This window comes from Agarivorans sp. D1326 (assembly GCF_056958115.1).
In genome coordinates, this window is the sequence record NZ_JBTWEN010000012.1 from 1 (window position 1) to 57,422 (window position 57,422).

At 44.9% G+C, this 57,422-nt stretch carries 53 protein-coding genes and 1 tRNA gene; 32 read left to right on the forward strand and 22 right to left on the reverse strand.

What is annotated here, in order from left to right:
• Window positions 1-375 precede the first annotated feature (375 nt).
• From ACYFDN_RS18645 to ACYFDN_RS18665, 5 genes are all read left to right on the forward strand, one after another.
• A tRNA-Pro gene (locus ACYFDN_RS18645) sits at window positions 376-452 on the forward strand.
• Window positions 453-768: 316 nt separating this feature from the next.
• On the forward strand, window positions 769-1,635 hold the full coding sequence (locus tag ACYFDN_RS18650) for a hypothetical protein (protein ID WP_483512305.1): 867 nt from the start codon (window positions 769-771) through the stop codon (window positions 1,633-1,635).
• Between the two features lie 148 nt (window positions 1,636-1,783).
• Entirely contained in the window at window positions 1,784-2,665 is an 882-nt protein-coding gene (locus ACYFDN_RS18655) for a substrate-binding periplasmic protein (protein WP_483512307.1), read from the forward strand.
• Between the two features lie 259 nt (window positions 2,666-2,924).
• Complete coding sequence (galM, locus tag ACYFDN_RS18660; RefSeq protein ID WP_483512308.1) at window positions 2,925-3,956, forward strand: galactose-1-epimerase; 1,032 nt, start codon at window positions 2,925-2,927, stop codon at window positions 3,954-3,956.
• Between the two features lie 99 nt (window positions 3,957-4,055).
• Window positions 4,056-4,601 (forward strand): lipid-binding SYLF domain-containing protein, encoded by a 546-nt coding sequence (locus tag ACYFDN_RS18665; RefSeq protein WP_016399811.1) that lies wholly within the window; start codon window positions 4,056-4,058, stop codon window positions 4,599-4,601.
• Window positions 4,602-4,696: 95 nt separating this feature from the next.
• On the opposite strand, the gene codA is transcribed toward ACYFDN_RS18665, so the two are convergent.
• The 3 genes from codA to codB are packed head-to-tail and all read right to left on the reverse strand — an operon-like array spanning window position 4,697 to window position 8,417.
• Entirely contained in the window at window positions 4,697-5,953 is a 1,257-nt protein-coding gene (gene codA / locus ACYFDN_RS18670; RefSeq protein WP_483512310.1) for a cytosine deaminase, read from the reverse strand.
• Window positions 5,950-7,146 carry a PucR family transcriptional regulator gene (locus ACYFDN_RS18675; RefSeq protein ID WP_483512311.1) on the reverse strand — a complete coding sequence of 399 codons (1,197 nt, stop codon included), beginning with the start codon at window positions 7,144-7,146 and terminating at the stop codon, window positions 5,950-5,952. The genes codA and ACYFDN_RS18675 overlap by 4 nt, the downstream gene beginning before the upstream one ends.
• Window positions 7,147-7,157: 11 nt before the next feature.
• The gene (gene codB / locus ACYFDN_RS18680) at window positions 7,158-8,417 is read right to left on the reverse strand and encodes a cytosine permease (RefSeq protein ID WP_483512313.1); all 1,260 of its coding nucleotides are present in this window, start codon (window positions 8,415-8,417) and stop codon (window positions 7,158-7,160) included.
• Window positions 8,418-9,311: 894 nt separating this feature from the next.
• On the opposite strand from codB, the gene pulA reads away from it, so the two are divergent.
• On the forward strand, window positions 9,312-12,551 hold the full coding sequence (gene pulA / locus ACYFDN_RS18685) for a pullulanase-type alpha-1,6-glucosidase (protein WP_483512314.1): 3,240 nt from the start codon (window positions 9,312-9,314) through the stop codon (window positions 12,549-12,551).
• A gap of 202 nt (window positions 12,552-12,753) precedes the next feature.
• Here the strand turns inward: pulA and ACYFDN_RS18690 are convergent, their stop codons facing one another.
• Complete coding sequence (locus ACYFDN_RS18690; RefSeq protein ID WP_016399804.1) at window positions 12,754-12,930, reverse strand: hypothetical protein; 177 nt, start codon at window positions 12,928-12,930, stop codon at window positions 12,754-12,756.
• Between the two features lie 273 nt (window positions 12,931-13,203).
• On the opposite strand from ACYFDN_RS18690, the gene ACYFDN_RS18695 reads away from it, so the two are divergent.
• The gene (locus ACYFDN_RS18695) at window positions 13,204-13,791 is read left to right on the forward strand and encodes a DUF1287 domain-containing protein (protein ID WP_483512315.1); all 588 of its coding nucleotides are present in this window, start codon (window positions 13,204-13,206) and stop codon (window positions 13,789-13,791) included.
• A 9-nt stretch (window positions 13,792-13,800) separates the two neighbouring features.
• Here ACYFDN_RS18695 and ACYFDN_RS18700 read toward each other — a convergent pair whose 3' ends face one another.
• Window positions 13,801-14,691 (reverse strand): LysR family transcriptional regulator, encoded by an 891-nt coding sequence (locus ACYFDN_RS18700; RefSeq protein ID WP_016399802.1) that lies wholly within the window; start codon window positions 14,689-14,691, stop codon window positions 13,801-13,803.
• Window positions 14,692-14,797: 106 nt separating this feature from the next.
• Between ACYFDN_RS18700 and ACYFDN_RS18705 the strand changes: the two genes are divergently transcribed.
• On the forward strand, window positions 14,798-15,367 hold the full coding sequence (locus tag ACYFDN_RS18705; RefSeq protein ID WP_338623366.1) for an NADPH-dependent FMN reductase: 570 nt from the start codon (window positions 14,798-14,800) through the stop codon (window positions 15,365-15,367).
• 46 nt (window positions 15,368-15,413) lie between these two features.
• Here the strand turns inward: ACYFDN_RS18705 and ACYFDN_RS18710 are convergent, their stop codons facing one another.
• The 3 genes from ACYFDN_RS18710 to ACYFDN_RS18720 all read right to left on the reverse strand — a co-directional run bounded on the left by ACYFDN_RS18710 (window position 15,414) and on the right by ACYFDN_RS18720 (window position 18,364).
• Window positions 15,414-16,169: an isocitrate lyase/PEP mutase family protein gene (locus ACYFDN_RS18710; protein WP_483512317.1), complete on the reverse strand. Its 756-nt coding sequence runs from the start codon at window positions 16,167-16,169 to the stop codon at window positions 15,414-15,416.
• Between the two features lie 124 nt (window positions 16,170-16,293).
• Window positions 16,294-17,073: an ABC transporter permease gene (locus ACYFDN_RS18715; protein WP_483512318.1), complete on the reverse strand. Its 780-nt coding sequence runs from the start codon at window positions 17,071-17,073 to the stop codon at window positions 16,294-16,296.
• A gap of 163 nt (window positions 17,074-17,236) precedes the next feature.
• Window positions 17,237-18,364: a diguanylate cyclase gene (locus tag ACYFDN_RS18720; RefSeq protein ID WP_483512319.1), complete on the reverse strand. Its 1,128-nt coding sequence runs from the start codon at window positions 18,362-18,364 to the stop codon at window positions 17,237-17,239.
• A gap of 303 nt (window positions 18,365-18,667) precedes the next feature.
• On the opposite strand from ACYFDN_RS18720, the gene ACYFDN_RS18725 reads away from it, so the two are divergent.
• Window positions 18,668-19,315, forward strand: a complete 648-nt coding sequence (locus ACYFDN_RS18725; RefSeq protein ID WP_483512320.1) for a YceH family protein — start codon at window positions 18,668-18,670, stop codon at window positions 19,313-19,315.
• Window positions 19,316-19,366: 51 nt separating this feature from the next.
• Here ACYFDN_RS18725 and ACYFDN_RS18730 read toward each other — a convergent pair whose 3' ends face one another.
• A complete protein-coding gene (locus ACYFDN_RS18730) occupies window positions 19,367-20,509 on the reverse strand; it encodes an HlyD family secretion protein (RefSeq protein WP_338623377.1) in 1,143 nt (380 codons plus the stop codon).
• On the reverse strand, window positions 20,509-20,898 hold the full coding sequence (locus tag ACYFDN_RS18735; RefSeq protein ID WP_152783639.1) for a DUF3302 domain-containing protein: 390 nt from the start codon (window positions 20,896-20,898) through the stop codon (window positions 20,509-20,511). The genes ACYFDN_RS18730 and ACYFDN_RS18735 overlap by 1 nt, the downstream gene beginning before the upstream one ends.
• Before the next feature lie 174 nt (window positions 20,899-21,072).
• Here ACYFDN_RS18735 and ACYFDN_RS18740 point away from each other — a divergent pair, with 174 nt between their 5' ends.
• The gene (locus ACYFDN_RS18740; RefSeq protein WP_483512321.1) at window positions 21,073-21,249 is read left to right on the forward strand and encodes a hypothetical protein; all 177 of its coding nucleotides are present in this window, start codon (window positions 21,073-21,075) and stop codon (window positions 21,247-21,249) included.
• A gap of 189 nt (window positions 21,250-21,438) precedes the next feature.
• A complete protein-coding gene (locus ACYFDN_RS18745; RefSeq protein WP_483512323.1) occupies window positions 21,439-21,999 on the forward strand; it encodes a hypothetical protein in 561 nt (186 codons plus the stop codon).
• Window positions 22,000-22,077: 78 nt separating this feature from the next.
• On the opposite strand, the gene ACYFDN_RS18750 is transcribed toward ACYFDN_RS18745, so the two are convergent.
• From ACYFDN_RS18750 to ACYFDN_RS18765, 4 genes are all read right to left on the reverse strand, one after another.
• Window positions 22,078-23,082, reverse strand: a complete 1,005-nt coding sequence (locus tag ACYFDN_RS18750) for a DUF2860 domain-containing protein (RefSeq protein WP_483512324.1) — start codon at window positions 23,080-23,082, stop codon at window positions 22,078-22,080.
• Between the two features lie 384 nt (window positions 23,083-23,466).
• The gene (pyrI, locus tag ACYFDN_RS18755; protein ID WP_152783633.1) at window positions 23,467-23,925 is read right to left on the reverse strand and encodes an aspartate carbamoyltransferase regulatory subunit; all 459 of its coding nucleotides are present in this window, start codon (window positions 23,923-23,925) and stop codon (window positions 23,467-23,469) included.
• Entirely contained in the window at window positions 23,925-24,857 is a 933-nt protein-coding gene (gene pyrB / locus ACYFDN_RS18760) for an aspartate carbamoyltransferase (RefSeq protein ID WP_016399791.1), read from the reverse strand. Before pyrB ends, pyrI begins: the two co-directional genes overlap by 1 nt.
• A 111-nt stretch (window positions 24,858-24,968) precedes the next feature.
• The gene (locus ACYFDN_RS18765) at window positions 24,969-25,328 is read right to left on the reverse strand and encodes a TraR/DksA family transcriptional regulator (protein ID WP_483512325.1); all 360 of its coding nucleotides are present in this window, start codon (window positions 25,326-25,328) and stop codon (window positions 24,969-24,971) included.
• 309 nt (window positions 25,329-25,637) lie between these two features.
• Between ACYFDN_RS18765 and ACYFDN_RS18770 the strand changes: the two genes are divergently transcribed.
• Window positions 25,638-26,720, forward strand: a complete 1,083-nt coding sequence (locus tag ACYFDN_RS18770; RefSeq protein ID WP_152784036.1) for an extracellular solute-binding protein — start codon at window positions 25,638-25,640, stop codon at window positions 26,718-26,720.
• A 61-nt stretch (window positions 26,721-26,781) separates the two neighbouring features.
• On the opposite strand, the gene pckA is transcribed toward ACYFDN_RS18770, so the two are convergent.
• The 3 genes from pckA to hslR form a co-directional block, all read right to left on the reverse strand.
• A complete protein-coding gene (pckA, locus tag ACYFDN_RS18775) occupies window positions 26,782-28,407 on the reverse strand; it encodes a phosphoenolpyruvate carboxykinase (ATP) (protein ID WP_016399787.1) in 1,626 nt (541 codons plus the stop codon).
• A gap of 179 nt (window positions 28,408-28,586) precedes the next feature.
• Window positions 28,587-29,468 (reverse strand): Hsp33 family molecular chaperone HslO, encoded by an 882-nt coding sequence (gene hslO / locus ACYFDN_RS18780; protein WP_483512326.1) that lies wholly within the window; start codon window positions 29,466-29,468, stop codon window positions 28,587-28,589.
• 12 nt (window positions 29,469-29,480) lie between these two features.
• Entirely contained in the window at window positions 29,481-29,876 is a 396-nt protein-coding gene (gene hslR / locus ACYFDN_RS18785; protein ID WP_152783629.1) for a ribosome-associated heat shock protein Hsp15, read from the reverse strand.
• 258 nt (window positions 29,877-30,134) lie between these two features.
• Between hslR and gspC the strand changes: the two genes are divergently transcribed.
• Genes gspC through ACYFDN_RS18845 form a run of 12 tightly spaced genes read left to right on the forward strand, consistent with a single transcriptional unit; the run spans window position 30,135 to window position 41,463 of the window.
• Entirely contained in the window at window positions 30,135-31,022 is an 888-nt protein-coding gene (gspC, locus tag ACYFDN_RS18790) for a type II secretion system protein GspC (protein WP_016399784.1), read from the forward strand.
• Window positions 31,023-31,041: 19 nt separating this feature from the next.
• The gene (gene gspD, locus ACYFDN_RS18795) at window positions 31,042-33,153 is read left to right on the forward strand and encodes a type II secretion system secretin GspD (protein ID WP_483512379.1); all 2,112 of its coding nucleotides are present in this window, start codon (window positions 31,042-31,044) and stop codon (window positions 33,151-33,153) included.
• A complete protein-coding gene (gspE, locus tag ACYFDN_RS18800; RefSeq protein ID WP_483512327.1) occupies window positions 33,153-34,691 on the forward strand; it encodes a type II secretion system ATPase GspE in 1,539 nt (512 codons plus the stop codon). The genes gspD and gspE overlap by 1 nt, the downstream gene beginning before the upstream one ends.
• 8 nt (window positions 34,692-34,699) lie before the next feature.
• Window positions 34,700-35,917, forward strand: coding sequence for a type II secretion system inner membrane protein GspF (gene gspF, locus ACYFDN_RS18805; RefSeq protein WP_483512328.1), 1,218 nt, complete (start codon window positions 34,700-34,702; stop codon window positions 35,915-35,917).
• Between the two features lie 28 nt (window positions 35,918-35,945).
• The gene (gspG, locus tag ACYFDN_RS18810; RefSeq protein ID WP_016399780.1) at window positions 35,946-36,386 is read left to right on the forward strand and encodes a type II secretion system major pseudopilin GspG; all 441 of its coding nucleotides are present in this window, start codon (window positions 35,946-35,948) and stop codon (window positions 36,384-36,386) included.
• Window positions 36,387-36,390: 4 nt separating this feature from the next.
• Entirely contained in the window at window positions 36,391-36,978 is a 588-nt protein-coding gene (gene gspH / locus ACYFDN_RS18815; protein ID WP_152783627.1) for a type II secretion system minor pseudopilin GspH, read from the forward strand.
• The gene (gene gspI, locus ACYFDN_RS18820; RefSeq protein ID WP_483512329.1) at window positions 36,975-37,337 is read left to right on the forward strand and encodes a type II secretion system minor pseudopilin GspI; all 363 of its coding nucleotides are present in this window, start codon (window positions 36,975-36,977) and stop codon (window positions 37,335-37,337) included. The genes gspH and gspI overlap by 4 nt, the downstream gene beginning before the upstream one ends.
• Window positions 37,337-38,056 (forward strand): type II secretion system minor pseudopilin GspJ, encoded by a 720-nt coding sequence (gspJ, locus tag ACYFDN_RS18825; RefSeq protein ID WP_016399777.1) that lies wholly within the window; start codon window positions 37,337-37,339, stop codon window positions 38,054-38,056. The genes gspI and gspJ overlap by 1 nt, the downstream gene beginning before the upstream one ends.
• Complete coding sequence (gene gspK, locus ACYFDN_RS18830; protein WP_016399776.1) at window positions 38,056-39,045, forward strand: type II secretion system minor pseudopilin GspK; 990 nt, start codon at window positions 38,056-38,058, stop codon at window positions 39,043-39,045. The genes gspJ and gspK overlap by 1 nt, the downstream gene beginning before the upstream one ends.
• On the forward strand, window positions 39,042-40,244 hold the full coding sequence (gspL, locus tag ACYFDN_RS18835; protein ID WP_483512330.1) for a type II secretion system protein GspL: 1,203 nt from the start codon (window positions 39,042-39,044) through the stop codon (window positions 40,242-40,244). Before gspK ends, gspL begins: the two co-directional genes overlap by 4 nt.
• The gene (gspM, locus tag ACYFDN_RS18840; protein WP_152783621.1) at window positions 40,241-40,711 is read left to right on the forward strand and encodes a type II secretion system protein GspM; all 471 of its coding nucleotides are present in this window, start codon (window positions 40,241-40,243) and stop codon (window positions 40,709-40,711) included. The genes gspL and gspM overlap by 4 nt, the downstream gene beginning before the upstream one ends.
• A complete protein-coding gene (locus ACYFDN_RS18845; protein ID WP_483512332.1) occupies window positions 40,708-41,463 on the forward strand; it encodes a type II secretion system protein N in 756 nt (251 codons plus the stop codon). Before gspM ends, ACYFDN_RS18845 begins: the two co-directional genes overlap by 4 nt.
• Before the next feature lie 60 nt (window positions 41,464-41,523).
• Here ACYFDN_RS18845 and yrfG read toward each other — a convergent pair whose 3' ends face one another.
• A complete protein-coding gene (yrfG, locus tag ACYFDN_RS18850) occupies window positions 41,524-42,186 on the reverse strand; it encodes a GMP/IMP nucleotidase (protein ID WP_016399772.1) in 663 nt (220 codons plus the stop codon).
• A 75-nt stretch (window positions 42,187-42,261) separates the two neighbouring features.
• Between yrfG and nudE the strand changes: the two genes are divergently transcribed.
• The 3 genes from nudE to ACYFDN_RS18865 all read left to right on the forward strand — a co-directional run bounded on the left by nudE (window position 42,262) and on the right by ACYFDN_RS18865 (window position 44,238).
• Window positions 42,262-42,828 carry an ADP compounds hydrolase NudE gene (nudE, locus tag ACYFDN_RS18855; RefSeq protein WP_016399771.1) on the forward strand — a complete coding sequence of 189 codons (567 nt, stop codon included), beginning with the start codon at window positions 42,262-42,264 and terminating at the stop codon, window positions 42,826-42,828.
• Between the two features lies 1 nt (window position 42,829).
• Window positions 42,830-43,645 carry a 3'(2'),5'-bisphosphate nucleotidase CysQ gene (gene cysQ / locus ACYFDN_RS18860; protein WP_016399770.1) on the forward strand — a complete coding sequence of 272 codons (816 nt, stop codon included), beginning with the start codon at window positions 42,830-42,832 and terminating at the stop codon, window positions 43,643-43,645.
• A gap of 185 nt (window positions 43,646-43,830) precedes the next feature.
• Complete coding sequence (locus ACYFDN_RS18865; protein ID WP_016399769.1) at window positions 43,831-44,238, forward strand: c-type cytochrome; 408 nt, start codon at window positions 43,831-43,833, stop codon at window positions 44,236-44,238.
• Window positions 44,239-44,316: 78 nt separating this feature from the next.
• Here the strand turns inward: ACYFDN_RS18865 and ylqF are convergent, their stop codons facing one another.
• Complete coding sequence (ylqF, locus tag ACYFDN_RS18870) at window positions 44,317-45,261, reverse strand: ribosome biogenesis GTPase YlqF (protein ID WP_406610201.1); 945 nt, start codon at window positions 45,259-45,261, stop codon at window positions 44,317-44,319.
• Window positions 45,262-45,496: 235 nt separating this feature from the next.
• Here ylqF and ACYFDN_RS18875 point away from each other — a divergent pair, with 235 nt between their 5' ends.
• The 3 genes from ACYFDN_RS18875 to ACYFDN_RS18885 all read left to right on the forward strand — a co-directional run bounded on the left by ACYFDN_RS18875 (window position 45,497) and on the right by ACYFDN_RS18885 (window position 48,495).
• Complete coding sequence (locus ACYFDN_RS18875; RefSeq protein ID WP_483512334.1) at window positions 45,497-46,186, forward strand: hypothetical protein; 690 nt, start codon at window positions 45,497-45,499, stop codon at window positions 46,184-46,186.
• A gap of 105 nt (window positions 46,187-46,291) precedes the next feature.
• Window positions 46,292-47,416, forward strand: a complete 1,125-nt coding sequence (locus ACYFDN_RS18880; RefSeq protein WP_483512336.1) for a M14 family metallopeptidase — start codon at window positions 46,292-46,294, stop codon at window positions 47,414-47,416.
• Window positions 47,417-47,727: 311 nt separating this feature from the next.
• Complete coding sequence (locus tag ACYFDN_RS18885; protein WP_483512337.1) at window positions 47,728-48,495, forward strand: PEP-CTERM sorting domain-containing protein; 768 nt, start codon at window positions 47,728-47,730, stop codon at window positions 48,493-48,495.
• A 62-nt stretch (window positions 48,496-48,557) separates the two neighbouring features.
• Here the strand turns inward: ACYFDN_RS18885 and gltS are convergent, their stop codons facing one another.
• The 3 genes from gltS to ACYFDN_RS18900 form a co-directional block, all read right to left on the reverse strand.
• Window positions 48,558-49,781: a sodium/glutamate symporter gene (gltS, locus tag ACYFDN_RS18890; RefSeq protein ID WP_483512338.1), complete on the reverse strand. Its 1,224-nt coding sequence runs from the start codon at window positions 49,779-49,781 to the stop codon at window positions 48,558-48,560.
• Window positions 49,782-49,966: 185 nt separating this feature from the next.
• Complete coding sequence (gene gorA / locus ACYFDN_RS18895) at window positions 49,967-51,316, reverse strand: glutathione-disulfide reductase (RefSeq protein WP_483512339.1); 1,350 nt, start codon at window positions 51,314-51,316, stop codon at window positions 49,967-49,969.
• A gap of 61 nt (window positions 51,317-51,377) precedes the next feature.
• On the reverse strand, window positions 51,378-53,381 hold the full coding sequence (locus ACYFDN_RS18900) for an ATP-binding protein (RefSeq protein WP_016399761.1): 2,004 nt from the start codon (window positions 53,379-53,381) through the stop codon (window positions 51,378-51,380).
• Window positions 53,382-53,568: 187 nt separating this feature from the next.
• Between ACYFDN_RS18900 and prlC the strand changes: the two genes are divergently transcribed.
• On the forward strand, window positions 53,569-55,602 hold the full coding sequence (gene prlC / locus ACYFDN_RS18905) for an oligopeptidase A (protein WP_483512340.1): 2,034 nt from the start codon (window positions 53,569-53,571) through the stop codon (window positions 55,600-55,602).
• A 397-nt stretch (window positions 55,603-55,999) separates the two neighbouring features.
• Window positions 56,000-57,085 (forward strand): mechanosensitive ion channel family protein, encoded by a 1,086-nt coding sequence (locus tag ACYFDN_RS18910; RefSeq protein WP_338623424.1) that lies wholly within the window; start codon window positions 56,000-56,002, stop codon window positions 57,083-57,085.
• The last annotated feature ends 337 nt before the right edge of the window (window positions 57,086-57,422 follow it).

A 57,422-nucleotide genomic window follows, 5' to 3' on the forward strand; every position in this document is an offset into this window, starting at 1 on the left:
GTTGTCGTGGGTTCAAATCCCATTACTCACCCCATTATTTAGATGCAACGAGTTTCGTTGTTATCGCAATAGTTTGGTTATTGCTAAGAGCTTGCTCTAAAATAACTAAGACGATAAACGCAGCTTGGTAGCGCATCGTCGCGAAGCTCATATAGAGTGGGACCAGGGGGTTTAGTCTTCTGAAGTATCAAGAAAATCGGTGATTAGCGCAGCTTGGTAGCGCATCATCGCGAAGCTCATAAAGAGTGGGACCAGAGGGTTTAGTCTTCTGAAATATCAAGAAAATCGGTGATTAGCGCAGCTTGGTAGCGCATCATCGCGAAGCTCATAAAGAGTGGGACCAGAGGGTTTAGTCTTCTGAAATATCAAGAAAATCGGTGATTAGCGCAGCTTGGTAGCGCATCTGGTTTGGGACCAGAGGGTCGGGAGTTCGAATCTCTCATCACCGACCACATTTAGAAAGCCCCGTCAGTAATGGCGGGGCTTTTTTGTACTTGATAGTTAATAACTCGGAGTTCGGCTCCTCACCTTGGCTCACCGCCGACCACTTTTTAAAAGCCTGCTCATTGAGCAGGCTTTTTTGCTTTCTGTAGCTTGGAATTAAGCTATGAATGGGAAGTTCGCCTTTTAACTTGGGCTATCATCGGCCGACTTTCTTTAAGTCTTGCCCTGTTTACTTGAGCTCTTACGCAAGATTTGCTTGAAAGGCTATTGTCACTTGCTGATATTTTGTACACTAAGCAGTAAATGAGTACAGCTTGAGCAACAATGAAACATCTATTTCTCGTTGTTTTTACCAGTCTATCGCTCTGTTCGATATCTATTGCCGCTGAGTTAAGCCCTCAGGTGGTACGCCATATTGCGCCGCAAGGCGAAAAAGATTTACGAAATCGCTACTTTATCGATTTACTCGACTTGGTCTTGTCTAAAACTGAGCAGGAACTGGGGCCGTTTCGTCTCGAGAGCAATAAAGCCAAAATGAGCCAGAATCGCTCCTTGCTGCAGCTGCAAAATAACGACGGTATTGATGTGGTGTGGACAATGAGCACCGCAGAGCGAGAAGAGGCCTTATTGCCCATACGGATCCCACTGTTAAAAGGGCTGCTTGGACAGCGCTTATTGATGATTCGCCAACAAGATATTGGTCGTTTTGCCAAGGTGGAATCTCTTCAAGACTTACAAGCTTTTAGTGCTGGTCAAGGCAGCGGCTGGCCAGACAACAAAATACTGCGTGCTAACAATATTGGCGTAATTGAAGGCATGAATTACGAAGGTTTGTTTGGCATGTTACAACGTCAGCGCTTTGATTATTTCCCGCGTGGAATTAACGAAATCTTTGATGAATTAGAGCAGCATAAAAGTGAAAACTTTGTGGCTGAGCCGCACTTAGTAATTAGTTATCGAGCACCTATCTATTATTTTGTAAGCAAGCAAAACCGAGAGTTAGCAGCGCGTATCGAACAAGGTTTATGGATCGCCTTTAGCGATGGTAGCTTTGATGCACTGTTTTCTCGCTATAAATACGACAACTTAGTTAACGAGCTAAGATCTCGCACGGTGATTAAACTAAATAACCCTTATTTACACGCTAGCACCCCTAGTGAGCAAAGTCCGCTCTGGCTTAAGTTTAACTAGCCAACTTGTTGTCCCGTTTATTGTTCAATCACGCTGAGCATCAGCTGGATGTTGGAAGTTTTACATGCTTTGATGTTTTATTGATCTAGTCATTTGTTATTAAGTAAATCCATTACATACAATTAACTTGATAAGTTAGTTGTGAATAATGCCAATGCTGCGTCGCTGTTTAATGCTATTAGTGATTTTTACCCTCGTTACTGGGGCCAATGCGGCAAACCTAGTGGTGAGGCACGTTCAGCCAGAAAGCGACAAAGATCAGCGACATCAATACTTTATTGAGTTGTTAGAGTTAGCCTTAAGCAAAACAAAAGCTAGCCACGGTTCTTATACCACTCAAACTTGCGCTGTTCGGATGATGCAAGACCGAGCCTTACAGCAAGTTCAGCGCAAGCGTTGTATCGATATTGTTTGGACAATGACCAGCCTTGAGCGTGAGTCGAAACTGCTGGCTGTACGCATTCCTTTATTAAAGGGCTTATTAGGCCAGCGGGTATTGATGATCCGCCGAGAAGACCTACGTCGATTTAAGGACATTCAACAGCTTAGTGAATTGGGCCAGATGCGCGCAGGGCAAGGTATGGGCTGGCCTGATATTGAGATACTAGAATACAATCGTTTGCCAGTAATTGAAGGCAAAACCTATGAAGGTTTGTTTGGCATGTTAGAGCGTGGGCGCTTTGATTATTTCCCTCGAGGTATTAGTGAAATAGGCGCCGAATTAAAACAGCATCAACGGGAAGGTTTTGTTGCAGAGCCCAGAATATTACTCAGTTATCCCGCACCCATTTATTACTTTGTAAACCCAGAAAACACAGCCTTAGCAGAGCGTTTAGAGCAAGGTTTAAGGCTAGCTATTGATGATGGCAGTTTCGACGCACTGTTTAAAAAGTTTAATTACCACAAATTGGCAGATTTAATGGAAAATCGCTTGGTGTTTAAACTACGCAACCCGTCTTTACATCCCAAGACGCCGATCGATGAAGATAAACTTTGGGTACTCCCCAACCTTGTTAAAAACTTGCGGTAAGCGCATGTATTTGGCTGTTTAGCTAATTCAAACAGCAATATTGGTTGTGAAAACATTGTCATTTCGCCTAGTATGAAAGGTGATGAACTTCACTTTTTTGTTGTTAAGGCTATTACGTTTTTTGCGTCTTATGTTGAACTGTGGACTGCATCAAAAATCTTCCGTTAAGCTAGGCTAGTATCGCCTTATTTAGCGGGTTGCAGAGGTTTTCCACCTTTTTGTTACTCTCATTGTATTGAATTAGTTTTAGGAGTTTTTCATGCCTTTCGCACAGCAAGATAAAAAAGTGCAAACGTTTACCCTTGGGAATGCTAAGGGGAGTGAGGCCACCGTACTAGCATGGGGAGCCACCCTAGCCAGTTTAAAAATAAAACTTAGTAGCGGTGAGTTACGTGAAGTGGTTCTAGGTTGTGACAGCTTTGAGGATTACCTAAAACAAGACGCTTACTTAGGTGCTACGGTGGGGCGCTATGCTAACCGCATAAAGCAAGCGCGCTTTGAGTACCAAGGGCAGGTTTATGCCTTAAGTGCCAATCAAGATGAGCACCAATTACATGGCGCCAATGATTTTAGCCACCGCGATTGGCAAGGCGAGCAGCTGGCAGACAACAAAGTTCGTTTTACTATTAGTTCAGCCGATGGAGAGTGTGGATTTCCTGGTAATATGCAAGCGCAGCTTGATTACACCTTAGATGAAGATAATCAGTTAGTACTGGATTACTCAGCTACTGTAGATAAAGCCTGTCCGGTAAATCTCACCGACCATAGTTATTTTAATTTGAATGCCGCTAGCTCAACGGTATTACAGCACCACTTATACATCGCAGCAGATCATTACCTGCCAGTAGCAGCAGATGGTATTCCGGTTGATGGCTTAAAACCTGTAGAAGGAACTGGCTTTGATTTTAGGCAAGCTAAGCTGATTGCTAAAGATCTTAAGAAAGATCCCGATCAGCAGTTAGTGGGCGGATACGATCATAGTTACTTGCTGCAGGAGCAGGTAGTGAGTGAAGGCAAGCCAGTAGCTCGTATTATTGCCGATGACGCGTCGTTAGCAATGGAAGTGTATACCAATAAACCTGCGATTCAGCTTTATACTGGTAACTTCTTAACTGGTAATCCAGGGCACAATGGCGAAGTGTATCAAGCGCATAGTGGCGTTGCTTTAGAAACCCAATTTTTGCCAGATTCTCCCAACCGCCCAGATTGGCCACATCAAAGCTGTTGGCTAAAGCCTGGCGAACGTTATCAATATCAAACCTGTTATCGCTTGTATCAACCCACGGCATAAATTTTCCTAAATATTGAAGTTTTTGTAGGCAGCGTACCGATTTTCATATACATCGTGTATGCTGCTTGCACCATACTCCAAATCTAGGGATGTTTATTTATGAAGAAATGGTTGGCACTGTGCGTTGGTGTGCTTGTATTAAGCTTTCAAGCCGTCGCAGACGATTATCAAGCTACGATTCAGCAGTTTAAAAAATCTGATCGAACGACCCCATTTTTTAACAATGCTTATGGCTATGCGGTGTTTCCTACCATTGGTAAGGGTGGCATTGGCATTGGTGGCGCTTACGGTGAAGGTAAAGTTTACCGAGGCGGAGCATCTACAGGCAGCGTGAATATGGGCCAAGTTACACTTGGTTTCCAGCTCGGTGGGCAAGCGTTTAGCCAAATCATTTTCCTTCAAGATAAACGCGCTTACGACGAGTTTACTAGCGGTAGCTTCGAGTTTGGTGCTCAAGCGAGCGCAGTAGCGCTAACCGTTGGCGCTTCCGCTCAAGCGGGTACTTCTGGTACTGGAGCTGCTGCGGGAGAAACCCAATCTAAAGCGCATTATGTAAGTGGTTATGCAGTATTCACCTTAGCTAAAGGTGGTTTAATGTATGAAGCCAGTATTGGCGGACAGAAGTTTAACTTTACTGCTGAATAAACATATAGCTATAGTTATCCAAAAACGGACCTACTAGGTCCGTTTTTTGTAAGCTATTAAGCACCTTCTAGCCGATTACTTGTCGTTTACTCAGCCTAAAATGAACAGTGTTTGACTAGCTTGGCTGGCTGACGCTGAACTAGTATTTCGCCATTTCGTACCGATAACAATACTTCGCCTTGACGTTGAATCACCGATAAATCGTCTTCTCCTTCCAGCAAAATAAAGTTTGCAGGTTTGCCTACCTCAATGCCGTATTCAGCTTCTACTTGTAAGGTTTTAGCGCCATTGTTGGTAATAAGATCTAAGGCTTTAGATAGCTCTTTATAGCCCATCATGTGGCAGATGTGTAAACCCGCGTCTAATACTCGTAGCAGTTTACCGTTGCCTAAGGTATACCAAGGGTCTTGAATAGAATCTTGGGCGAAGCAGACATTCATGCCGGCTTCGCATAGCTCTTTAACTCGAGTTACGCCGCGTCGTTTAGGGTAGGTATCAAAGCGACCTTGCAAGTGAATGCTCTCGGTAGGACAAGAAACAAAGTTTATTTTAGACTTTTTGAGTAGCCTAAATAATTTAGAACAATAGGCGTTGTTGTAAGAATGCATCGCGGTGGTGTGACTGGCGGTAACGCGCTCGCCCATATCAAGCTCTAGGGCTGCGGTGGCTAGCACCTCCAAAAAGCGCGATGCTTCGTCGTCAATTTCGTCGCAGTGCACATCTACCAATAGATCATGTTGTTTGGCGAGCTCCACCACCCAGCGCATCGACTCTACTCCATATTCGCGGGTAAATTCAAAATGGGGAATTCCGCCTATTACATCTGCTCCCTCTTTAATGGCTTGCTCCATTAAGGTTTTGCCATTGGGAAAAGACCAGATCCCTTCTTGGGGAAAGGCAACAATTTGTAAATTGATTGCAGAAGACAGCTTAGATTTTAGCTTGGCAATGGTTTTAAGCGCGGTGAGTTGTGGATCGGTCACATCCACATGGGTGCGAATGTACTGCACCCCATTTTCAGCTAACAGTTGCACGGTTTTTAACACGCGTTGCTCGATGTCTTCGGGGGTGAGCAGCGGTTTACGTTCGCTCCAGCGCTCAATTCCTTCAAACAAGGTTCCGCTCATGTTCCAAGAGGGCTGCCCGGCAGTGAGCACTGCGTCTAAGTGAATATGCGGCTCAACAAAAGGAGCAGACAATAAATTACCTGCCGCATCTATCGCTTCTTCATATTCTGATAAGTTAGCTGATAAAGCCGCGGCTTGCGGAGTGATATGAGTAATTAGCCCTTGGGCAACAGTTAGACTAAATAGCTCTGTTTGCCCTCTTAAACGTGCGTTAATAATTTTCATGATAATCCTTGAACAGAATGTTGTTGCCGCTGGATTGTAATTGGCTCCATCAGCAGGGCATTTTGTAATTCTAGACGTTGCTGCGCTTGTTCTAGGTCACAACCAGTGAGTGTTTGTACCTTGGTGAGACGGTTGCTGAGCGTATTTCGGTGAATATTTAGCTCTTTGGCGGTCTGTCTTAAGCTGGCTAAATTGTCAAAGTAGCAGCGCAGCGTATGCTTAAGGGTGATTAAGCTAGGTTCTTGGCAATGGAATAAGGGCCCGAGTTTGTCGCAGCAAAAATTCAGTAAAACTTGTGGATCCTCAATAGCTGCAAATACTCGACTCACCCCTAAATCTAAGTAGTGCACAATGGCGGAATGATGGCTTTGTAATTGGCTAAACTCTGCTGCTTGTCTAGCCTGCAAAGCAGCATTGGCCAACTGGTTTAGCCCTTGTGGGCTAACACTCACACCCAAATTGTATTTAAGCTTTTGTGGCATTAAATACTGATTAAGTTGCTGCCAAAGGCTACGCTGTTGCTCTAAAGAGTCTTGGGCTTGAATGGGCAGCAATAAATACCAGCCGTGATGATCTTCAATTAGCGGGTAGGGGCTTCGCATGCGATTTAGCCACTGGCGAAGTTGAAATACCCAAACATTTAAGTCACTTGCATCGCTAACTTGTGGTTGTAGCTGGGCAATACTAATGGCCGCATCAAAGTTTAAGCCTAATTCTTTGGCGCGGTGTCGAGACAACATCGACAGTTGGTTGGGGCTATTAATCACATGGCTAATAAAATGCTGTAGCGAGTGGCTAGATAGGTTGTCTTGAATTAAGGCCTTACAAATTAGCTCGGTAACTTTAACCATAGGCAAGCTGTAAGGCTGCTCTAGTACTGCAAATTGATGTTGGTTGGCATAACTAATCACGCTCTCGGGAATGGTGTCGATAAATTCTGAGTGGGTCAGAATCACCATGCCTGCTGCCGATTTTTCTAAAGCTTCATCTATAAGTTGATAATACTCTTGTTCACTTCGTTGCAAATTTATACCGGTAACAAAGACGAGTTCACCGCCAGTTAACCAAGGTGCTAGCTCTTTGTTCTCGGCTAAGTATGGCCAGCGAATAGCTTGTTGAGAAGCTTCCCCGGTAAGCAAGTTAATGCTCTCTAAACCGGGGATGAGGGGAATATCTTTAGCGCGAATAGCCAAGCACTACCTCCTTAACTGGCCGTTTGTTTGGCTAAGGGCTGAGCCGAGCTAATGTGCAGCAATACACCATAGAAACTGGCCGATACAACAATCCCGACTAACGGCGCTATCCAAGGGGAATAGTAGGCTGCAGCCGAACCAACCGCGTACGCAGCTAAACCGCATTTATCGAAACTAGGCAGTTTAATTTGCTCTAATGCTGGTGGGTTCCCACGATGTTTAAACCAAAAATCAGCCATGATGATGGCGCCAATCGGGGGAATAAAGGTACCCAAAAGGATTAAAAATGGGATAAGCAGGTTGTACATGCCAAATACTGCTAGCAGGGTGCCGATGGCCGCACCTACGAGAGTAATTAAACGGCGCTTGTCGGTTCTCATCAAGTTGCAGCCGGCGGCGGCAAAGTTATAAATAGTGTTGTCTTGGGTTGTCCAGATATTGGCAAATAACATCAGAATAGCAACCAGAATAAAGCCTTGGCTTACCAGTACGTCTACGATGTCGGCTTGTTGGTAAACCATCGCGCCGAACGCGCCGACAAATACCATTAAGCCATTGCCAATAAAGAAAGCTAACAAAGTAGTGATAACCGCTATGCGGCCAGACTTAGCAAAACGGCTCCAATTGGTTGCTTGGGTTCCGCCGCTCACAAAGGTACCAAATACCAAAGTAATTGCCGCAGAGAATGCCATGGTATCGCTTGGTGCAATGCTGCTCAGCTGGGTGAAGCCGCCAATATCAATACTGCCTTGGTAAATCGACAGGCCGATAAATGCCAACATGGCGGGAACAGATATTTTAGAAAGAATTTCTAAGGCTTTGTAGCCAATAAACGCGGTAATACAAAAGCCAAAACCAAATAGCACCATTAAAGGTGTTGCGTAGCTTTCGGGTAAGTTGAGCAGCTTAAGCAGAATAATTGCTATAGTGGCGGTACCCCAGGCGTACCAGCCTATCTGGGTAAAACCTAAGATAATGTCAGACAGCTTGCTACCATGCTCTCCAAAACAGTATCGCCCTAGCAACACCGAGTTTAAGCCGGTTTTATACGCCACATAAGCCAGCCCTGCGGCATAGCTACCTAATAGCAAATTACCTATTAGTATGATCCACAGCAGCTCGGTGAAACTAAATGAGGTACCGAGTGTGCCACCTGCCCACATGGTGGAAGTGAAGAAAGTAAACCCTAAAAGTACAAAAGCGGTAGACCAAAAACCTTTACGGGCATCTTGTGGAACCGCCGAGAGTGGAAAATCGTTAGTTTGGCTCATTGTGTTAACTCCATCTATTGGTGACAACAATCGCTATATTGGTGGTCACGCTAGTTATTCCATCGTGTTAAGCGTTCCAAAAGCTGTGCCAAATATGCACTTCTTTTGGCTTGAGTTTTGTTGTGCAAATGGGTGATTTTTGTTCTGCACGAAATGTACCGTTTGCACATAAAGTTGCTGTAGGTAGGGCTGGAGAAATTTGTTTCAAAAAAGGCTGCAATTAAACGCACTGCTATGGCGCGTATCTGATGGTTTTTGGGGCGTAACTATGTCTAGGGTCTGTTGATCTTTGCTGATGGATTTTGCAGCAATTTATTAGCCATTTAGGCAAGGCAGTGAGTGTGCAGTTAAGTGAGCTTAATAATCACTCGCTAACGCTGAATAAATGGCTAAGAAATGCTGCCCGAAGGGTTCGGATAAGCGAACTTTACTCTTTGTTAAGCACTTCTTGCTTAGCCCGCTAGGCTTCTAAGTGCTCGCCGCGATTAAAGCCCGCTTATCGCGAACAAAATTTCAACACCAAAGATCAACAGACCCTAGTTTAGCGCTGTTTCTGCTAGCACTTACTCAATGGAAAGTTAGCCCCTTTTTAAGCACTAATTCTGATTACTGGTGCTTTTCTTTTTTAAGTCAGTGCTTGCAAACTACCTCTCAAAATTCTTAAAGGTCTGAAATTTCACTTATTTATGGTTTTATTATCTAAGTTATTTTTATTTTTTAGAATAATATAGTGACAAAGGCTGGCAAATTAGAAACTAATTGGTTGATATTTGAGCGCTTAAACCTGAGCTAGGCATATCTCACAGTTTTGGTTTATTTAGGTGTATAGGCTGAAAAATGAAAGTTTCAAAGCATTAAACACTATAAAAATAAAACTAATGAGGTTATCTCGGAATGGAATTATCCAAAGTTGCAAAGTTAACTTTGCCAGTGCTGGCGGCGGTTTCGTTGGCTGCCTGTAATAGCAGCAGTAACAATGACAATGGTGATCAAAACGGTCTTGTAGACCTAAAAGACGGTCAAATTGCCGTTTATTACCGTTTAGACGATGCTAAAGCAAGCAATCAGTCTTTAGAGGAATACTACCAAGGTTGGACTATTCACGGCTGGAACGATGCCAGTTGTAATGGTTGGGGTGATGGCAGTGACGGTGACGCTACAGGTGGTTGGGATGCTGGTATGGCATACACCGGCATTAACGAGACTTACGGCGCTTACTGGGTGATTGACGCTTATCATGCCGGTGAGTGTATCAATATGATCCCGCGTAATTTAGAACAGGGTGGCCAAACGGGTGACCTACGCTTCTACTACACTGACTACAAACATGGCTTGATAAAGGCGGGCGATGACAACGTGTATGTAGATACCGATTACACCGAGGTAAACCAACCTCCAGTTGGCATTGTTGGCGCAAGTGCACACTGGGTGCGTGATAACCTCATTCTATGGGATGCAAATGGTAGTCAGTTTAAACTGTACCATTCTGCTAATGCCGGCATTTCGGTAAATGTCGAAGATAAAACAATAGAGGGTGGCGAAGCCCTAGAATTAAACATTACCGAGATGCCAGCAGATGTGAAAGCTCAATTCCCTCATTTGGCGCATTTACAAGCTTACGAATTAAATGCAGAACAAGCTGCCGAGGTGATAAAAGGTCAGCTAGTGGCTGCGGCGTATAATCAAGATGAAGAAGTGGTTGCCGCTACCTTGCTGCAAATTCCTGGGGCGCTAGATGACCTGTATTGGGAAAATGCTAAAGATGAGCCGCTGGGTGCGGTGATTCAAGACGGCTTAACAACTTTCCGTCTTTGGGCGCCAACGGCTAAAGATGTAAATCTGGCCTTGTACGATGAAGACTTAAGCGCACACGCCGATCAGGGCTTTGTGGCTATGGAGTTTGATCCTGCAACGGGTATTTGGTCTAGCGATGCGATGCCTAATATGGTGGATGTTTTTTACCGCTACCAAGTTGAGGTATACCACCCAAATAGCCAGCGTATTGAAACGCTAATGGTGACCGACCCTTACTCACTAAGTTTATCGGCTAATAGCACCCATTCGCAGGTTGTCGATTTACAAAATGACAGTGAATTGTTTCCAAATGGTTGGGACAGCATTGTTCCGCCAACCATTGACTCTCCTACCGATTACGTATTGTACGAAACACAGGTACGAGATTTTAGTTTTGCCGATGAAGATGGTAACCCAGAATATACCGGTAAGTACTTAGCCTTTACTGATGAAGAACGCGCCAGCTATAAGCATTTAATGCAGTTACGCGATCGCGGCTTAAACAATGTACACCTGTTACCAGTGTTTGATATTGCTACGGTTGATGAAGTAAATCGTGTAGACATTGATGGCACCATTGGTGAGCTGTGTGAGCTAAATGCCAATGCAGGTGTGTGTGAAGACGGTACCGATAAGTCAGCAGTGATTGAAGATGTGCTGCAAGCCTATGTTGATGAAAATCCTGCTACTGAAAAAGTACAGGCTTTAGTTAACGATTTACGCCAGTACGATAGCTTTAACTGGGGTTACGACCCGTTCCACTTTAATGTGCCAGAAGGCAGCTATGCTACTGATGCACATGGCAAACAGCGTATTTTAGAATTCCGCCAAATGGTGAAGCATTTACATCAGCAAGATATGCGAGTGATTATGGATGTGGTGTATAACCATACCCATGGTTCTGGCCCTAGCAACGATAAGTCGGTGTTGGATAAAATTGTACCGGGATACTACCAACGCTTAACTATTGATACCGGTGTAGTGGAAAACTCAACCTGTTGTGACAACACCGCTACCGAACACAAAATGATGGGTAAACTGATGGTTGACTCGTTAATTGTGTGGGCGCGTGATTACCAAATTGATGGTTTCCGTTTTGACTTAATGGGTCACCAACCAAAAGACTTAATGATCGAAGCACTAGAAGAAGTGCAAAAAGTATCGCCAGATAATTACTTTTACGGCGAAGGCTGGACCTTTGGTGAAGTGCAAGATGACGCTCGTTTTGTTCAAGCAAACCAGCTAAACATGGCGGGCACTGGGATAGGTACCTTCTCTGACCGTTTACGTGATGGTATTCGTGGTGGTAGCCCATTTGATGATGGTGATCAGCTACGTAAGCAGCAAGGTTTTGCCAATGCGGTTTTAGCCAATGAACTCAATGCCGATACGCCTGACAGCACTTACAACGAAACTTGGATGTACAACGCCGACCTTATCCGTGTAGGCATGGCGGGTAACTTGGCCGATTTCCAGTTTGTTGACCGTAATGGCGATCGCATTAAAGGCAGTGAATTGCTTTATGGTGGTGATGAGCAACCAGCAGGCTACACCGAAAGTGCCCAAGAGAATATTTCTTACGTATCTAAGCACGATAACCAAACCCTGTGGGACATTAACCAGTACAAATTGGCTGAAGAGTTAACGCCAGAGCAACGTGCACGTATGCAAACCGTTGCTTTATCTACAGTGATGACAGGTCAAGGTATACCGTTTATCCACATGGGCTCAGAGTTGCTACGTTCTAAGTCAATGGAGCGTGATAGCTACGACTCGGGTGATTGGTACAACCGTGTTGATTTCACCGCCCAAGATAACAACTGGAACAAGGGCTTGCCGATGAAACACATCGATGGTGCAAACTATGATGTGATTAAGAAAATCATTGCTAACCCTGAAACTCAAGCCGAGCCGCAACATATTGAAGATGCCAAATTACGCTTCTTTGATTTGATGGAAATGCGCACCAGCTCAACGCTATTCCGCATGAATGCTAAGCAAGACATTATGGCGCGTATCGACTTCCACAATACCGGGGTAGACCAAATACCGGGTGTGATTGTGCAATCAATCGACAATGGTATTCATTCAGGGGCTGACCTAGACAGTAACTATGATGCGATTGTGGTGATGGTAAACGCAACAGCAGAAACCCAGCAAGTTAGCATTAACAATGCACAGGGTTTTGAGTTGCACCCCGTACAGCAACGTTCAACTGACTTAGTGGTTAAAGACGCTGAGTTTGCTGACGGCACTTTTGAAGTACCTGCTATGACCACTGCAGTGTTCGTTCAGCCTCGTTTGGCTGCACGTGGTGATGGCTTGCCAGTGAAGGGATAAATCTGGTAAACACTGCAGCCGATACTGCAACAACAACGGCTATCTTCGGGTAGCCGTTTTTCTTTGCTAGTCTTTGGTGTAGGGGAAAGGCACAAGCAGAAATGGAGGCCTTGCACTTAGCTGTTTAGTCAATCAATGTGTGGCGCATGCTTTGGCAAAACTAGCCACCCGTTCAACTCGAACAGGCGCAAGTTACCAGCTCTTATCTAGACAGTAATTCGATTAATTCGTTTTCGGTGGTGGGAATGCTTTGCAATTCTATGCCCGAAGACGCTCCACCTTTAAGCATATAAGCAGAAGTGCCGCAATGGTCGTAGTGGTACCATTGGCCGTCTATACAAACGTCGGTATAACAACGCGGATCTTGTATTAATTCCATTTTTATTACCTCTATTTATTGTTGTTACACTTTCAACATAACCAGCGAATAGCCTACAAAAAATGATCTACATCAATTGAGGTTTAGAGCTACCTCCATAGTATTAGAGAATTTTGCTTATTTAGTGAGCTGGATCTAGCTATGCACTATAAGCTCGCATCGCTAAATAAGGGTGAATGGCGTCTCTACATTGACTCAATTGTTAGTAATGATGCTGAAAATAAGTAAGATAGCGTTGAGTGAGTGAATGGTAAGTCATCGATAGGGAGTATTATGTTTAGGTTGGTGTTGTTGCTCGTAGGCGTGGTTGCATTTCCGGTGCTTGGCAGCACTTTATCACAACAGTTGGTTGATGCTGCCTTGGCGCGAACTGAGCACACGGTGATATACAATGGTGCCTACTTTGCGTTGGATTATCCTAATGGTGATGTGCCCGAACACTTTGGGGTGTGCACCGATGTGCTTATTCGTTCCTACCGTGCACTTGGCATTGATCTACAGGTTCAAGTACATGAAGACATGAAGCAGCATTTTGCGCAGTATCCGTCTAAACGTATCTGGGGCTTAAGCCGCACCGATCGTAATATTGACCACCGTCGAGTGCCTAATCTTCAGGTGTTTTTTACCCGCCATGGTGAATCGTTAGCTGTTAGTGATAGCGCTAGCAGCTATTTGCCGGGTGATATTGTGACTTGGATGCTCCCCGGTAATCTGCCCCATATCGGCATTGTGAGTGACCAATACACAGCAGCTGGCGTTCCAAAAATTGTTCATAACATTGGCCTAGGGCCGCAATTAAACGACATGCTGTTTAGTTATCAAATAACCGGCCATTACCGTTATTTACCTGAGGTAGACTAAGCACTTCAATTAGTTGGCTAGCGCATTAAAGCGTTGCTTCAAAAACTGGGTGAAGGCTTGTACTTTACTGGTGCGGTGCATATCTACATGTGTGGTAAGCCATTGTGGAATGGCCCAATGTTCTGGCGGTGCCATTAGCGGCAGCAGGTCTGGGTAGGCCTTGGCGGTTTCACAATTGAGTGGTGCTGCGCCAAACCCAGCTTTTATGGCCGGAATAAAAGCATTAAAGTCGTTTACCCGCAAAGCAATTTGTTGCGGATCTAACTCGCTATTCATCCAATTAATAAAGCTAATCTGCGAGTAGGGCTCAATGGTTGAAATAAACTTATGCCCTGCCACCTCATTTAAGCTTTTAATCTTTCCGTACTTTTTAAGATAAGCACTTGAGCCATAAAGAGTTACTGGACTATCGGCTAAGTGCTGCACCACATAGTCTAGATCTTTAGGTTTTTTACCAGGGCGAATGCTTACGTGAGCTTCGCCGTGTTCTAGTTTCAAAATTCTACTGTCGGCGGCATATTCCAATTTGATATTGGGGTAAAGCGCTTGGAACTCGGCCAGCATTGGTAACAGCAGCTCGGCCATATTGTTCACTGTGGTTAATACCAAGGTTCCGGAAAGCTGATTGTCGGTGCCGGCCAGTTTGCCCAATAAACGGTTAAAGTCGTTTTGGGTGCTTTCGGCGGTTTGGGTAAGTAACAAACCTGCTTCGGTGACTTGGTAGCCGCGTGCATGGCGATGAAACAAGCGGGTGCCTAGGCGCTCTTCCAAGGCATTTATTCGCCGTAATACCGTACTGTGGTGTACATCCAGTGCTTCTGCGGCTGCGGTAAGCGTGCCTAAGGTTGCAACCTTATAAGCTATATGGATGTCGTTCCAATCATTCTTATGTGCATTCATGCACAGAAGTGTTGCACAGGTGTTGTTTTTCTTCAAATTTGCTTGTGTAAGAATGCTCTCAAATCGAAAACAAATACCATTTTCAGGCTAGGCCTAGGAGCACAACATGACTAAATTAATTGCTATTGCAGGCAGCTTACGCGCTCAATCGTTCAATAAAAACTTGGTAAAAATTGCGGCCAAAGGAGCCGAGGAAGCTGGCGCTGAAGTTCGCTATGTAGACTTAGCTGATTTTGCCATACCACTTTACTCAGAAGATTTAGAGGCCGAGGGTACGCCTGCTTCTGTTAACGATTTAAAACACCTTTTTGCGCAGGCCGACGGCATGTTGATCGCCAGCCCTGAGTACAATGGCTCTATTTCTGGCGTACTAAAAAATGCTTTAGATTGGTTATCTCGCCCTTCTAAGGATGCTGATATTGGCTCGGCCTTCCAAGGTAAAGTGGCCGGTATCATGGCGACTTCTCCGGGCGGTTTAGGGGGGATCCGTGGCTTGGCACATACCCGTGATATTTTGTTCAACTTAGGGGTAATGGTTAGCCCAAACCAAGTGGCTGTTGGTTCTTCTTATCAGGCATTTAATAGTGAAGGGCAATTGGCGGATGCAGATATGGAGCAGCGCGTTAAAGCCTTAGGTGCTGGGGTTGCCGAAACCGCAAAACGTTTGGCTAAATAGAAGGCCTAAAAGCTCCGGCAGTGGCTGGAGCTGTTAATACCAAGCCTTAAAACAGCGTTGCAAAAGATTGGCTTTGCTTAATGCTGGCCAGCTGACTTTCTAGATGTTGCTGCATGTTGTTAAATACAAAGTTACCCATACTGATGCGTTTAACCCCAGCAGCCTGTAGTTGAGCAAAGTTAGCTAAATGCGGCATGCACATTACATTTAGCGGCACGCTGCAGTGTTTACTTAGTTCTTCAATATGCTCCAGCTGCTCGATACCGGGTAAAAAGATCCCATCCGCACCGGCGTCGATGTAAAGTTGCATCCGTTGCTTGGCTAGCCTTACGGCATCCTTGCAGCCAACAAGGAAAACATCACTTCTGGCATTGATGAAGATTTCTATCTCTCTTTGCGTGAGCTGGTTTTTTATATAAGACAGAGTGGCGGCAAAGTCTTTCGCAGCTAGCAATTCTCGCTGCTGTTTTACCACGCTGTCTTCAATGTTTATTCCAACTGCACCGAGTTTGTTGAGTGACAGTATGTGGTCGACAATAGTTTGAGGGTGTTGGCTGTAACCTGCTTCTAGATCGACATTTAAGGGCAAGCTGCAGTGTTGCTTTATTTGCGCTACAACTTGGATTAGCTCGTTAAACGAAAGCTGTTCACCGTCATCTAAACCTCGAGCAGCAGCAATTGCCGCGCTTGATGTTCCTATTGCGGTAAAACCAAGCTTTTGGGCTATTTTCGCACTGGCAACATCCCAAACATTGCAGAGTAATAGTGGTGACTGTTGATGGTGTAAGTCATTGAATGTCATTGCTGTTGTCTCAGAATCTAAAGCTAAAAGGTACATTGAGTAGAAATACTCAACAACCGAAAACTGAACAAGTATTTTTGTTTTTTAGTCCGTTTGAGTAGACCGTGATAAGCAGTTTTAAAAACTAATTTTTAGTGATTTTAACCAGCCCGGTTGGGCTAATGGCGACTCGAATGCTAATACTAAGCGTGGTCGAAATTGAGACACTTAGCATGACAAAAATAGCAATCAGAATAACCAGTTGATACTTCACCGCTACCATTGGGTCACTGCCTGCGAGTATTTGACCGGTCATCATGCCGGGGAGTGTGACTAAACCCACCGTGCTCATAGACGCTAAAACAGGTGCAAAAGCTTGCTGCATAGCACTTTGCACAAAGCCTTGAGTTGCTTGTAGTCGATTTGCGCCAAGTGCTAAATAAGCGTGGTATTCGGCGGTTTTTTCATCCAGTGCGCTAAATAGGCGCTGTAAAGCCACAATGTTTCCACTAAGGCTGTTGCCTAAAAGCATACCTGCTAGCGGAATGAGGTACTGAGCGCTATAGCTAGGGCTCGGCTTTAGTAAGGCGAATAGCAGCAGTATCAGTAAAGGACTTAAACCCAGCACCAGCCCCAACAAGACTGGTATAAACAAGTTTCTTTTAGGTAATTTGGCTTTGCCAAGAATGGCGCTAGCGCCCACCACAAGCATAACGACCAACCAAAGCAGGTTGACCCACAAGCTGTTTAAATCAAACAAAAACTGCAGATACAAGCCGAGCAACACAAGCTGCAGCACCATTCGCACTAAACTGCTGGCTATGTCTTTACCTAGGCTAAGTTTAAAGCGCCAATTAAGCCCAATCGGAATCAACAGAATTAGCGAAAAGGCGGCAAGTGCTGGCCAGCTAATATCTATGGTCATGGGCAGATTTCCTATAACAAGCGCTAATCCAAGGGGCTTAGAATAATGAGTGTAACCTGAGTGGATTTTTCTGTCTTGTTAGAAAGGTTAGGGGCTATGTATCCTTCGAGCTGATTTCTTCGCAAACAACATTTAACCGCGAAAGATAAACAGCTCTTAGTGCTTAGCAGGCTTGTTGCTTGGTTACATCTTCATAGCTGCGTACGCAGTTTTTACCCTCTGCCTTGGCTTTATAAACCGCTTTATCGGCTGCTTTCATAATCGCTTCGTGGTGCTGCATGTCTTTGCTACGACTTGCAATACCTACACTTACCGTAACGCTATAGCGCTGGTGGTTGAGTTGCATATTAGCAATACGTTCGCGAATGCTGTGCCCTAGGTTTAATGCACCTTCTGAACTGGTATTGGGGCAAATTAATAAAAACTCATCGCCGCCTAAACGGGCTACTACGTCGTCGTTACGCACCGATTCGCGTAATGCGCGTGCCAGTAGCATTAACACCGCATCGCCAGCATCGTGACCATTTCGATCATTAATTTGTTTAAAGTGATCGGCATCTATCATCATGCAAGCTAATGGACTGTCGCTTTCAAGCGATTGCTTCCAAAGCTCCATAAGTTGAATCATTGCATGGCGGCGGTTAGGCAAGCCGGTGAGCACATCGGTATGCGCTAAAGATTGTAAATGCTGATTGGTTTTTTGCAGCGCTAGGGTGCGTTCTTGTACTTTTTGCTCAAGATTTTGATTGAGTTCGAGCAGCTCGTTATTGCGCACGCTAACTTGGTGAAATAAACCACGCAAGGCGGTAATTAGAGGCTCGGTGGCAAGATCGTTGGGTTGCTCAATTTTACTATAGGCAGATGCTGGGCTGTCACCCGCTTCTATGAAATGCAGCTGTTTGGTGAGCACTTGGTCGATGCCCAGAATATGATAAGCCAACCATTGAATGAGGTAATCGAGCAAATGCTTAATTTTGCTTTGTTTATTGTCGTTGTTGAATTGGCTTAGCTTCGCCACTTCGCCTAAAAATTCTTTGTGAGCTTTTACGTGAGCTTGGCAATGGCGCGGATCCACTTTGTGTTTGGCCATAAGCAATTCTTCTTCACGAAAGTGTTCCTTAACGTAATTATTTAGCTCTTGGCTAAGCGACTCGATCGCGGCGTGTTGCAGGGGATGGCTGTCGGTGAGCTGTTCACCAATTTGATTAATGAGATCAATTAAGTGGCGATGCTGCTCGTCAACAACAGAGATCCCTGTTTCAAAATCTGATGTCCAACGAAATGATTCCATACTATGTTGCGTCCAGCTGTGCCTAGTTAATTGCTACTCATGGGTATTGCGCTGTTATGACCCGTTTGAGTGGACGCCCACCTTAACGAGTTATCAGACCAGTAGAACTAATCTACATCAAAAAAAGCTCAAATAAGAGTGTTTATTGCATAAAATTTAGTCGACAAAGTGAGGGCTTAGAATATTGAATTGGGCAGCTTTCAGAAACGTGTGACAAGCAGCTGCTTCTGTTGTGAGATTAACGTATTCTTAAACGATAAATGAGAAAACTTACGTTTCGTTGTTGTTTTAAAGAGGTGAAGAGTGGAACAGAATTTAAGCTTAGAGCAAACCCGTGTTATTGGCGCGCTGCTAGAAAAAGAAACAACTACCCCAGATCAATACCCTCTATCACTTAACGCTCTCACTTTAGCGTGTAATCAAAAGAGTAATCGTGAACCGGTTATGGCATTGAGTGAAGCAGAAGTTCAAGATGTATTGGTGCAACTGCAAGATTTACGCATTGTTACCGAGGCACCAATGGCAGGCCGAGTGGTACGTTACCAACACCGTTTCTGTAATAGCCAATTTGGTGGTTTGCAGTTAACTGAGGGACAACGAGCCATTATCTGTTTGCTGTTTTTGCGTGGGCCGCAAACTCCTGGTGAGCTGCGTACCCGTAGCCAGCGTCTAGCCAACTTTGCCAGTGTGCAAGAAGTAGAGCAAAGTTTGCTTGAGTTAGCCGAGCATGATGCAGGTAAGCTGGTGCTTAAGCTTGAACGAGAACCAGGTAAGCGAGAGTCTCGTTATGCTCATTTGTTTTCGGGTGAGCCGGCTTTGCCAGCAGCAAGTCATGTAGAGTCCAGCGCTCCGGTGGCCACTCAGAAAAATACTGAATTACAGCAACAAATTGATGCATTGCGTCAAGAACTGGCCGATTTAAAGCAGCGGGTTAAGCAATTAGAGCAATAGTAAAAAAGGCCAGCAATTTGCTGGCCTTTTTAGTGGTAAAGATTATCAATATTAGTGGAAGGGGAAGATGTAGTTCACCCAACCTTGCATGCGTAACAATACTTTTCTAATCATCGATACATGATGGAAGTGCTCAGTATAAATGGCGACTTGACCACTGATGCCCATGGGAAAATCAAATTCATCAAAGCGCGGTTCGGGGTCAATAATCACTAAACTGCGGCTATGTACAAAGAAGGCTTCTGCACCACGTAGGCTGCCGTTCGCTTGGAATTCACCTTCGGCAATGGTTGGCATTACCTGAACTACCGTGCCTTTAAAAACAATGCCTGGTTGGGCCGTTACAATAAATTCCGCTTCGTCGCCTTCTTTTAAACGCTTGATGGAATTTTCCCAAAAGGCGCCAACAAAAATGCTTTCTTCTTTAGGTATAAAGGTCATAACTGGGCGCAAGGGCATAGGCACCGCCACCATTCCTTTACGTAGGCCTAATTGAGTGACATAGCCATCGGTAGGTGCATGCACCACAGTTTGCTCAAGGTCGAACAAGGCTTTATCTAACTGGCTTTGTAAACGAGCAACGTTGGTATTCACTCCGTTTATTTGAGAGTCGTAAGCCAGTTGAGCGTTGGTTTGGTTAGCCTGAGCAACTTGCAGCTGGGCTTCTGCTGCTAAATAAGCTTGTTGGCGGTTTTCTACTTCTAGTTCTGTAAAGGGGCTATTTTTACCGCCTTTTTTACGCCCTTCGGCATAACGTTGATAAGCTTTTTGAGTGCGGTCTCGCTCGGCTTTCGCTGCATTGGTGGTGGCCTGGGCGCTGGCCAATTGGGCTAGCAACTGTGGTACTTGTTGCTGGGCTGCTGCGACTTCTGCTTCGCGCTGCTCTACCACCGCTTCAAACGGCTCGGGGTCGAGTTTAAACAATACATCACCAGCTTTAATCAACTGATTAGGTCTAACTGGAACCTCTATGACTTTTCCGCGCACCAAGGGCATGATGGGCACAGAGGTATACACCTGCCGAGCATTAGCAGTAAAGGGGTGGTTGTAGTTCATGAGGATCATTAAAACCCCAATGATTACAATGCCACCTAGTACAGCAGTGGGCACGGTCCATTTAGTTAGTGGAATATTAAAAATTTTGAATACCGCGATGCAGATCCCGGCGTAAGTGAGAATAAGCAATAAATCCATTATTGATTCCCCTGTTGTTGCTCGAGCTGCTGCACATGTTTGCTAATGATCGCTACTTGGCGTTTTAGCTTAGTAATTTCTGCACTTAACTCTTCGTTCTGATCTTCCAGTTGTTGCTCTTTTTGTTCGAGCTCTTGTTCTTGCTGCTGTAACTGCTTAAAACCCCAGCCTCGATCTTCCCGGTATAAGGTGGCCCATATCCATAAAAAGGGCCAAATAGCATGGAGGGTGAATAAACTTATCCATCCGGCCACATGGATGGCATCTTGGTGAGGGTGATTGCGATGTTTTGATATTTCGTAAGGAATATCGTGAATGGCAATGATGCCGTAGAACAAGGTTAAGCCTACAAAGAACAGTAGTCCTAAAGCGAAAAAATCCAAAAACATGGTCCCTCCTTGGGATATTTTTGCGATTAAGAGAATCTCTTATTCAGCTTAATTGATAATAGTCGATAAGGGTACTAAGTTGCTAAGCTTTTACTCAGTGGGCTGTGTAGGCTAGTTTGCTAGCTAAATCATTCGTTTATGCTGGCGCCGAAGGTTGTAAAGGAGAAAGGGTTTATGAAGTTATGCTCAGTTGAGCGGGTATGGGATGACGGAGAGCATAACGCGTTCACAGACTTGTGCGAGTATAAAAGCGCACTGTGGTTGTGTTTTCGCGAAGCAGAAGGCCATGTTAGTGATGAGGGCGATATTCGCATTTTACGTCGTGCTGTAGATGACACTCGCTTTGAGTAGGCAACGTTAATTCACCTACCAGGTATTGATTTACGTGACCCCAAGTTAGTTGAAAGCCCAGACGGACGGCTGCTACTAACCTGCGCAGGGGTAAATCGCAGCTGCGAACAGTTTGATTTACAAAGCTATATAGCATGGTCGGACGATGGTGAAAACTGGAGCGATTTAAGTGCTCAAGGCGATGCTGGCATGTGGTTATGGCGCAGCCGTTATTTAGCCGATAGCGCCTACGCAGTGGCTTACAACTACAGTTTAGATAAAGTAAATCTTTATCGAATGGACCCGCAGGGTAATTATCAGCTGCACTTGGATCCTTTATTTAGCTTGCAACAAAATGGTTTGGCTTATCCCAATGAGCATGACTTGTGTTTAATGGATGATGGCTCTGCATTGTGTTTATTACGTCGTGATAAAGATACCGGTACCGGGCAGCTGGGTTATGCCAAGCCACCTTATCTAGATTGGCAATGGCAAGATTTACAGCAGCAAATTGGTGGCCCAGCAATGATCAAACTTGATGATGGCCGTTTGCTTTGTGCTGTGCGTTTATATCAACCGGTGCGCACTAGCTTGTGTTGGTTAGATGCTGATAAGGCTCAGCTAAAAGAGTTTCAAGTGCTGCCTTCAGATGGTGATACCAGTTACCCAGGTTTGGTGCAGCAGGGCAATAAGGTGTATTGCAGTTACTACTCTAGCCACGAAGAGAAAACCGCCGTTTACTTTGCAGAGTTAGACTTGAGCCAAGATTGACCGAGTGGCCATGAGTTGATTGAAAAAATTAAGGCAGCCAAGGCTGCCTTTTTTGCGCATTACTATCCCGAGCTCAGGTTATTTAAATGTGTAACCAAAGCCTAGGGCTGCAATGCCACCCTTACTGTCGTAAAAGGTAATGTTGGAATCAGTATTGTTGTAGCCACCCAAAACGTTAAACATGGTGTTTTTCCAACCAAAGGGTTCGTTAAATACATAAATGCCAAATAGCGATATTTTGTCATCTTTTTGAGTTTGCATATCAAACACGGGGTTGCTACCTGAGTATTTGGTTTGACCATATTCCGTATTCAGTGTGAACACGTGTGGACCCGAGCGGTAAATGCTGGTTAAACGTAAAGTATATTGGTCGAAGTCGTTGGCGCTGCCATCGGCTTTAGCGGTGGTATAAGCCACTGCGGGCGCTAAGAACCATTTTCGGGATAAAGGCACAAAGGTTTCGGCAATTAAACGATGCAAGTTGGCGTCTCTTCGTAGTGACTCGATGTCACTTTGGCTTAGACCCGCAATGCTTACACCGCTCTGTTCGTTGTCTACAGTGCGATTGGCGTAAACATATTCCAGAGTTAGCGGGCTGTCGGCAATGGATTCAAACCGTAAACGGCCACCTTGATAATTCTCATCGGTCTTTTGCCGAGCGCTGCCAACCAAGTACGGATCTGCCCATGTGTCGTTAAGTAAAGGGAGCTCAGGGAAGTATGCTGCGGTAATTTTGCTGCGGTCACTAATTGCGCGGGTGTAACCTAGTTCGTATTGAAACTGTGCTCGACCTAAGTTTTCGCGGCTGTTACCTAAGAAGAACTGATTCTTTAAGTCTCGAGTTGTGTAGTCTACCCGCAAGAGTGGGTAAACAATTGCAGAGCTAGAGCTTTTGCCATTGTTATTTAGATCATCGGTAATTTGGTTATCGTCATCAGTAGAAAACTGATTCTGGCCGCTTACATAACCTACGTTCAAGTTAATAGTGGCAGACCAGCCCGGCGCTTCTGCTAAAGGGCGGGCGTCGGCAGTGAAACTAAATAGCATACTGCAACAGAGTAGCGAACTTACTCGTTTAAACATTAGTCACATCCTTGTATCAGGTAATCTGAGTTAAATCATTAGCTTGGATTACACTGTTTACGTTAAGAAAACTTAAATAGATCAATACATTTATAGCTTTACCTTAACTTAAGCTAGCCATTTTGTAAGCACAATTTTGTTGAACTTATTACTTCGCCTAATACTCTCTACTCAGCAAGTTTGCGTGCTTAGCTAGCAACCAAGCTCGGTATCACTTGGGAGTGATTGCTTGGTTTTATCAGCTGTAAATGACTGGATTGTTATTAAAAAGTTTAGCTGCTTTAACTATAGAATAATCCTGCTTCGCTGGAAGTTTTTATAGTCGATTTAAAAGCGGAGAAAAAAACAGAGCGGCTAGCGCTCTGTTTTGTTGAATAGCAGGGTTTAGTCAAGTTCTGAGAATAAGCCGCGATCAAAGGTTTTTTCGCAGTAGTGGCACTTTAGCTTGATGTCTTGCTGCTGGTGGCGCACATAAAAGTTGCTGTCGATAGGTTCGTTATGGCTAATGCAGTTACTATTTGGACAGGCAAACACCGCTTTTACTTGTTCTGGGGTAGACACATGAAACTTACGTACTACCTCAAAATCTTCAATCACATTAATGGTGGCATTGGGCGCAAACAAAGCTAATTGGTTAGCTTGGTTCTCGTCAAACACCGTGTTCTCAACTTTAATTAAGTCTTTTTGCTGTTGCTCGCCACTAGGTAAGTTAAGGCCTACTGTGATTCGCTCTTGCGCAGCCGAGAGTTGAAAGAACTTAAGAATTTTGATGCCTTGGCCAGCAGGAACGTGGTCAATTACGGTGCCATGCGCAATGGCTTCTACTTGCAGCTTCTTCTTCATTATTGCGCTCCAAATTCATTGGTCATGATTAATGCGAGTAAGGCTTGGCGAGCGTAGACGCCATTTTCTGCTTGTTCGAAGTAATAGGCATAAGGTGTGATATCTACATCGGTAGTAATTTCGTCTACCCGTGGTAATGGGTGCAAAATTTTCAAATTATCTTTTACTTGCTCAAGCATGTTAGCGCGTAAAATGAAGCTCGATTTCATGTGCTGGTATTCGGTTTCGTCGAAGCGTTCTTTTTGCACCCGTGTCATGTAAAGAATATCTAGCTCGTTGACTACTTCTTCAATACTGTCGTGCAGGCTGTAGGTGATTTCACGTTCATTCAGCTCTTCGATAATGTAATCAGGCATTGCCAGTGCTTTAGGCGCAATAAAGTAGAACTCGCAACCAAATAGTGACAGGGCTTGAGTGAGAGAGTGCACCGTGCGCCCATATTTTAAGTCACCAACAAATGCGACTTTTAAGCCCTCAAGTGAGCCTTGGGTTTCGTAAATGGTAAATAAGTCGAGCAAGGTTTGAGTAGGATGCTGGTTTGAGCCGTCTCCGCCATTCACAACCGGTACGCTAGAGAATTCGCTAGCTAAACGCGCTGCGCCTTCTTGTGGATGGCGCATAAAAAACGCGTCACTGTACGAAGAAATCACTTTTACCGAATCCACTAAGGTTTCGCCTTTTTTACCCAGTGAGGTATTTCCGCCATCGGCAAAGCCAATCACACTGCCACCTAAGCGCTGAACTGCGGTCTCAAATGACAAGCGAGTACGGGTTGAGGCTTCAAAAAAACAGCTAGCAACAACTTTGTTTTTTAGTAATTCGGGACGGGGTTGTTGCTTAATACTTTGGGCGGTGTCGACGATTAATTCGAGTTCCTGACGGGATAAATCAGGGATGGAGATAATATGCTTCTGATAAAGCGGGTTGTTCATGCTCGCAGATCCTAATCCGATGTGAAATCGGAACAGAATTATAACAGCGAGCAGAGTCAGTGAATATGATCTTAATGAGGAATACTAAGATTATTTAGCTAAATGGCTCAATTAAGCGTATTGGCTGTTCTTTCGTTCGCGATAATCTTGGCAATCGATGCAGTAGCGAGACTCTGGACGGGCATTTAAACGGGCAACACTAATGTCTTCGCCGCAGCCTTCACAGAATCCGTAGTCTTGTTCTTCAATCCTACGCAATGCGTCTTTAATGCTTTTAACGTGGGCAAGGTCGTGTTGGCGACGGTTCAACTGAAGTTGTTGAGACTCTTCCTGGTTGGCGCGATCTACGTCATCACCAGAATCTTCTTTGTCTTTAAATAACTGACTGTCTTGCTCAAGACGCTGTTCAGTTTCGCTCAATTGCTCGACGAGTTGCAGACGAATAGTCTCTATTTGTTGGTCGCTAATCATTGTTTTGAAAGTCTTCCTTCCTATATGTGTTAAGCGCGACTTAGTCCTGTATGCACGCAGTTAACTCAAAAATTTAGTTAATCGTTAATTTTAGCGGTGTGTAAAGCCTTTTCAAAGCGCTTTTTTGGATAATTGTTAGCCAGCCAGCACTTGGGTTTAGATAAATTTACCGTTACTATCTCGCGAGATTTTATTACGGGCTAAATCTAACTGGTTTTGCCTGAGGTGAAAGCTTTACTACACTAAATTAACTATTGCGTGATTTGCTATCACACCACCACGAGGATTGCATGAGTGAATAAACTAAACATGTTGCTGGTAAGCCTGTTGGCTATTAATGCTGGCGGAGTAATTGCTCAAGAAGAGAAAGTACTAAATGTTTATAATTGGACTGATTATATTGCTGAAGACACCATTGCCGAGTTTGAAAAAGAAACCGGTATTAAAGTTGTGTATGACGTATTTGATTCCAATGAAGTATTAGAAGCTAAGTTACTATCTGGTAGTACTGGCTTTGATATTGTTTCACCGTCGCACGATTTTTATGCTCGTCAAATTACGGCAGGGGTTTATCAAAAGCTAGATCGCAGCCTGCTAAGCAATTGGGACAACCTTGATCCTAAATTGCTCGCTACCTTAGAAGCTTACGATCCAGGTAACCTATATGGTATTCCTTATATGTGGGGTACCACCGGCATTGGTTACAACGTGAATAAGGTGAAAGAGATTTTAGGCGAAGATGCAGAGCTAGATTCTTGGTCTTTAGTGTTTGACCCTGAAATTGCCGCTAAGTTAAGCCAGTGTGGTATTGCTTATTTAGATGCGCCAAGTGAAGTAGTGGCGTCTATGCTCAACTACATGGGCAAAGAGCCAAACAGCAGTAAATCGGCCGATTACAAAGGTGAGATTGAAAGCTTAATGGAGCAACTACGCCCGAGCATTCGATACTTCCACTCTTCGCAGTACATTAACGATTTAGCCAGTGGTGACATTTGTGTAGCAATTGGTTGGTCTGGCGATGTGCTAATGGCTGGCGACCGCGCTGCAGAAGCAAATAATGGTGTAGAGCTTGAATACATCATTCCTAAAGAAGGCGCTGGTGTGTGGTTTGATATGTTTGCCATTCCTAAAGATGCCAAGCACCCAGAAAATGCGCATGCCTTTATTAACTATGTATTACGCCCAGAAGTGATTGCCAAGGTGACCGATTACGTTTGGTATGCCAACCCTAATATTAAAGCGACTGCTTTAATTGACCCAGAGATTGCTGGCCATGAAGGTATTTACCCGACCGAAGAAGCCTCTGAGCACTTGTTTGGTTTTGTGAGTATTCCGCCAAAAGTTGAGCGTACTCGTACCCGTTTGTGGACCAAATTTAAATCGGGTCGTTAAACCAAGATTCGGATATAAAAAAACCAGCCCGCGGGCTGGTTTTTTAGTGCTTAGTGTTTAACTAGTCCAGTTGTGGTCCAGCTGCTACTAGTGCTTGGCCTTCGGCATTGTCGGTGTACTTGGCAAAGTTTTTGATAAAGCGCTGAGCTAAATCTTCGGCTTTGCTTTCCCACTGCAATGGATCTTGGTAAGTATCGCGAGGATCGAGGATCTCGCTATCTGCACCAGGAAGGGCTGTAGGTACTTCTAAATTAAAGATTGGCAATTGCTTGGTTTCTTGCTTTTCAATCGAGCCATCTAAAATAGCGTCGATAATTGCACGAGTATCTTGAATCGAAATACGCTTACCTGTGCCATTCCATCCAGTATTCACTAAGTAAGCTTCTGCACCAGCGGCTTCCATACGTTTAACTAATACTTCGGCGTACTTAGTTGGGTGTAATGTAAGGAAGGCTGCGCCAAAACATGCCGAGAAGGTGGGTGTTGGCTCAGTAATGCCGCGCTCTGTACCCGCTAATTTGGCAGTAAAGCCAGATAAGAAGTGGTACTTAGTTTGCTCTGGGGTAAGCTTTGCTACTGGTGGTAATACACCAAAAGCATCGGCGGTTAAGAAAATAACTTTCTTAGCATGGCCTGCTTTAGACACTGGCTTAACGATATTTTCGATATGATGAATAGGGTAAGAAACCCGCGTATTTTCGGTTTTAGAACCGTCATCGTAATTTACGCTACCATCGTTACGCACTGTCACGTTCTCTAACAAAGCATCTCGTTTGATGGCGTTGTAGATATCGGGCTCGGCTTCTTTACTTAACTTAATGGTTTTAGCGTAGCAGCCACCTTCAAAGTTAAATACACCTTCATCATCCCAACCGTGTTCGTCATCACCAATCAACTGGCGTTTAGGATCAGTAGATAGGGTGGTTTTGCCGGTACCAGATAAACCGAAGAAAATAGCGGTGTCGCCCTCTTCGCCAACATTGGCAGAACAGTGCATCGACGCCATACCATTAAGTGGTAGGTAGTAGTTCATCATGGCGAACATGCCTTTCTTCATTTCGCCGCCGTACCATGTTCCGCCAATCACTTGCATTTTTTCTGTCATGTTAAATACAGTGAAGTTTTCAGAATTTAGGCCGTGCTCTTTCCACTTTTTGTTGGTGGTTTTAGAGCCGTTCATTACTACAAAGTCTGGCTCGTAGTCTTCCAGCTCGGCAGCACTTGGGCGAATGAACATATTGGTCACAAAGTGAGCCTGCCATGCCACTTCAACAATGAAGCGTACTTTTAAACGGGTATCAGGGTTGGCACCACAGTAGGTGTCTACCACAAATAAACGTTTGCCAGATAGTTGGTCGGTAACGGTTTTCTTAAGGTCGGTCCAAACCGCGGGGTCTATTGGCTTGTTATCGTTTTTAGCTTGTTCAGAGGTCCACCACATGCTGTCGCGGGTGGTATCGTCAAGAACGATGTATTTATCTTTTGGCGAACGCCCGGTGAAGATCCCAGTATCTACTGCAACAGCACCGGTTTTGGTAACAATGCCGCGTTCGTAGCCCGTGAGCTCTGGTCGAGTTTCTTCCTTGAATAGTTCTTCGTATGAGGGGTTGTACACCACGTCCGACACATCTTTGATGCCGTATTGAGCCAGGTCGATAACCTGATCTTTTTCTGCAACGTCAAGCATAGCAGTCTCCTGTAGGTAGAGAGGTAAGATTTATATTGTTTTTTTATTTGGTGTTGGCTCTGATTCTATCCCTTTAGTGGTACCAAAAAGAGAGGGGTGTCAAATTACCAGCACTTTTTTTATGGTTATTAGGGGTCTATCTAGGAAATGCGATTCGCACCGCATTTCCTGAGGTCAGTTTAATGAATTTTGGCAGGGTTTGTCGATATATTACGCGTGAAAATGTTTTCAACGTCGGCTTCGTTAAATTTATAGTCGTGTCCACAGTAGTCACAATGCATCGAAATATGGCCTCTCTCGTGGCAAATTTCGAGCAATTCTTTGTGGTCAATATTGGCTAAGGCGGTTTCACAACGTTCTTTTGAGCAAGTGCATTTAAAGCAAACTTCTTGCGGCTCGTAAACACGCACTTTATGTTCGTGATACAAACGGAATAGCAGTTGTTCAGCGTCTAACTCAAAACTCTCTTGAGCGGTGGTTGTTTCACTTAAGGTGGAGATCAACTCAAAATGTTCCGCGTCCTCATCTTTACTGGCGGGTAATGCTTGTAAGAATAAGCCGCTGGCGTGGGGGCGACCTTCAAACATGCCTGCGAATAACCATAGTTTGGTATTTAGTTGCTCAGATTGCTGGAAGTAGGCTTCGATGCTGGCAGCAACGCCTTGTGGATTGATCTCTACTATGCCTTGGTAACGCTCGCCTTGAGTAGGCGTAATAGTTATGACTATGTGGCCTTGACCCACCAGTTCAGCAAAGTTGATATTAGGATCAATTGCGCCTTCGTAACGCGCAATGCCGCGCATCTGTTGTTGGTCGGTACCACTTACCGCCACCACACTTAGTGGGCCATTACCTTGCAGCTGCACAGTAATGTCACCTTCAAACTTTAAGGTTGCAGTGAGCAAACAGGTTGCTGCTAGCATTTCGCCCAGTAAGGTTTGTACAGGCGCAGGGTAGTTTTGTTGATCGATGATTTCTTGGTAGCTTTGCTGCAATTGCACCAACTCGCCCCGTAGATTGTAATCTTCGAATAAGTAACGATTTAGAATGTCTTGCTTCATGTTTAGGCCTGACTATTGTTGTTTAAACTGAATAATTTGCCGACGTTGCTTTTTATCGGGTCGGCGTTCTGGGCTGGCGTTTTGTGCCATGAGCTTGCGTTGCATTGCATATTGCTCGCGCTTTTTAAGGCTTTGTTCTGTCTCTTGGTAAAGTAGTTGTGCTTGAGGTGCAGGGCCTCGTTTATCACTTAGCTGCTGCACAACCACTTCTATTTGTTGTTGGCCTTGCCACAAACTAATAGTAGCACCCACTTCTACATTTCTACTTGGCTTACAACGCTGCTGGTTATAGTGCACTTTTCCGCCCATAACCATATCTCGAGCTAAGCCGCGGGTTTTATAAAATCGTGCTGCCCACAACCACTTGTCAATGCGTGGTGCAGAGTTGTTAGAGTTTTGTGAATTCATGCTAAGTCTTGGCTGGCTTATATATTATCTATTAAATTATATCAGTTTTATGCGTGCTAGCTATGGCCTGGATTAGTGCGTTATCCAGCAGAAAACTGATAAAAGTCCAATTAAATGCAAAATTTACACTTGCAGCTCTTGTTCTACGCCTAAGTCCCTTTAGAATGAAGAACCCTCTATATGAGGCGCTTTGCCATAGTTTTTTCATAAGGATGATCGAGAATCGGTTAACGATGACAGATGTATTATAACGAATAAATGGATATTAAATCTTTTTCTACTCAACTTGCTCGTTACGTTCCTTCGCAAAAGAGCAGCGTATTAATCACATTACTATTGATGTGTTTTGCCGCTTATCAGTTGGCGTCTATTACTTGGTTATTAGTGCCAACGCCTTCACAAGCTTTTCGCTGGGTTCCTCAGCAGGTGCAATCTAGTAATAAAGCGGCTCAAGTTGATTTATCTAGCCTTACTAAACTGCATTTGTTTGGTGAGTATCAAGCCAAAAAGGCTAAACCAGTTGTTCAAGCACCTTCGTCAACTGATGCACCGAAAACCTCATTAAAGCTAACTCTGTCTGGTTTGGTAGCGAGTAGTGACCAAACGAAAGCATTGGCCATTATCGAACACCGAGGCAAGCAACAAACCTACGGTGTAGATGAATCGATTAATGGTACTCAAGCTGTCATAAAAGAGATTCAAACTGACCGGGTGATTTTATTGCATCGCGGTGTTTACGAAAGTTTATTGCTAGACCCAGAAGACAAAAACTCACAGTCTCGGGCGAGTTCAAATACTGCTAAGCGCAATACCCAAGCGTCTAGTAATAGCCGTTCGGCGCAAGTCGACGTAAAAGAAGTATTAAAAGACCCTTCAAAACTAACCGATTACATTCGTATTTCGCCGGTTCGTAAAGATGGAGCCTTAAGTGGTTATCGGATTAACCCCGGTAAAAACGCCGCCTTATTTAAACAAGTGGGCTTGAAAGCTAATGACTTAGCTGTAGCTCTTAATGGATATGACCTGCGCGACAACGCGCAAGCAATGCAAGTGATGCAAGAGATGGCAGAGCTAACGGATATTACAGTTACCGTTGAGCGCAATGGCCAGTTGCAGGATGTGTTGTTCAGCCTGCCAGATGAATAGTACCGGAGATTTATTTAACATGAAGTTGCAAGCCTTACGCTTGGTTCGCCACAGCCTTGTTGGCCTAATTGGATTAGGTCTTTGTGGAGTCGTGAGTGCCACCGAGTTTTCAGCCAATTTTAAAGGTGCTGACATTAGTGAGTTCATCACCACGGTTGGTCGTAATCTCAATAAAACTATCATCGTAGACCCCGCAGTGCGCGGTAAAGTGAATGTGCGTAGTTACGATTTGCTTACCGAAGAGCAGTACTATCAGTTCTTCTTAAGTGTGTTAGATGTTTACGGCTTTGCGGTTATTGATATGCCAAACGGTGTAACCAAAGTTGTGCGCGCTAAAGATGCAAAAGCAGGAGCCATTCCGGTAGTAGACCGCGATGAGCAAGCCGTTGGCGATGAAATGGTTACCCGAGTAGTGCCGGTGCTAAACGTATCGGTACGTGAGTTAGCGCCTTTATTGCGTCAGCTAAATGATAATGCTGGTGGCGGTAACGTAGTGCACTACGATCCATCAAACGTAATTATGCTTACTGGTCGCGCTGCAGTGGTGAATCGTTTGGTCGAAATTATCCGCCGAGTGGATAAAGCCGGGGACCAAGAGGTAGATATTATTCGCCTTAAATTTGCTTCAGCCGGTGAGTTGGTGCGAATTATTGAATCGCTTACCGCCAGTACGGGTGGTAAAGGTGCGGCAGCCAGTTTGTTAATCCCTAAAGTGGTTGCCGATGAGCGTACCAATAGTATCGTGGTGTCGGGTGAACCTAGCGCTCGAGCGCGAATTGTTCGCTTGGTGGCAAAACTCGATAGTGAATTAGAAACCTACGGCAATACCCGTGTTTTCTACTTAAAGTATGCCAAAGCAGGCGACTTGGTTGATGTACTTAAAGGCGTAAGTGAGACCGTTGCTGCAGAAGCCGCTGGCGGCAGTAAGAAAACCAATACTAGCAACTCACGTGGTAACTTTTCTATTGAAGCCCACGAAGATACCAATACTTTGGTAATTACCGCTCAGCCAGACAACATGCGTACTCTTGAAGGCGTAATTAATCAGCTAGATATTCGCCGTGCCCAAGTAAACGTGGAAGCGATTATTGTTGAAGTGGCCGAAGGTGACGGTATTAGCCTAGGTGTACAATGGGCCACTAAGGCTGGTGGTACGCAGTTTAACGATGCCGGTGTATCAATTAGTGAGATTGGTGCAGGTATCTACGATGCTCAACCCACCGAAGGTTCGTTGGTTACCAACACCGACGGGTCATCAGTACAAAACCCAGACACCCCGGGCGATATCTCTGGTTTAGCCAGCGCTTTGGCTAAAATTTCTGGTGCCGCTTTTGGTTTTTATGGTGCTGATTGGGGCGTGTTAGTTCAGGCTGCGGCTAATGACTCTCGCTCAAACTTATTAGCAACACCGTCTATCACCACCCTTGATAACAAAGAAGCCTTCTTTACCGTAGGTGAAGAAGTACCGGTACTAACTGGCTCGGCATCGAGTAGCAGCAACGATAATCCATTTACTACGGTTGATCGTAAAGAAGTGGGTATCAAGCTAAAGGTAACACCACAAATTAACGAAGGTGATGCAGTTCAGCTAACCATTGAGCAAGAAGTGTCCAAGGTACAAGGTCAAACGTCGGTAGACGTTGTATTTGCTAAGCGCCAATTGCAAACCACGGTGTTAGTAGACAGCGGCGACACTATTATTTTAGGCGGTTTGTTAGACGACCAAATTGAAGAAAGTGAGTCTAAAGTACCGCTACTGGGCGACATTCCGGTATTAGGGCATTTGTTCCGCTCAACCAATTCGAAGAAAGTTAAGCGTAATTTGATGATCTTCATTCGCCCAACCATTATTCGTGACTCGGTAACCATGCAAAGCGTGAGCTCGCGTAAGTACAGTCAAATCCGTGCTCAGCAATTGTTGCGTGAAGAGTTAGGCGTAGTATTAATGCCAGATACTAAAGTGCCAGTATTGCCTGAGTTTAACTCTGTAGACGATGTATCGCCTGAAGTTCAAGAGTACATCGACTACTTGAAAGAAAAGAATGAGCGCTTAAAGAAAGAAGAAGCTGAGAAAGCGGCAAAAGAAGCTGAAGCGGCAGCAGCCAATAAAGAGCAAGTGAGTGCCGAGTAATGGACTTAGATGCTGAGCTAAATGTATTAGAAGATGAAAAGGCCTTAGTGTCTGACACCCCTCATATGGAAGGGGTAGAAGGTTGGCAGTTACCTTACATGTTTGCCAAAACTTACGGCGTAATGCTAGAGAAAAAGCAAGACGCTTGGCAGGTCTATCATAACTCTAAGGTGGAGTTAGAAGCCTTATTAGAAATTCGTCGAGTACTACAGCAAACATTCTCTTGCGAAGAATTGTCTGATGAAGAGTTTGAACAGCGCCTTACAGAAGGTTATCAGCGAGATTCATCGCAAGCTCGTCAGTTAATGGAAGATATCGGCAACGATATGGACTTCTATACCTTGGCTGAAGAGCTTCCGGAAAACGAAGACTTATTAGAAACCGAAGACGATGCGCCAATCATTAAATTGATTAACGCCATGTTAGGTGAAGCAATTAAAGAAGGGGCCAGTGATATTCACATTGAAACCTTTGAAGCAGCCCTAGTGATTCGTTTTCGTATTGACGGCGTATTGCGTGAAATTTTACGCCCGCACCGCAAGCTTGCCGCTTTGTTAGTTTCACGTATTAAAGTAATGGCGCGTTTGGATATTGCTGAGAAGCGGGTACCGCAAGATGGTCGTATTTCCTTGCGTATTGCTGGCCGTGCTGTAGATGTACGGGTTTCAACCATGCCATCAAGTCATGGCGAGCGAGTTGTACTGCGTTTATTAGATAAAAATAATTCTCGCTTGAAGCTCGAAAGTCTAGGTTTGGCAGAAAACTATCGCGAAGTGATTAGCGAACTGCTGAAAAAACCACACGGTATTATCTTAGTTACCGGACCGACCGGTTCGGGTAAAAGTACTACCTTGTATGCTGGCCTTAACGACATTAATACTAAAGATCGAAACATTCTCACCGTAGAAGATCCGGTGGAATTTAATATTGAAGGCATCGGCCAAACCCAAGTTAATACCAAAGTGGATATGACCTTTGCGCGTGGTTTACGGGCGATTCTTCGCCAAGACCCCGACGTAGTAATGATTGGTGAGATCCGTGACTTAGAAACCGCGCAAATTGCGGTGCAAGCCAGTTTAACCGGTCACTTAGTATTATCTACTCTGCACACCAATACTGCGATTGGTTCGGTCACCCGTTTGCGCGATATGGGGGTTGAGCCGTTTTTATTATCATCGAGTTTATTGGCGGTGTTAGCGCAGCGTCTAGTACGTACTTTATGCCAAGATTGCTGCGAAGCTCATCTGGTAAGTGAGCACGAACACCAACTGTTAGGTATTGATAAAGATGCTACGGTGTATCGTCCTGTAGGCTGTGAAAGCTGTAACAATACTGGCTATCGTGGCCGAACCGGTATTCATGAGTTATTGCCGGTTACCGATGAAGTACGCGATATGATCCATTCAGGTAGCAGCGAACAAGAAATTGAGAATGCAGTGCGCTCTAGTTGCCCAAGCATCCGACAAGATGGGGTAAATAAAGTGCTGAAGGGCATTACTAGCCTAGAAGAAGTATTGCGAGTAACCCGCGAAGGATAGTTAGTGTAATGCCGGCATTTGAGTATCAAGCCTTTAATAAAAAGGGCAAAAAATCTAACGGAGTTCATGAAGCGGAATCGGCGCGTCAGGTTCGCGCTCATCTGCGTGAGCAAGGCTTGACGCCACTTAAAATTGAGCAAGTGGCGGAGCGTGCTCAAAAAGCCAGCGCTGGCTTTCGCTTACGAAGCAAAGTTAGCACCTCAGATTTAGCCCTATTGACTCGACAGCTAGCAACCTTAGTTGCAGCAGCTATGCCCATTGAAGAGTCGCTTAAGGCGGTAGCTCAGCAGTGTGATAAACCTAAACTCAAAAGCATTATTCTTGGCGTGCGCTCCAAAGTTGTAGAAGGTTACAGCTTGGCCGATAGCATGGCCGAATTCCCCGACGTATTCGAAAAACTGTATTGCGCCATGGTGGCTGCAGGCGAAAAATCAGGTCACTTAGACAAAGTGCTTGATCGCTTAGCCGACTACACCGAGCAGCGCCAAGCGATGCGCATGAAAACCATGCAAGCCTTAATCTACCCAGCAGTGCTTACCTTTGTGTGTTTAGGTGTTATTGCGATTTTGTTGGTGTCGGTAGTGCCTAAGGTAGTGGCTCAGTTTGAACATATGGGGCAAGAGTTGCCTAACGCCACCAAGTTTTTGATTTATGTAAGTGAACTAGTAAGTGATTATGGCCTGTTCTTCTTAATTGGCGGCATGCTGGCGATGGTGCTTTGGCAGCGTTTGTTGCAGAAAGACAGCATAAGAATGAAATGGCACCAGCGAATTTTAGGCATGCCAGTGGTTGGTAAGGTGAGCAAGGGGCTTAATACCGCGCGCTTTGCTAGAACCTTAAGTATTTTGAATGCCAGTGCCGTGCCTTTGTTAGAAGGTATGGGCATTGCCGGTGAAGTACTCACCAATGATTACGCACGTGCCCAGGTATTGGATGCCGCCTCTAAAGTACGCGAAGGCGGCAGTTTGCACTCTTCACTCGAAGCCACCAAATTGTTCCCACCGATGATGCTACATATGATCGCCAGTGGTGAGCGTTCTGGGGAATTGGAAGGAATGTTAGAACGCGCGGCCGACAACCAAGACCGGCAGTTCGAAACGCAAGTGAACATAGCATTAGGGATATTCGAGCCTGCCTTGATCGTAACCATGGCGGGTATCGTGCTATTTATCGTAATGGCAATTCTATTGCCGATTTTGGAACTTAATAACATGGTGGGGCTATAGCACCTACCGGTATTTCGGAGTAAGTAACATGCAAAAGTCGATGCACACTCAAGCAACTAGCCGAGGTTTTACCTTGCTAGAAGTGATGGTGGTGATTGTAATTCTAGGTATTTTGGCCGGTTTAGTTGTTCCTAACTTATTAGGTAACAAAGAAAAAGCCGATATTCAAAAGGCAAAAACCGATATTATCGCTCTAGAAAATGCCTTAGACATGTACCGCTTGGATAACTCGCGTTACCCCACTACAGAGCAAGGCCTAGAAGCCTTGGTCACCAAACCAAGCTCAAGTCCAGAGCCACGTAACTACCCAGAAGATGGCTACTTACGTCGTCTACAAAAAGACCCATGGGGTAATGACTACATTCTAATTAGCCCAGGTGAAAAGGGCCGTATTGATATTTTCAGCGCCGGTTTAGATGGTGAAGAAGGTACCAATGACGATATTGGTAACTGGAACTTAGATCAGTAAATTGATGAGGTCTCGCTTAGCTCATTGCAATCGCCAGCAAGGTTTTACCTTGCTGGAGGTTATTTTGGTATTGCTATTAATGTCGATGGGTATCTATTCGGTTGTTATGTCAGTATCGGGTTCGAGCGAGCAAAAGATCGTTGAGCAGCAAGCCAAGCGTTTAGCCGCTCTTGTTCAATATGCCCAAGAGCAGGCGCTGCTTACTGGCTATGATTATGGCGTTTACAGTGATGCCGAAAAGTACCAGTTTGTGCGGATGGAGAAACAGCGCTGGGTAAAACTTAACGATCGAATATTTAAAGAAAAAGTATTTGAAGAACCGTATTTTCTAGAGTTAAGCCTAGAGAATGTGGAGCTCGAAGAACAAGGTTATGGCAGTGGAACCTTAGGTTTTGAAGGTGATGGTTTGTTTGAAAAAGACTTCATCACCGAGGAAGTTGAACAAACCATTGTGCCGCAAGTATTGTTGCTAAGTAGTGGTGAAGTAACGCCCTTTAAACTGGTGTTTGCTTACGAAGATAGCCTTAATCGCTGGCAAGTAAGCAGTGATGATTTAGGCCAGCTGACAATTGCTCGAGACCAAGAGCAATGAACAAGCAACGAGGAATGACCCTACTCGAAGTAATGGTGGCCTTGGCGGTGCTGGCCATTGCTGGCACAGCGGTAATGAAAAGTGCCTCAGAAAACTTGCGCAGCCTAACTTACATTCAAGATAAAACCTTTGCCCTATGGATTGCCGACAATCAAATGGCCGAGCTTAAGCTCAGTAAAACTTGGCCCGGTACGGCGAGTCGCAAAGGAACCACCAAATTTGGCGATAGCGATTGGCATTGGCGCTCACAAGGGGTAGCCACTGGCGATCCTAATTTTGTGGCAGTGACTATTTCGGTGTATCGCAATGCCGAGGAAAAAGCTGCCTTGGCCGAAATAACCAGCTATGTGAGCCGTTGATGAAGCAGCGCGGTTTTACTTTATTAGAAATGCTGGTGGCAATTGTTATTTTTGCTTTGCTTACTATGGCTGCTTACCAAGTATTGCAAGGGGTTATGCGTAGCGATGAGATTTCGCAGCGCCATGGCGAAAGCCTACAAGCCTTGCAACGCGCGATGTTTTTTATGCAGCGCGATTTTACTCAGCTGGCACCGCGTTCGGTGAGAGATGAAACCGAAGAACAGCGCCCCTTAATCATAGCTGAGAAGTATTTGTTAGAAAGCGATGACATGGGCATAGAAATGCTGGTGTTAGGCTGGCGTAATCCGCAGTCGGTGATCCGTCGTTCGCAACTGCAACGCGTGGCATATTTGTTAAAAGACGAAAAATTGATTAAACGCTTTTATAACCACCCAGATGCCGTTGTGGGTTACGAACCACGCGAGATGGTGTTGCTTAGCGATGTTGAAGAACTCAATTTCCGTTTTCATGGTTCCAGTGGTTGGAGCCAGCAGGTGTCAGATAGCAACCAACTACCGCGTGCGGTAGAAGTGACCTTGCGACATAAAGATTATGGTGAATTACGCAGGGTGTTTTTAAGCCCCGAAGGCAGCCGTGCGGCGGTTGCCAGCCAGGCCCAAGAAGACGCCAATCGTAACACCAACCAAGGTGGTAGTGATTCGGGCACCAATAATGGCAACAATAACTCTGGCAGCCAACCTGATCCGGACGGCTCATAATGCAGAGTATTCATGCTTGCCCTCAGCGCCAACGTGGCGTAGCACTGCTTACCGTAATGCTAATTTTGGCAGTAATGGTTGTGGTGGCTGCACAGTTTAGTCAGCGCCTACAACTCGATTTAGCTAGAGCGACTAACTTACAGCATTCGTTGCGCTCAAACTGGATGCTATCAGGCGCCGAAGCTTTTGCCTTAAAGGTGATAAAGCAAGATTTAGAAGATGATGATCGGGTGCACCTTGGCCAATATTGGGCCACCGAAGGCATGGTGTTCCCGGTTGAAGATTCGGTGATTAAAGGTCACATTGTTGATATGCAGGCCTGTTTTAATCTAAATGCTCTAGGGCAGCCGAATAAAACTGACGGGCAACCGCCTAAAGTGGCTGATCAGTTTATTGGCTTGTTGGTGGCGGTTGGTGTTGATGCCTATAGCGCAGAGCAAATAACTGATGCAACTAGGGATTGGATTGACGCAGATACTATACCGTTGCCACAAGGTGCAGAAGACGGTGTATATGAAGGTTTAAATCCGTCTTATCTGCCAGCGAATATGCCGATGGTAGATAAAAGTGAGTTTAGAGCGGTTTATGGTGTTACTGCAGGAATATATCGCCGGGTTGCACCTTTTATCTGTGCGATACCTGAAACTGGGTTAGCGGTAAATGTGAATACTGTAGCTGCCGACCAGCCGCAACTTTTAGAAGCGCTATTTTATCCTGATCTGGATAACACCGGCGCACTGCAGGTCTTGAATGACCGTCCCGATGAGGGGTATCGTACCTTGGATGAGATGATGACTCATCCAGCGTTAGCGGGGATCCCGCTTACCCAGCCGGGTTTACAGCAAACATTGGCCTTGCAATCGAACTACTTTAAGGCGCAATTGTTAGTGGAAAATGAACAAGGACAAGCACAAATGACCAGTGTTATTCAGCGCAGTGGTACTTCTGATCTTAAAGTGATTAGACGCTCTTACGGAGACCAACTGTGAACGAACAACTCATCATTCGCCTGCCGAGCACCGGCAAAGAAGTTATCAACTGGATGGTTTGGTCTGACAGCGAGCAGGAGCTTATTGCTGCCGGTGAATTGGCCAGTAGCGCCGAGTTAGGTTTACTTCAGGAAAAGGCCGAGCAGCGCCGAGTTATCGTATTAATTCCGGCCAGTGATATTAGCCAGCACCGCTTAGATTTACCTAAGTCGGCACAGCGCTCATGGCAGCAGGTTGCGCCTTTTATGCTCGAAGAGCAGTTGGCACAAGACCCCGACAGTCTACATATTTGCTTGCTCGAAAAAGGCAAAGATAGCATTGATGTTGCCTGCGTAAGCCATCAGCAAATGGAAAGCTGGCTAGACATGCTTGAAACTGCTGGCATAGAAAGCCAAACCTGGTGTGTTGATGCTCTATGTTTACCTGAAGCCGAAGAAGGCCAAGCGACAGCCATTCAGCTTAACCAACAATGGTTGTTGCGCTTCTTTGATGGCCGGGTAATGAGCATAGATGAAGCGTGGTTTTCCACTGCTTTTCCACTTATCGCGAAGCAGTATCCTGAACTAGTCATTCAGCATTACAGCCCGGCTGCCAAGCTCGAAAGTGATTCCGTTGAATGGCAGGCTCGAGCACCGGAACTGCCGATGAAGCTATTAAGTGATGGTGCTAAAAAAGCCAAGCTTAATTTGTTACAAGGGCCGTATGCTGCGGCAAACCCTCTTGCTCAACTTTGGTTGCAATGGCGAAAAGTGGCCATTGCCGCCGGAGTGTGTTTTGTATTGGCCTTGGCTTATCAGCTTATTGATACCCACAAAACAGAACAACAAATAGCCAGTGTTGATGAAAACATTCGAACTGTTTACAAAAGAGTATTTCCTGAAGTTTCACGCGTTCGTGATAGCCGTATCCGTAGTGATTTTCGTAAAGCACTTGCAGGCATTGGCGAGGCCCCAGAGCAAGACTTTTTGAAGATGATGATTCATCTGTCTACTGCTTTTGATCAAAACAAAGATCTGAATCCGATTAGCCTGCGCTATGACCATAAAAAGGGTGAAATACGCTTGCAGGCGCAAGCTAAAAACTTCCAAACTTTTGAGCAGTTTCGTCAGTCGGTTAAACCTTTTGAGAGTGAGCAAGGTACCTTGAGCAACAAAGCAGGTGCAGTGGTTGGCACTCTAGTCATAAGGAATGCGTCATGAAGCAGTGGTGGCAAAGTTTAAATAAGCGTGAGCAAAACCTAGTTACGGCTGCCGCGGTATTAGTGGCGATAGCTGTTTTGTATTGGGGCATTTGGTCACCAATAGCCGGTGCTAATGCTCAAGCTAAACAGCGCTTGGCTAGTCAGCAGCAAACTTTAGAGTGGGCCCAGCAGCAAGGCTCCGTGATTATTGCTAATGGTCGTCCTCAACAAACTAGCAGTGAAGTAAAAGTAAGCCAGGCCGTGAGTAGTTCGGCTCGCCAGCAGCGCATTACTATCAGCCGCATTCAACCTAAAGGTGATGAGGTAGAGGTGTGGATTGAAAGTGTGCCGTTTAATCAGTTAATGACTTGGTTAAAAATGCTGAGCCAACGCTATGGCATTATTGTTGAAAACGTAGATTTAGATGAAGGTAAACAAGAAGGCATTGTTGGTGTTCGACGTTTACGTTTAGGAAAAGCTGAATGAAGAAGTACCTCGCTTTAGCGCTATTACTTATATTGGTGTATTTGGTTAGTTTGATAGCTACCACTCCTCTGGCTGTGGTACTAAATTATGCACCTTTACCAAAGGGCATTGCGCTTAATCACCCCAGCGGCAGCATATGGAATGGCAAGTTAATCAGTGTTGATACGCCAAACTTAAGCCTAAACCAAGTAAATTGGCAGTTGAAACCAAGCGCCTTGTTGTTGGGGCGAATTGCTGCTGACGTGCAGCTTGGTACTGGCCAAGAGCTACATGGAGAAGGGCAAGTAGGTTTGAGCTTTTCCGGTTGGTATGCCAAAGATTGGCAATTAGAAGCCCCTGCCAGTTGGGTGGTTGAACAGGTGCCAATGCCGCTGCCCTTATCTATTGAGGGTGATATTCAATTGAACCTTGCCGAAGCCAGCCAAGGCAGCCCTTGGTGTGAGCAATTAGCCGGTCAGCTGCGTTGGCTAGGACCGTTAATTGGTACCCCATTGGGCGAACTACGCTTAGATAACGCAAATGCAGAACTAAGCTGTAATGAAGGGCAACCTACTATTCAGCTCAACCATAGCGACCCTCAGCTTGAGCTGGAGTTGCTAGCCTCTGTTGGACAGCCTAATTGGTTGGCCGAAGGCAAAATAAAAGCGGGTGCAGAAATGCCCCAAACCATGAGTGGTAACCTTAAGTACATAGGCCGCCCAGACCCCCAAGGCTTTTATCGCTTTAAGCAACAAGGCCGCCTGCCTCGCTAAAGTAAAAGCTAGCTCTTAGAGCTAGCTCTTAGAGCTAGCTTTTTTGTTTGCTTAATCCTGCTAGCCTAATAGCTCTTTAGTAAAGTGATGGTAGTCATCAATAGACGGGAAGTGGGTAAATTCTTTACTGGCTTGTTTTGAGTCTGGATTATTGATCCCCAACAGGTATTTAATGCCAAACTTGTTGGCTTGATCGAGCACGGTCTCGTTGTCGTCAATAAACAAAGTTCGTTCTGGGTCAAAGGGATGGTGCTCTATTAAGGCCTGCCAAAGCTTGGGGTCTTCTTTGGGATAACCAAACTGGTGGGCACTAAACAAGGTATCAAGGTATTGATCTAGGCCGGTGACTTTAATTTTGGTAGTTAGCCCGTCGGGGTGACAGTTAGTTAGCAATACCCGTTTTTTCCCAGTTGTAGCTAGTGCTTCTAAAAAGGGTTTTACGTCGTCTCGCCACTGAATCTTATGTTCAACTTCTGTTTTCAAGTTGCGAATATCGATATTGGTTTTATTGCTCCAATAATCGAAACAATACCAATCCAGAGTGCCGGATACGGTTTCGTAGTCGGCGAACAAACGCTCGCGCGCCTCGTCTAAACTCAGGTTATTTTGGTGAGCGAAGGAGATAGGCAGATAGTGCATCCAGAAGTAATTATCGTAATGCAGATCTAATAAAGTGCCATCCATATCTAATAAAACGGTATCGATTTTAGTCCAGTCAAACATTCTTAGTCGCTAATCCTTGAGTGCTTCTAACAGCAATGTAACAATGACATTAAGTTAATGATAGCAGGAAGATAGATGAGCAAGCATCATCCGCCTCGATTATTAGACAGCGCCATTGCTGCCGAAAGTCGTTTCTTCAAGATTGAAGAATTACACCTCGAGTTTAGCAACGGCGAACGACGGATTTATGAACGCTTAGTGGGATCAGGGCAGGGTGCGGTAATGGTATTGCCAATTACCGAACAAAATGAACTGCTGCTAATTAGTGAATATGCCGCCGGAACAGAGCGTTATGAACTAGGCTTTGTTAAAGGCTTGGTCGATCGTGGTGAAGCAGCTATTGATGCCGCTAATCGTGAATTACAAGAAGAAGTGGGATTTAAAGCACAAGATTTGCAACTACTCACCGAGTTATCAGTAGCACCGGGATATTTCTCTAGTCATATGTCGGTGTATGTAGCGCAGGGTTTGCAGCCCAGTGTGTTGGAAGGCGATGAGCCAGAACCCTTAGAAGTGATAAAGCTACCACTTGATGAGATAGATAATTTGTACGCAAATCCGGCCTTTTCTGAAGCGCGTAGTGTTGCGTCATTGTTACTCCTTGAGAAATGGTTAAAGCAGAACAAGGTGAGAAGTATATAGGATGATAGACCCTGCTAGTGTGTTGTCAGAGGTGATTGAAATTGCTCGTGGTGCTGGCGAAATTATTCGTAAAATCTATGAAGAAGGTGATTTTGTTAGCGAAGTAAAAGATGATGCTACGCCGGTAACCTCGGCGGATTATGCTGCGCATCATTACATTATGGACGCACTTAGCAAGCTTACCCCAGAGATCCCGATTTTATCTGAAGAACAAGCCGATATTAGCTTAGCGGACAGAGAAGCTTGGCAATGTTATTGGTTAGTTGACCCGCTTGATGGTACTCAAGAGTTTGTTTCTGGTAGTGGCGATTTTGCCACCGAGATTGCCTTAGTCCAAAATAACCAACCAGTGCTTGGCGTGGTGTACGGACCCATTGTGCAAATCTTGTATGCTGCGGTAAAAGGCCACGGCGCCTTTAAAGAGCAAAACGGTACACGTACTTCAATAAAAAGTCGCCATTATCCCGATAAGCCGGAGCATATTCGTGTAGCGACGAGCCGCGTTCAGCGTCCAGCTTTGCTGCAGGCAATATTAAACTGTAACTATCATTACAAGTTGTACCCACTAGGCAGTGCCAGTTTAAAAAGTTGCATGGTGGCAGAAGGTGCAGCGGATTGTTATATACGGGTAGGGCCAACCGGCGAGTGGGATACTGGTGCTCCGCAGGTTATTTTGCAAGAAGCAGGCGGTACCTTGTTAGATTTGCATCTACGCGAGCTAAGCTACAACCAAAGAGAATCTTTAGAAAACCCTAACTTTATCTCTTTGGGTGATCCACAATTACCGTGGCGCGACATATTAAAAAATCCCAGTTAGTGGGCACAAAGCTAAACTAGCAAGCCTTGGCCGCTTTAAACTCGTTTAGCTAACAACTCGGACACATCTGGCTAATATTCGTTTTTACAATGGTTTAACCTCAAGGTAATAGCGGGTATAATTTTGCCAATAATGACAAGGATGCCTAATACTGCGGTCAGTAGGCACGATGAGGAGAGATAAGGGTGAAGCTTTTGAACTGGAAAACACTGGTACTATCTATTTGCTTAACAATTGTGCCGAATGCTTTTGCGGCTGATATGTCTGATGAGGCGATTGCCGAGCGTATTAAGCCAGTGGGTGAAGTTTATCTTGATGGCGAGTTAGAAGTTGCCAAAGCACCTGCTGCTTCAAGCGGCCCTCGTGCTGGCGACGCGGTATACAACACTTTCTGTACTGCCTGTCACAGTACTGGCGCAGCGGGCGCACCGAAGAAAGGCGATAGCGCTGCTTGGGCGCCACGTATTGCCCAAGGCGATCAAACTATGTTCGACCATGCTTGGAAGGGCTTTAATGCAATGCCTGCAAAAGGTACTTGTGGCGACTGTAGTGAAGATGAAATTAAAGCAGCTATTGCTTACATGATTGAGTAAGCGAACGCTTAAATCAAAAAACACCACGCATTGCGTGGTGTTTTTGTTTGTACTGCAAAATGATAGCCGCTTAAGTGCTTAACTGTTTTTTCTACGGCGTTGGCGCTTCTTAGCTTTTTGCAACTCTTCCACCATCTTTTTACGCTCTTCTTTTTCTGCCACAATTTTAGCGGTTTCTACTTTCTCTACCGCAACCATTTCAGGCGTTTCTAGGGTGATACGACCAATGGTGGCATCGCGTAATTCATTAAGAATAATGGTGGCTGCTTTAACATAATCAACTTGTCCGCCGCGCACTAAACAGCCTCGTTTACGACCAATCTCTTCCATTAATACAACTTCAGATTCAGGTAGTTCTTCGAGTTTATAACGTGCCTTAAGCTGCTCTGGGTAGGCTTGTAGCAAGTACTCACAGGCGAAGGCGGCAACGTCATCGTATTCCATAGCGGTGTCTTTAACTGCACCGGTGGCTGCTAAGCGGTAACCGCTGGCTACGTTATCGAACTTTGGCCACAAAATACCCGGTGTATCCGAGAGGATAATATTGCCATCTAAGCGGATCCGCTGTTGCGCCTTAGTTACAGCTGGCTCGTTGCCAGTTTTGGCTATTTGGCGACCGGCTAAGGCATTAATTAAGGTAGACTTACCAACGTTAGGAATACCACATATCATGGTGTGAATAGGTTTATCTACGCCGCCTTTGTTAGGCAACATGCTTCGGCACAGCTTAAGTAAGTCTTGGGTTTGATTACCTTGAATAGTGCAAAGAGGGATCGCTTTTACACCTTGTTCTTGTTCAAAGTATTCTTGCCAAAGGGCAGTAGTTTTGGGGTCGGCTAAGTCGCTTTTATTCAGAACCTTTATACAAGGCTTGTCGCCACGCAGACTAGCTACCATTGGGTTTTCGCTGCTGTAGGGAATACGCGCATCCAATACTTCGATGATTAAATCGATTTTAGGCATCACTTCTTTAATTTGTTTTTGGGCCTTGTGCATATGCCCTGGATACCATTGAATAGCCATTTTATCCCACCTCAACTGCGTAATTGGCGCTCATTGTACTTGCTAAATTGTTAAAGTGTAGCGCTTTGTGATCGAACTATTAGTTCATATGGCTCTATTTCAGTACATTTATTAAGCAGATAGAAAAATCTTTCAGTATTCTTTGCAACTAGCTGCTATGGTTTTAGCATCGATTAATTCAACTGCTGGTTTGTTATCGCTAGCAGTGTAAAAGGACAATCTTAGGGAAGAGATAATGTCTAGTAGTGAACTACCTAGTGATATTGATTTGGAACTTCAGCAGCCGGTGGAGCAGCACACATCTGCCAATCATCGTTCCGGCATCAGCTTACAAGCCCGCTATGAGCATCATAAAGCTCGTCATAAGCATTATAAAAAAGGCTACAAACACCTTCGCCGCTATCGTTGGATTAGCCTTGGTTTAGGCATTGTGAGTTTTAGTGCAGTATTCTCTTTGATGGCGGTCTTACCCACTTACAATGAAGTAAAAAATGATTATGACGATAGCTTGGCCGAGCTCAAAATCATTGAAGATCAAAACCGTCAGCTCAAGGAAGCCTTGTTGATAGAGCGCCGCAACAACTTTGATCTGAATAAAGAGAATCACCCAGAGCTACGCATTTTCGCCTTTAATACGCTGATTGCCACTGACCAAAGCAATATACGCTCGGCTTTTTTTGAAGCCTCTGACGATATGGGTAAAAAAGTGGCAATTAGTTATCAGTTATTGGCCGAAGGCCCCCTTGAGCAGGCTTTAGCACTAGTGCTTATTGATCAAACTGGTCAGCAAGTTTTCCAACATACTATTGATTTTGGGGAAGTGCCTCCGAAGCAAGGTGAGTCTTTAACTGTGGAAAGCACTATCAATCTAGATAAAAATTTAGATGTTCGTTACTTTAGAATTGTTGAACTGACTGAAGAATAGGCCGTTAGCTGGCCGAGTTAATAAGAGGAGCTTAATGCTCCTTTTTTGTTGCCTATTAAGCGCTATACTGCCAGCAAATCGATTAACTTTGCTGTGAGGGCAAGTATGTATATCAGCGATAAATTTGATAGTGGCAATATTCGTGTTGTAGAGCTCAATGATCCTCAAAATATTCAACTAGAGATAAAGCACGATAATCAATCTGAGTTCTTCCAGTGGTTTCATTTTCGTTTTGAAGGGCCGTTGGAGCAACAATATCGTTTTTCTCTGCTCAACGCGGGCCAATCTGCCTACGCTAAAGGCTGGCAAGGTTATCAAGTTGTCGCCTCTTACGATCGTGAAGAGTGGTTTAGAATTGATACCGACTTTGATGGCGAGCAATTGCACTTCTCTTTGCTATTGGAGCAGCCTAGCGTCTATTTTGCCTACTTCGCGCCCTACAGCTATGAGCGCCATCAGGATCTACTGCATACCATGCAGCAGGATTATCGGGTAAATCTCACAACCTTAGGGCAAACCTTAGATGGCCGAGATATGAGTTTGCTTAGTGTAGGTGATGTTGAGAACGCTAAGCATAAAGTTTGGGTGATCGCCCGTCAGCACCCGGGTGAAACCATGGCCGAATGGTTTGTTGAAGGCTTGTTAGGCAATTTGCTGGACCAAGACAATCCCCTAGCAATGAAGCTGTTAGAAGACACCGTGTTTTATGTTGTGCCTAATATGAACCCCGATGGTTCGGTTCGTGGGCATTTAAGAACCAACGCTGTGGGGGCTAACCTAAACCGAGAATGGCAGAATCCTACTATGGAGCGCAGCCCCGAAGTGTTTCTAGTAAGAGAGAAGATGCTAGAGCTAGGTGGAGACTTGTTTTTAGATATTCATGGCGATGAAGATTTACCCTATAACTTTGTAGCGGGATGTGAAGGTATTCCTTCTTACGATGAGCGCCACAAACTGCTCGAAGACACCTTTAAAGAGGCGTTTATGGCAATATCTCCTGATTTTCAAGATACCCATGGTTATGCCAAAGACGAGCCTGGGCAGGCTAACTTAACCATTGCAGCGGCTTGGTTAGGCGAACAGTTTAAAACCCTGTCTTACACCATCGAAATGCCTTTTAAAGACAATGCCGACATGCCCGACGAAGCCTTTGGCTGGTCGCCGGAGCGCGCAATGCAACTAGGTTGCGATGTATTGTTCCCAATAAAGCAAACCCTAGCCAAGCTTTAAATAGACTATTAGCACCTGGCTAGTAGCTGGGTGCTTGTCGGCTTTTTTTACACTGTTCACTTGCGATAAATCATCACACCAATCATCTTTTCTCGGCTTTGTTCATTGATAGGCCATCAAATTGTGAGCAAGCTCACTAAGCATCTATCTAATGTTTGTCAAATATCTATACAAATATAACTGTTTGATTTGTAAATAAATAATGACGTTAAATCTAACCTCATGAAAAGTATGCAGTTCCTTTCGTGGGAGCAATTTATGCATGCAAAGCTCATGTAATAGAACATCTAACAAACCGCATGGAGTGCTAAATGAGAATAATAAAAGCAAGCATGGTTAGTATTGGCTTCGGTCTTTTGCTTTTAACGCAAACGGCTACAGCTACAGTGATGTATGACCAAAATGTAACTAACTATGTGATATTTGGAAGTGGTAATGCTAACGGTGCTTTTACCGTTGATCGACAAAATGGCATCGAGTTGGGCTTAAGAGCAAAGCTACGTTTTGACGAGTTTAATAACCCGCAGAATATCTTTAATAGCAACGGTGATGGTACTTACCAATTCGACAACATTGCACCTCCTACAGGCTTTGGCTTTGCACCGGGTTCTCTGGCTACCGCCATTTGGAATTTTGAATGGTCGATAAACAGCAACTTCGATGGTAGCGGTGGTACCTTAGATAGTCTTTCATATTTGTTAGAAATTGATTTTGACCCTAGCGCGGCCACTAACTTTATTGGTTTCGATCCGGTCAATGTATCGAACTCTGACAACGCTTTAGGCGATAACAGCACTGGCAATGGTGGAGGTTTGGTAGACACAACTAATTACGCTAGTTTGCTCAGTGTGTATAACTTGGCGCAAAACTCATGGAACATGGAGTTTGCCCCTATCGATTTTGTTTCTACAGAAGTAGGTATATTTGATTTTGTATTAACCGCTTTTGGACCGCAGGATGAGGTGCTAGCGCGTACTTCCATGCAGGTGATTAACGCCACAGTTGCAGAGCCGCAAACCTTGCTTATTATGTTGTTGTCATTAGCGGGTTTAGCGTGGATTAGACGTAAAACTAGCTAGTAAACATCAAAATAAAAAGGAGCTCAATAGAGCTCCTTTTTATTGCCTGTTTGGCTAATTTCTTAGCTAAGAAAGCTAATATAAGTTTGAAGCACTATCAAGTTCACAATGTCGATGAAGAAGGCTCCAACAATGGGTACCACCATAAATGCTGGTGGTGAAGGCCCATTGCGAGACACTAGCGCACTCATGTTCATCACCGCCGTGGGGGTAGCTCCTAAGCCAAAGCCACAATGCCCGCCAGCGATTACTGCAGAGTCATAACCTCCTCCCATAAAGCGGTAGCTAACATAGCTAGCAAACAGGGCGATCATAATGGTTTGGCAGAGCAAGATAATGAGTAGTGGTAAGGCTAAATCAAAAATCTCCCAGAGTCTTAAGCTCATTAAAGCCATCGACAAAAACAGCGATAAAGAGAGTGTGCCAAGTAAGTCGACGCATTCGTGGTTAATTTCATAGCGGCCACTAAACTCGCTGGCGTTGGCTATCAGTACCCCAAAAAACAAAGCGTATACAAAATCAGGCATTTTCAGCCAAGAGAGGGCAAGTTCGGTTTCCAAACCTTTGGCTATCTTGGCCATTACCACGCAAACCAGTAACAAAAATAGCACTTCGATCACTGATGTTGGGGTAACTAAATCTTCTTCTTTGCGGCTATACGTGACTAAATCCGGGTGGGTTTTGTGGTGGCTTTTTCCCTTGGAGAAGGGTGACTCTAGGTTCTTTTTGTTAATTAGCCGTTGGCCAACAGGGCCACCGATAATTCCGCCCATCACTAATCCAAATGTGGCGGCGGCCATGGCAAACTCTAAGGTTTGAATATTGTATTCATCGGCAAAGATCTGGGACCAAGCTGCGCCTGTTCCGTGCCCGCCAGAGAGCGTAATGGAACCGGCGAACAAACCCATCATAGGCTCTAAACCAAGCAAAGTAGCTAGTACTACACCCAAGCCGTTTTGTAGCACGATATACAGTGAAGCAATAGCGAGGAAAACAAAGACTTTCCTGCCGCCTTTAATCAGTAATTTGTAGTTGGCGGCAAGGCCAATGGTTGCGAAGAACATTAGCATTAGGGTGTCTTGCAAGGGCAGCGCAAAACTAAGCTCAATACCGCGCATTTTAAGTATAGTTATTACAATGGCTATCACTAAACCGCCAACAATTGGCTCGGGAATGTTGTACTTTTTGAGGATGGCCACATAGTGGCAAATAATGCGCCCGATAAACAATACGGTAAGGGCCACAAGAAAAGATTCCAGTTCTCCAACTGAATAAACAGTGTCCATATATTCAAAGCCTTACAAAGAAATCGACCTATTTATTTAGTGTAGTTGGCGGTTTGCTATGTGTGAGGGTTTTATTGTTAACAATTGCTGAAGGTTTAAGGTAAATAGGAAGGCTAAAGCGAGGGTTTAGAACAAATCAGCGGCAAAAATAAGGCTAAGCACTATTATGCTTAGCCTTTTATGTACTAGCGAAGAGTTACAAACTCTTCTGCGCTAGTAGGGTGAATCGCGACACAAGCGTCAAAATCAGCCTTAGTTGCGCCCATTTTCATGGCTACACCGAAGCCTTGAAGAATTTCATCCATGCCTAAGCCAATGCCGTGAAGGCCTACTACTTTTTGCTCTTCGCCGGCACAGATTAGTTTCATCTTGGTTACTTGGCGGTGTTGCGTAACCGCGGTGTACATTGCGCCAAAGCTAGAGTTATACACTTTCACGTTATCTTCACCGTATTGAGCAATAGCTTCCGGCTCGGTTAAACCAATGGTACCAATGGCAGGGTGACTGAATACTACGGTAGGAATTAAGTCATAATCCATTTTTGCGTTAGTTTGGCCATTGAATAATCGCTCAGACAATAAACGGCCGGCTTTAACTGCAACAGGAGTTAACTCAACTTTACCGATGTTGTCACCCACAGCATAAACGCCGGCAACGTTGGTATTTGAGTACTCATCAACCTTAATGTAACCGTAGTCATCGGTTTCAACACCAATGCCTTCTAGGTTAATTTTGTCATTGGCGGGTTCACGGCCAATTGCCCAAATTACGCTATCTACTTGCAAGCTATTACCATTTTCAAAGCTAACAACTAGGCTGCCATCAGCCTGTTTTTCAATGGCTTTAGGGGTGCTATTGGTATGTAATGTTGGCCCGTCTTCGGCCATTATCTCTACTAAGGTCTCGCTTAGCATAGGATCAAAGTTACGCAGCGGAGCATGCTTGCGAACGGCTAAATGCGTTTCGCTGCCTAGCGAGTGCAATACGCCAGCGAGCTCAACCGCAATATAACCAGCACCTAGCACCAATACTCGCTTGGGTTGCTCGGTAAGAGCAAAGAAACCATCGGAATCAATGCCTAGATCGGCGCCAGGAATATTAGGAATCGTCGGGCGGCCACCGGTAGCAATCAGGATGTGTTTTGCACGGATTTGTTCGCCGTTTACTTCAACAGTATTGGCGTCGACAAACTTGGCAAAGCCGTTGATAACGGTCACGCCATTATTGCCTAACACGCGGTCATAAGAGCCATGGATACGCTTAATGTAGGCTTCGCGGCTCGCCACTAGCGTAGACCAATCGAACTTATTTACCTGAACATCAAAGCCATAGTCTGGAGCGTAGCGGTGAATGGCTTCTGCAACTTGAGCGCCGAACCACATGGCTTTTTTGGGTACACAACCCACATTTACACAGGTGCCACCAACGTGGCGGGCTTCAACTAAGGCAACTTTTTGTCCGTACATAGAGGCACGATTTGCCGAGGCGATACCGCCACTGCCTGCACCAATGCATAGGTAGTCGAATTCTCTCATTAAGGTACTCCGAATAGGGGCCGAAAACTTGCAGCAGTATAGCCTGTACTAAAGACAGATGTTAATCAGCTTTTTGCGCTTGATAAGGCAAGCGGATAGAAAAGTGCACCCCTTCATCAGGTTTGCTATCAAAAGCAATGTGCCCTTTAAGTAGCTGAACCACTAGGTTGTAGACAATGTGTGTGCCTAAACCACTGCCGCCTTGGCCTCGTTTTGAGGTGACAAAGGGGTCAAAAATTCTTTGAGCAATGTTGCTATCTACGCCGCGTCCCGAGTCGCGGTAGTCGATATGCAGTTGATCGTCTTCTCGGTGAATGGAAATGTCGATACGTTTATCACCTTCCCAGCCTTCAAAGCCGTGTTTAACCGAGTTTAAAATCAAGTTGGAGTAGATTTGAGTAAAGCTCCCAGGGAAGCTATAAAGCTCTAAGTCGTCATCACAATCAACGACTATCTCACAGCCCGAGCGTCTAATTTTGTGGCCTAAGGAAGTGATTACTTGGTTAACATTTTCGTTAAGGTTAAAGGTGTAACAAGCCTCGGAGCTTTGGTCTACCGCTACTTGTTTGAAGCTGCTGATAAGGTCGGATGCACGTCTTAAGTTGTTAAGCAGTAATTCGGTAGATTGGTTGAGGTTTTGAATTAACTCTTCCATAAACTTGCGGCTTAGCTTTCCGCTCTCAATATTCTTCTCTAGCTGGTTACCTTGCTCTTGCAAGTAAGAGGCGGCTGTTACACTAATGCCAATTGGCGTATTAATCTCGTGGGCAACGCCGGCCACTAAGCCACCCAGTGATGCCATTTTTTCGGCTTCAACCAGAGATTGCTGAGCGTTTTTAAGCTTGTCGAAGGCACTGGCTAATTGCAGGTTACTTTCTTCTAGTCGCTCGGTACGAGATTGCACTTTTTGCTCAAGCTCATCGTTGAGCTCTTTAATCTCTTTCTCAACGCGTTTGAGAGGGGTTACGTCGTAACCAAAGGCAATCATTCGTGATACATGGTTGCCCTCGTAAAAAGGCACAAAGGTCCACAGCAGGGTGTATTGATTGTTGGCTTGATCCGTAAGAGTTAATTCTTGGTCTTGAATAACCCGCAGTTGGCGTAAATCGGTTTCAATTTTCTCGCGCATGTCATTATCAATAAATACGCTTAGCCAATTTTGCCCCTCTAATTCTTCTTGGTGGAATCCGGTGAGCATCACACCTGCAGGGTTAGCGGTGAGTACATTAAGCTGATTATCAAGGGTGACAATAACCGCGTTACTCGCGTTAATTACCGTTGCAGAGAAATCGCGCTCATGTGCCAGCTGTTCAGTCGCTTTGAGTTTTTGATCAAACTCGTGGTCGATCTTTTGGGTCATTTGGTTAAGAGTATTAACCAGTTCTCCTAGTTCATCGTTACGCGTTTTATTGCCAGTATCAATTTTTAACGGTGCGCCTAAGTTATCTAGGTCAAGGTTGCGGGTGTACTCCACAATGGTATTTAGGTGGCGCACAATGACGTAATAAATGATGAACAAAATACCAATAGAAACCACTAAGGTTTTCACGGTTTGGCTGATTAAGATCAGCATGGCTTTTTGCCACAAGCGCTCATAAACCTGCTCTAGTGAGGCGGCCACAAACAGTTTACCTACCATTTCACCTTGATAGATAAGTTCAAATTCTTGGGATAAGTCGTAACGATCAGCAGAGCGGCCGCGCGCTAGCAAAGGTACCTCAGAAGATCCTAGGATTTCTTTCACCAACACATACTGCATATTGGGCAAATTCATAATGCCCTCAATTTGTACCTCAACTTGCTCTTCGTCTAAGTTCCACAAACTGGCGGCGATGGGTTGCAAAAAACTTACTTCGATTTGATCAATGCTTTCTTCGATAACTTGAACGTCTTGTTTGTAGTCGTAGCGAAGTTGGATAAGAGTGATGATAAGAGCAAGCAGGGTAGAGCAGATAAGGATGTAGGACAGCATCCGTAATGATAGGCTGTTAGTGCCTTTATTTAAGGCTAGTTTTTGCCACAGCCCTGAGTTTTCAACTCTTGGAGTATTGTTATTATTGTCCATTAATCGATGAGTCCTGTTGGTCTAGGTTATTGATAAACCAAGAAACCAAAATAATCCCTAAGGAAATCATAGTCTAATTCAAAGCTATGTAAACTGTCCAAATCACTAAACGTGGGTTGATTTACAAATTTTTAGCCCCAAATTAAGCTATTCATAGCTAACATTTCTCAATCTTTAAGGATCCCCTATGAGTAACCCTTTACTTGATTTACTTGGATTACCGCCGTTTAGCAAAATTAAACCTGAACATGTGCAGCCTGCCGTAGAGCAAGTGATTGAGGAATGCCGCACCACCATTGACGAGGTGCTTAAGCACGCTACGCCAACCTGGCAAAACTTTATCTTGCCCTTGGATGAAGTGAATGACCGCTTAAGCCGTTTGTGGTCACCAGTGAGCCACTGTAACTCGGTGGTAAATAGCCAAGAGTTGCGCGAAGCTTATGAAGCTTGTTTACCGCTATTGTCTGAATACAGCACCTTTGTTGGCCAACATAAAGGTTTGTATCAAGCCTACAAACAACTCGCCGATAGCGACGCCTTCGCCAGTTATAATCTAGCCCAGCAAAAATCGATTAGTGACGCATTACGTGACTTTGAATTGTCGGGCATTGGTTTAGAAGCCGAGCAGCAAAGCCGTTATGGTGAGATTGTGAAGCGCTTGTCTGAGCTATCTTCGCAGTTTTCTAATAATGTATTGGATGCCACTTTAGCTTGGCAAAAACAGATTACCGATGTAAATGATCTCGCCGGTCTGCCAGAGTCTGCTTTAGCTGCCGCTAAACAAGCCGCAGAAGCCAAAGAACTTGATGGCTACTTACTAACCTTAGAGTTTCCAAGTTACTTGCCGGTGATGACCTATGCCGACAAGCGTGAGCTGCGTGAAGAAATGTATCGCGCTTTTAGCACCCGTGCCTCGGAGCAAGCTAGTACCGAAGAAAAGTTCGATAACACCGCAATTATTGATGAAGAACTAGAGCTGCGTAGCGAGCTAGCAAAACTGCTGGGTTTTGATAGTTACGCCGATAAATCGCTAGCCACTAAAATGGCTGAGTCACCCTCTCAAGTATTGGGCTTTTTGAATGACCTTGCTGCGCGCTCTAAGCCGCAAGCCGAGCGCGAATTAGCCGAGTTAGAAGCCTTTGCCAAAGAGCAGCATCAGGTATCTGACTTAGCGGCTTGGGATATGGCCTATTACTCTGAGAAACTAAAACAACATACTTACGCTATTTCTGATGAACAGTTACGCCCTTACTTCCCAGAAGACAAGGTACTTGGCGGTTTGTTCGAAGTGGTTAAACGCCTATTTAAGGTTGAGGTAAGCGAAAAGCAAAACGTAGATACCTGGCATTCTGACGTACGCTTTTTTGAAATTAGCGACCAAAGTGGAGAGTTGCGCGGCTCGTTTTATCTAGATTTGTATGCCCGCGAACATAAACGTGGCGGCGCTTGGATGGATGGTTGTATTGACCGCCGTGTCGACGCCAAGGGTGAGCTGATTAAACCCGTTGCTTACTTAACCTGTAACTTCAATAAACCGGTAGGTGATAAACCAGCCTTATTTACTCATGATGAAGTGATTACCTTGTTCCATGAGTTTGGCCACGGTATTCACCACATGCTTACCAAAGTGGACGAAGCGGCGGTGTCTGGCATAAACGGTGTCGCCTGGGACGCTGTAGAGCTACCTAGCCAGTTTTTAGAAAACTGGTGTTGGCAAAGCGACGCACTGGCCTTTATTTCTGGCCACTACGAAACGGGTGAGCCACTGCCACAAGCTTTGTTAGACAAAATGTTAGCGGCTCGTAACTTCCAATCGGCGATGACTATGGTGCGCCAATTAGAGTTTTCGTTATTTGACTTCCGCTTACACCACGAGCCAGCCGATGGCCGCAGTGTATTAGATCTATTAAACGAAGTGCGTGCACAAGTATCGGTAATTAAGCCACCTAGCTTTAACCGCTTTCAGAATAGCTTTAGCCATATTTTTGCTGGTGGCTACAGTGCAGGCTACTACAGTTACAAATGGGCTGAAGTATTGTCGGCAGATGCCTTCTCTAAATTTGAGGACGAAGGTATTTTCAATCCAGAAACTGGCTCGCACTTCTTGAGCAATATTCTTGAGAAAGGTGGCTCGCAAGAACCTATGGAGCTGTTTAAAGCCTTTAGGGGGCGTGAGCCTAAAGTTGATGCTCTGTTGCGTCACTCTGGTATTGCCGCCTAACCTTGCGGGTAAAAGATCGATTAAAACGCGGCTAAAGCCGCGTTTTGTTCATGTAAACTTGGCCAAACTGTTAGCCACAATCGGTGGATGTTGAGTTAAGCTTGTCTAGGGGCTGTTTATCTTTCGAGCTGATTTTTGCTGCAATTTGTGGCTTATTAATACAAGGCAGAAGCTTTAACGTGTAGTGAGCCTACATGAGAAGCTGATAACGAAGTAGAAATAAGCCACAAATGCTGCCCGAAGGGTTCGGCTAAAATCGTTTTATGCTTTTTTAAGGCGAATTTACCTAGAATGCTAGGCTACACTCGCTTTGCCGCGCCTAAAAAGATTTTTTCGCGAACAAAAATTAACCGCGAAAGATAAACAGCCCCTAGTTATTGAACAAAGAGATGGATTAATGTTTGAAGAATTTGCCCAGTGGTTAGAGCAGGAGCAAGCTCAACTAGCCACGTCTAATTGGTTATTCGATGTATTTGTCGTGTTAAGCATCACTCTGGTGGCCTTTTTGGTTTGGCGTATTTTAGCCTCACGCATGAGCCGCCTAACCGAGAAAACCAAAACCGTATGGGATGACGCTATTTGGTTTTCACTTTGGAAACCGATTAACTGGATGATTGCGGTAGTGGGTTTGTCATTAGTGGCAGTTGCCTTTGCTAATGCCTTGGATTCAGACTTTAAGCCTTACATTCCAATTATTCGCCAAGTGATGGTTGTGTTCATGTTTGCTTGGGCAGCCATGCGCTTTGTGCGCAGAGCCGAAGAGCAGCTGATAGTGGTGGGTAAAGATAAAACCACCGTGCAGGCTGTGGCTAAGTTATGCCGAGCTGCTGTAATCATTTTGTTTTTGTTGGCGGTGTTTCAAACTTTAGGCTTTAGTATTTCTGGCGTATTAGCCTTTGGCGGTATGGGCGGATTAATTGTTGGTATGGCCGCCAAAGATCTGTTGGCTAACTTTTTTGGTGCTCTGTTGGTCTACTTTGATAAACCCTTTAAGGTGGGTGATTGGATCCGCTCGCCCGATCGCAGCATTGAAGGCACGGTTGAAAACATAGGCTGGCGAGTGACTAAAATTCGCACCTTCGACAAACGCCCTTTGTACGTGCCTAACTCCATTTTTTCTAGCATTGCCGTAGAAAACCCCAGTCGAATGAGCCATCGGCGAATCAAAGAAACCATTGGTATTCGTTATGATGACGCGAGCAAGATGAGTAAGGTAGTGGCTGAAGTAGAGCAAATGTTACGCAATCATCCCGAGATAGATACCAGCCAAACCTTGATGGTAAATTTTGACAGCTTTAATGCTTCGTCACTGGACTTCTTTATCTACACCTTTACTAAAACCACCAACTGGGTGAAATATCACGAAGTGAAGCAAGATGTGTTGAATAAGATCGTAGAGATTGTGGAAGCTAACGGTGCCGAGTTTGCCTTCCCTACTCGTACTCTTCATTTAAACCCTAGCCCAGCAGATCTAGAAGCATAATCAAAAGAGCAGAAACAGCAGCGGTGCTGTTTCTGCTAAAGCTTCTAGTCGTCTATTAACCCCTGCATATTTATTCTTTGTTTAAGCGTAAAACCTCAAAAACTTACTGGTGATTTTAGCCTATTCTTATGGCTTTAGGCCAAATGGCTTTATTTTTATCCTGTAAAATTTAATTTAACCTTATCAAAATTTAGTAATTCAGCAGAGCAGTAGCATATTTGAGATAAATAAGGTTTAAATTTTGGATTTAGATCTATTTGTAGTTTAAAAGTTCGGTTGTGCGAAATATGTTGCTGTATGTGATCGGTGTATTGTTTTTAGTCTAGATAAATAAGTT

Excerpts from the sequence above, each read along its gene's own strand:
- ACYFDN_RS18650 (WP_483512305.1), top strand. The coding sequence starts at position 769 with ATGAAACATCTATTTCTCGTTGTTTTTACCAGTCTATCGCTCTGTTCG.
- ACYFDN_RS18655 (WP_483512307.1), top strand. The coding sequence starts at position 1,784 with ATGCCAATGCTGCGTCGCTGTTTAATGCTATTAGTGATTTTTACCCTC.
- galM (WP_483512308.1), top strand. The coding sequence starts at position 2,925 with ATGCCTTTCGCACAGCAAGATAAAAAAGTGCAAACGTTTACCCTTGGG.
- ACYFDN_RS18665 (WP_016399811.1), top strand. The coding sequence starts at position 4,056 with ATGAAGAAATGGTTGGCACTGTGCGTTGGTGTGCTTGTATTAAGCTTT.
- codA (WP_483512310.1), bottom strand. The coding sequence starts at position 5,953 with ATGAAAATTATTAACGCACGTTTAAGAGGGCAAACAGAGCTATTTAGT.
- codB (WP_483512313.1), bottom strand. The coding sequence starts at position 8,417 with ATGAGCCAAACTAACGATTTTCCACTCTCGGCGGTTCCACAAGATGCC.
- pulA (WP_483512314.1), top strand. The coding sequence starts at position 9,312 with ATGGAATTATCCAAAGTTGCAAAGTTAACTTTGCCAGTGCTGGCGGCG.
- ACYFDN_RS18690 (WP_016399804.1), bottom strand. The coding sequence starts at position 12,930 with ATGGAATTAATACAAGATCCGCGTTGTTATACCGACGTTTGTATAGAC.
- ACYFDN_RS18695 (WP_483512315.1), top strand. The coding sequence starts at position 13,204 with ATGTTTAGGTTGGTGTTGTTGCTCGTAGGCGTGGTTGCATTTCCGGTG.
- ACYFDN_RS18700 (WP_016399802.1), bottom strand. The coding sequence starts at position 14,691 with ATGAATGCACATAAGAATGATTGGAACGACATCCATATAGCTTATAAG.
- ACYFDN_RS18705 (WP_338623366.1), top strand. The coding sequence starts at position 14,798 with ATGACTAAATTAATTGCTATTGCAGGCAGCTTACGCGCTCAATCGTTC.
- ACYFDN_RS18710 (WP_483512317.1), bottom strand. The coding sequence starts at position 16,169 with ATGACATTCAATGACTTACACCATCAACAGTCACCACTATTACTCTGC.
- ACYFDN_RS18715 (WP_483512318.1), bottom strand. The coding sequence starts at position 17,073 with ATGACCATAGATATTAGCTGGCCAGCACTTGCCGCCTTTTCGCTAATT.
- ACYFDN_RS18720 (WP_483512319.1), bottom strand. The coding sequence starts at position 18,364 with ATGGAATCATTTCGTTGGACATCAGATTTTGAAACAGGGATCTCTGTT.
- ACYFDN_RS18730 (WP_338623377.1), bottom strand. The coding sequence starts at position 20,509 with ATGGATTTATTGCTTATTCTCACTTACGCCGGGATCTGCATCGCGGTA.
- ACYFDN_RS18735 (WP_152783639.1), bottom strand. The coding sequence starts at position 20,898 with ATGTTTTTGGATTTTTTCGCTTTAGGACTACTGTTCTTTGTAGGCTTA.
- ACYFDN_RS18740 (WP_483512321.1), top strand. The coding sequence starts at position 21,073 with ATGAAGTTATGCTCAGTTGAGCGGGTATGGGATGACGGAGAGCATAAC.
- ACYFDN_RS18745 (WP_483512323.1), top strand. The coding sequence starts at position 21,439 with ATGTGGTTATGGCGCAGCCGTTATTTAGCCGATAGCGCCTACGCAGTG.
- ACYFDN_RS18750 (WP_483512324.1), bottom strand. The coding sequence starts at position 23,082 with ATGTTTAAACGAGTAAGTTCGCTACTCTGTTGCAGTATGCTATTTAGT.
- pyrI (WP_152783633.1), bottom strand. The coding sequence starts at position 23,925 with ATGAAGAAGAAGCTGCAAGTAGAAGCCATTGCGCATGGCACCGTAATT.
- pyrB (WP_016399791.1), bottom strand. The coding sequence starts at position 24,857 with ATGAACAACCCGCTTTATCAGAAGCATATTATCTCCATCCCTGATTTA.
- ACYFDN_RS18765 (WP_483512325.1), bottom strand. The coding sequence starts at position 25,328 with ATGATTAGCGACCAACAAATAGAGACTATTCGTCTGCAACTCGTCGAG.
- ACYFDN_RS18770 (WP_152784036.1), top strand. The coding sequence starts at position 25,638 with ATGTTGCTGGTAAGCCTGTTGGCTATTAATGCTGGCGGAGTAATTGCT.
- pckA (WP_016399787.1), bottom strand. The coding sequence starts at position 28,407 with ATGCTTGACGTTGCAGAAAAAGATCAGGTTATCGACCTGGCTCAATAC.
- hslO (WP_483512326.1), bottom strand. The coding sequence starts at position 29,468 with ATGAAGCAAGACATTCTAAATCGTTACTTATTCGAAGATTACAATCTA.
- hslR (WP_152783629.1), bottom strand. The coding sequence starts at position 29,876 with ATGAATTCACAAAACTCTAACAACTCTGCACCACGCATTGACAAGTGG.
- gspC (WP_016399784.1), top strand. The coding sequence starts at position 30,135 with ATGGATATTAAATCTTTTTCTACTCAACTTGCTCGTTACGTTCCTTCG.
- gspD (WP_483512379.1), top strand. The coding sequence starts at position 31,042 with ATGAAGTTGCAAGCCTTACGCTTGGTTCGCCACAGCCTTGTTGGCCTA.
- gspE (WP_483512327.1), top strand. The coding sequence starts at position 33,153 with ATGGACTTAGATGCTGAGCTAAATGTATTAGAAGATGAAAAGGCCTTA.
- gspF (WP_483512328.1), top strand. The coding sequence starts at position 34,700 with ATGCCGGCATTTGAGTATCAAGCCTTTAATAAAAAGGGCAAAAAATCT.
- gspG (WP_016399780.1), top strand. The coding sequence starts at position 35,946 with ATGCAAAAGTCGATGCACACTCAAGCAACTAGCCGAGGTTTTACCTTG.
- gspH (WP_152783627.1), top strand. The coding sequence starts at position 36,391 with ATGAGGTCTCGCTTAGCTCATTGCAATCGCCAGCAAGGTTTTACCTTG.
- gspI (WP_483512329.1), top strand. The coding sequence starts at position 36,975 with ATGAACAAGCAACGAGGAATGACCCTACTCGAAGTAATGGTGGCCTTG.
- gspJ (WP_016399777.1), top strand. The coding sequence starts at position 37,337 with ATGAAGCAGCGCGGTTTTACTTTATTAGAAATGCTGGTGGCAATTGTT.
- gspK (WP_016399776.1), top strand. The coding sequence starts at position 38,056 with ATGCAGAGTATTCATGCTTGCCCTCAGCGCCAACGTGGCGTAGCACTG.
- gspM (WP_152783621.1), top strand. The coding sequence starts at position 40,241 with ATGAAGCAGTGGTGGCAAAGTTTAAATAAGCGTGAGCAAAACCTAGTT.
- ACYFDN_RS18845 (WP_483512332.1), top strand. The coding sequence starts at position 40,708 with ATGAAGAAGTACCTCGCTTTAGCGCTATTACTTATATTGGTGTATTTG.
- yrfG (WP_016399772.1), bottom strand. The coding sequence starts at position 42,186 with ATGTTTGACTGGACTAAAATCGATACCGTTTTATTAGATATGGATGGC.
- nudE (WP_016399771.1), top strand. The coding sequence starts at position 42,262 with ATGAGCAAGCATCATCCGCCTCGATTATTAGACAGCGCCATTGCTGCC.
- cysQ (WP_016399770.1), top strand. The coding sequence starts at position 42,830 with ATGATAGACCCTGCTAGTGTGTTGTCAGAGGTGATTGAAATTGCTCGT.
- ylqF (WP_406610201.1), bottom strand. The coding sequence starts at position 45,261 with ATGGCTATTCAATGGTATCCAGGGCATATGCACAAGGCCCAAAAACAA.
- ACYFDN_RS18875 (WP_483512334.1), top strand. The coding sequence starts at position 45,497 with ATGTCTAGTAGTGAACTACCTAGTGATATTGATTTGGAACTTCAGCAG.
- ACYFDN_RS18880 (WP_483512336.1), top strand. The coding sequence starts at position 46,292 with ATGTATATCAGCGATAAATTTGATAGTGGCAATATTCGTGTTGTAGAG.
- ACYFDN_RS18885 (WP_483512337.1), top strand. The coding sequence starts at position 47,728 with ATGAGAATAATAAAAGCAAGCATGGTTAGTATTGGCTTCGGTCTTTTG.
- gltS (WP_483512338.1), bottom strand. The coding sequence starts at position 49,781 with ATGGACACTGTTTATTCAGTTGGAGAACTGGAATCTTTTCTTGTGGCC.
- gorA (WP_483512339.1), bottom strand. The coding sequence starts at position 51,316 with ATGAGAGAATTCGACTACCTATGCATTGGTGCAGGCAGTGGCGGTATC.
- ACYFDN_RS18900 (WP_016399761.1), bottom strand. The coding sequence starts at position 53,381 with ATGGACAATAATAACAATACTCCAAGAGTTGAAAACTCAGGGCTGTGG.
- prlC (WP_483512340.1), top strand. The coding sequence starts at position 53,569 with ATGAGTAACCCTTTACTTGATTTACTTGGATTACCGCCGTTTAGCAAA.
- ACYFDN_RS18910 (WP_338623424.1), top strand. The coding sequence starts at position 56,000 with ATGTTTGAAGAATTTGCCCAGTGGTTAGAGCAGGAGCAAGCTCAACTA.